Here is a 57,671-nt window from a genome sequence, read left to right on the forward strand (position 1 = left end):
TTGCCTGCGCACCGCGCTAGTGCGACTTTCACAGCGTCCGAAAACTCACAAATCCTTGGGACTGTCACGCTCGTGGTAGATTCCGACGCTGGGCTGGCGGCGGACAAGATTTTCGCTGACGAACTCAACCCGTTCCGAGAAGCCGCGGGACGCAAGATTTGCGAACTCAGCCGTCTAGCGTTCGAGACTGGCCTGCCGTCCAAGCCCCTGCTGGCGGCATTGTTCCACATCGTGTTTATCTACGGCTACCATCACCATCGCTGCACTGACCTGTTCATTGAGGTCAATCCGCGTCATCGTCGTTTCTACGAAGCTATGCTCGGTTTCAAGGCAATCGGGACGCCGCGCACCAATCACAGCGTGGGCGCGCCCTCGCAACTTATGCGGCTTGAAATATCGAGCATTCAGCACCGGATTGACGCTGCTGCATGCGACCTGTCGCCGGACGCCGTGCCGCGATCGCTATATTCCCTGTTCTTTTCACGCGAAGATGCGCTGGAAATGGCGGACGAGCTTACGTCCGACGGTGCGACGCACCATGCCCAAAACGGCAACGTGCTCGTGAAGGTTTTCCTACCCGATCTTTAACGCACAAAAAATGCCGCCGATTTTCACCGGCGGCATTTTCTAAGCGTATCGCGATTAGGCGAAAGCAACCGTCGAGCTACGACGACGATAGCGCAGGCCTGCACCCATCATGCCGAAGCCAACAAGCATCATTGCCCAGGTTGCCGCTTCCGGGACAGCCGAAGTCGGGGTGAACGACAGGCTGCCGCCGATCGATGCACCACCATACGAGAAGCCGTTGACGGTCAGCGTGTTGAGCTGGCCAGCCGTGATCGGGATGAGCTCAAGCGACGCGAACTCAAAACGACCGTTCGGAAACATCGTAGCAGCCGTGCCGTTGAAGAACACCGACGTGAAGTTGAGGTCGGTGGTCGACATCAGCTTGCCCGATGCGATCGAGGTTACCGAGCCGCTGCCCAGACCGTCGGTCGGCAGGGTAAACGTGAAAATTTCAGAGAAGTTGCCAAGGCCAATGTTCTGCACGCCGAACATGCCATTGAACGTGCCGTCTGGGCCGGGGGTGCTGCTGAAGTTGCCGCCCTGTGCGGCGTTGCCAGCAGTGTCGTTAACCGCAAAGGTTGCAGCCGACGCCGGAGCGACAGCGGCGATGGCGACGAGGGCTGCCGCGGCAGAAAGAAGCTTGGTACGCATGGGTTACTCTCCGAAGATAATCCAAAGCGATTGCAAAGAGCGTGCCAAGCCCTGTTTCCCAACATTCCCACGTGTTTCAATAGGTTGAACTGTAAATTCTACTGACAGGGGTTTGGCTACCTGGGAATATGGTTGAGTCTCTCACGAAGACGCCCGAGGCCTTTCTGGCATGGCCCGCCCCCAAAGAACGTGATTCCTCTTGCTTAGTGATTTATTTGTGCTTGAGCTTTCGTAACCGCAGTGACTCCGGAAAATTGCGCGGCCGGGGCTGCGGCGAACCTCCGCGCCGCAGCCTGCTCCTATCGTTCCCAAATCTTGTAGCCGGATCAATGCGCAGTGTGATGCAATTCATCCATGGTGAGCACGACACCGCCCTGATCAACACAGACTTCACGTAGGTGCGTCGTATGTTCTACTTTTGTAGCGTCACTATAAAAATGTTCGCCGTGTGACGCGCCAAATATAGGATACAAGTCAATCGCTCACCTCTACAGCAAAGTCGCGATATCGGACGTATCATACCCTTTGCTCCGTGAGGCATCGCACTCCCGGGTGACGCTTTGATCGGTCGTAAATCCGCCTCTGACACCCTCGGCTGTACTGATACAGGCGACCGTGCGCGCACTGCACAACACTTGGGTTCTTTGGCGAGCGTAATGTTCGCAACCCCTCCAGAAACCATTGGGAAGCCGGGAGAACGATCGACACCGCCAAACTATCCGTCCAGCTCAGCGACGCGGATGCCGCCTGAACTAAAGGCGCGGCAGCTGCTAGTCCGAAAATGACCAGTCCAAGCGCGTAATCTGACCGTGAATGAGCGGCCGGTTTCGAAATGCGCCGCGGGTGGCCTGAATGGCGGTTTGCAAGTCCTTAACACCGCCCATACAGCAGCGCGATATCGGCAGGAGCGGAACCGGCTTCAGGCGCGATGGTTCGAAGACCATGGCTAACCTTACCCTCAACGACGACCGCTCGATGCCGCAACTCGGTATGGGCACTTGGCAGATAAAGAACGTCGGAGCGGCGACGATCGTGCGAACCGGTCTTGATGTCGGCTTCCGACTTGTCGATACCGCAGCCGCCTATGATAATGAGAGGGGTGTTGGAGACGGGATCAAGGGCGACGACGTCTGGATCACGACCAAGCTGTCGAATACGCGTCACGGCGACGCGGTCGCGGCGCTCGATGAAAGTTTGGCGCTGCTCGGGGTCGAAGCGGTGGACCTGTATCTGATGCACTGGCCGGTGCCGACTGAAGACCGCTACGTCGAGGCTTGGCAGGCGATGGTGGGATTGCGCGACGCTGGTAAGGCGCTGTCAATCGGCGTGTGCAACTTCCTGCCTGAGCATCTTGAGCGAATCGTCGAAGCGACGGGCGTCGTTCCGGCGATCAACCAGATCGAGCTGCATCCCGGCTTCCAGCAACGCGAAGCGCGGTCTTATCATGAGGCGCACAAGATCGTGACGCAGAGCTGGAGCCCGCTCGGCCAAGGCAAGGACTTGCTTACACGCGCGCCGATCGTCCGGGTCGCGGACAAGCATGAGCGCAGTTCGGCACAGGTGGTGATTGCTTGGCATCTCGCGCACGGCCTGGCCGTCATTCCAAAGGCGAGCGACTTGGAGCACCTGTCGGACAATTTCGCAGCGCTGGATTTGATCCTGGACGAGGAGGACATGGCAGCTATCGAAGCGCTCGACTCGCCGGTTGGACGGCTGGGGCCGGACCCGCGCAGCTTCGGCGGCTAGCGTTTTTAACGAACGTAGCTGTCTAGATTAGGCCACAAAAAGTGTAGGCCCGACGTTGGAACGATTTTGACACGTTGGCAGAAAGGTGACGTCGTCGCGTCCAGACCTGCACGACGAAAAGGCGAAAATTTAGCGCGATGTACCTCGGATTTGAGACCGGAACGCAGTTGGGCGCCACGCCCCAAGCAACGATCAGCATCGTACAGCGTGTGCTGAAGGGTGATCACCGGGGGTATCTTCCTCTACGGCTAGCGCTGCGGCTCGTGCCGATTGAGTTCTCTTACCCGAAGGCGATTTTGGAAGCGATCTTGGAGACGAAGGCGCTGACAAAGGGCGATGCTACCCGACACCCGCGCACGACGAGGCATCGTTACAAATGGAACCGACAGCACCTATCTTTGCTGCGACCCATGACCACTTGAGCCCCGCTCTTCCTCGCATTCGGCGACAGCCTCGTCGCCGGCTACAGTCTAGCCACCGCCGACGGCTTCGCCACTCAACTGGAGCATCGTCTGAGCGCTGGATTTCCGGGCGCACGGGTGATCAACGCGGGCGTCGCCGGCGACACCACCGCGGACGCTTTGCGGCGGCTGCCCCGAGTGCTGTCGCGCCTGGAAGGCCGTCCTGACCTCGCCATCGTCCAGCTTGGACCCAACGACGTGCTCCGGCAGGTGCCGCCGTCATCCACGCGGGCGAACCTTGGGGAGATCCTCGTCGAGTTCGGCCGCTGCGGCGTCCCGGTGCTGCTCACCACCGTCGCGCCGCCGCCGTTGCTCACGCAGAGGGCAGGGCCTTACGCAGGCATCCACGAAGCTTTGGCCAAGCTCCACGCTGCAACGACTTGGCCGTTCTTCCCCGCCGGTGTGATGGGTCATAGAGACATGGTGCTGGCGGACAGAGTGCATCCGAATGCCAAGGCGATCGCCGCTGTGGTCGGAGCTATGCTGCCGGCAATCGACTGTATTTTGGATCGCGAAGCGCAGACCCCAGGCAGTGAGATTGGCGAAAACATGGAAGAGCTGCCGCGCGGAAAACGGTCAATCTAAGGCGGAATTAGATTGTGAATGAACGGCGAGTTTTGGGAAGTTGGCGGGGCCATCCCAATGTCCACAATTGGGTCAATTAAGCTCGCCAGCCTTGGGCGGCAGGCAACGTCACGATGTCGGACGATCCCGACCAAAGGTTGATACCCCCATCGCCGGCGGCTTCGTCGATTGCGGTGAGCTCACTGACAGAAAAGTCGGGCTGTTTGATTGCATCCAAAGAGTCGTCAAGCTGCTCGACGGTGCGCGCGCCAATCAACGCAGAGGTAACGCGGGCGTCGCGCAGTACCCACGCGATCGCCATCTGCGCGAGAGTTTGATCTCGCTGTGAAGCAATCCCGTTGAGGCGGCGGATCGCCGCAAGGTTTCGCTCTGTCAGCAGGTCCGGCGACAGCGATCCGCTGCGGCTGGCCCGAGCGTCCCGGGGTACGCCGCCGAGATACTTGTTCGTCAGCATGCCTTGCGCGAGCGGCGAGAAGGCGATGCAACCCGTCCCCAAATCATCCAGCGTTGCGAGCAACTCGCGCTCGATCCATCGATTGAGAATCGAATAGCTCGGCTGATGTATGAAAAGCGGAACTCGTTCCTCGGCAAGAATCGCGGCGGCGCGACGAGTCAGTCCGGCATCGTAAGACGAGATGCCGACATAGAGCGCCTTTCCCTGCCGGTGCAGCTGAATCAACGCGCCCATGGTTTCTTCGAGCGGGGTATCGGGGTCGACGCGGTGCGAATAGAAAATGTCGACATAGTCGACACCCATCCGCTTGAGGCTCTGCTCGCAGCTCGCGATCAGATATTTCTTGGACGAGCCGATATCCCCATACGGTCCCGGCCACATATCCCATCCCGCCTTGCTCGAGATGATCAATTCGTCGCGATGGGCGGCGAAATCGGAAGCGAGGACGCGGCCAAAATTTTCCTCGGCCGATCCGTACGGCGGTCCGTAATTATTCGCGAGATCGAAGTGGGTGACGCCGCGATCGAACGCTCGGCGGAGCACCGCGCGACCACTCTCGAAGACGTCGGCGCCACCAAAATTCTGCCAAAGCCCGAGGCTTATCGCGGGCAATTTGAGCCCGCTTCGCCCAGTGCGTCGATACGGCATGACGTCGGTGTATCTCGCGGGATTGGCGAAATAGGGAGCAGAGAACGACATGGCGATTCCTCGAGGTGCGTAATATGGCTTAGCCGCCTGGCTCGGCCGAGCCAAACCGTAGGTTCAACAAATTTCCAGCTGTCGCAAGAGCATGGGTTGGCTTGACCGTAGGCTTGACGCTAATCGACCCGGTGCCCAGGGCGGCGGCATCGAACAGGAGAGGCACTATGCGCACACGATCGCTTATCACGTTGGCGTTGCTGCTCGTGGGCACCGTTCCGGCTGATGCCGACACGCTGCACATCGTGCCGCCCTACCACGACGCGTCCCAGCTGGCACCCCGCACGGATGTGCCACACGGCACCGTCAGAAGCTTCATCATGCGATCGGGCGAGAGCCGCATCTACCCCGGCATTCGGCAGCTCGACAACGAGACGACACGCCGCCGCGACGCCCATGGCAATCGGCTCGCCGCTCCCGCGGACCAGCAGTCCGAGCCCGCGCCTTATCGACGAGAAGTTTTCGTCTACACGCCCGCCGGCTACCGCCCGGGTACCGCCGCGCCATTGCTCGTCGTGCAGGATGGACGCGACTATGTGGCGCGGGTGACAGCGGCGCTCGATAGCCTCATCGCTGCGCATCGTGTACCATCGATTGTGGCAGTCCTGATCCAGTCCGGCGGTGGTGACGCGCAAGGGTCCCAGCGGGGTCTTGAATACGACACCGTGTCGGGCCGCTATGCAGAGTTCGTGGAGCAGGAGGTGCTGCCCCAGGTCACGCGCCTGTATGGTGTCCGCTTCACTCGTGACCCGGAGGGCCGCGCGACCATGGGCGGAAGTTCCGGCGCGGCGGCCGCCTTCTCGATGGCGTGGTTCCACCCCGAATGGTATCGCAAGGTGTTGTCCTATTCGGGAACGTTCGTGAATCAAGCCTCGCCCGCCGACCCGCAAACGCCGCATGGGGCGTGGGATTATGCCACGCGCCTCATTCCTGGAACCGCGCGCAAGCCGATCCGGCTCTGGATGGAGGTAGGTGAACATGATCTCCACTGGCAGGATCCCGAAGGAACGTTCCACAACTGGCCGCTCGCGAACGACCACGTGTCAGCCGCATTGCAGTCGAGGCAGTACGATTACCGCTACGTCATTGCGGCAAATGCGGTCCACGTTGACGGCGACGTCATCATGCAGACGCTGCCCGACGCGCTCGAATGGCTTTGGCGCGACTATCGGCGTTGAGCAGGCCAGTCGCTGCGTTTCCGCCGTGGTCGTTCGACGCGCTCCCGCACACGTTCAAGTGACCTTTACCCCTTAAAGCGAGGTCTAGATCAACGTGAACGAGTGACCGGACTGGGGGAGCCGGAAAGCCATCCTAAATGGCCGATTGTGGGTCCTTTCAGTCGAGGCCAAGACGCGACGGCTGGTCTAGTCCCTCATTGAGCTTGCCGCGGTCGAGGTAGCCATCGCCGCGACTTGCTGCACCAGCGTAGCCATAAACACCGGATCGTTGGTCTTTTGCTATCGCGCTCGTAATCCATCGCGCAATATCGGCGCTATGGTTTGTTGGGTACAGCTCGGCCGTTCAACCAAGCAAGTGATCGGATTGGCTGTCCAATCCCTTAACTCTGCCGCACGGCCTCGCTTATGGATTGGCAGGGCACCGGTCGCTGGCAGTCGTTTCCTGAAGCGACACGTCGGATAGCTCCAGGTGCAATGCGCCTGCAGTCTGCAACCGAATTGCTGACACGTGCGCCAAATCGGCACCCGCCGTGCCAAAGCAGCGCAGCGGTACCCGCAGGCGTGTCCAATTCCCCGCCGCGCCGAGCGAGCTGCCGACCAACAATTCGCCGCCACCGAACGCCAGCGTCACGGCCGCCGAAGGTGGCCGCGTCACACGCAGCTCGATCTGCAGCACCATTGCGCCATTCGCCTCGCGTGCAAGGTCGAGCGGGTTTGCGCGCGCAAGCTCGATCCAGGCAGGTTCGGTCCCGGTCCACGCCGCAGCCCACGCATCTTCCTGCCGCCGCCGGTCGACGCGGCGTAGCGTCAGCGCTTCGGCACCGTAAGTGGCGACGCGCGCGCCGACCGCAGCGATGCGGGGTGCCTGCGCATCGCCGATCGCGAGGGCAAAACCGTTCGTGCCGGCACCATCCTTCAGGAACACACCGCGCGCTGCCGTTACCACCGCGACCTGGGCTTCGGGCAACGTGAAGACCCGCGTGGGTCGCGCATAGGTCAGTCCATAGCCGAAGGCGAACTGCGGATCGTACGCCGGCTGGCCGACGTTGAGCGGCGTCTGGTCCGGGCGCTTGGGCCAGGAGAAGGACAGCCTTCCCTGGAAGTCGTGCGCGGGACGGCCCCCGGCCTGCGCGATCAGGACATCGGCAATACCCGCTCCTTCCGAACCGGGCAGCCACGCCACGACAAAGGCATCGGCGGCGTTGATCTGCGGGTTCAGGTAGAGCGGCCTGCCGGAGATCAGCACCGCCGCCGTTGGCACCTTAGCGGCGCGCAGGCGGCGCAGCAGCGCGAGGCTTTCGACGGCTTCGGTATGGAGCGCGACATCGGCCTGGTCGCCTTGGAACTCGGCATACGGATTTTCGCCGAAGACCACGATCGCGGCGTCAGGCGTGGGGCCGGTGAACCTTCCATCGGGGCTCAGCACGGCGGTGCCGCCGCCCGCCTCGACGGCGGCCTTGATCCCGCCCCAGATCGAGGTGGCACCGGGGAAATCGGCGTTGGTATTGTCATTGCCTTGCCAGCTCAGCGACCAGCCGCCGGTCTGCTTCCCGATGTTGTCGGCACCCGCGCCGGCCACCAGAATGCGGTGTCCACGCGGATCGATCGGCAGCACTTGGCCATCGTTCTTGATCAACACCAGCGACTTGCGCACCGCCTCGCGCGCCACCGCTCGGTGCGCGGCCGCGCCGAGCAATGAAGCGTCCCCGGCGTGCGGCCGCGACGAGGGCAGGCCTTCATCGAACACATGCGCGCGCAGCTTGACGCGGAGCACGCGGCGCACCGCGTCGTCGAGCCGTGCCATTGGAACGGTGCCGTCCTTCACCTCGCGCACCATATTGGCGTAAAGCGCTTTCCAGTCCTCCGGCACGTTGAAGATATCGACGCCGGCATTGAACGCGGCCGGGCAGTCGCCCTTGGTGCAGCCCGGCACCTGGCCGTGCGCGTTCCAATCGCCGATGACGAGGCCGTCGAACCCCATTCGCTCCTTCAGCACATTGGTCATCAGCGCGTGGTTCGCGTGCATCTTGATCCCGTGCCAGCTTGAAAAACTGGCCATCACCGCCTGTACACCCGCGTCGATCGCAGCCGGGTAGCCGGCGCCATGAACGTCGCGCAGCACCTCCTCCGATGCGAGATTGTCACCCTGGTCGCGCCCGCCGTCCGTGCCGCCATCGCCAAGAAAATGCTTGGCGGTCGAGATCACGTGATCGCGGTCCAGAAACGTGCGGCCGGAACCCTGCAATCCCGTCACCATGGCGGTCGCGTATTGCGCGACGATCGCCGGGTTCTCGCTATAACTCTCGTAGGTGCGGCCCCAGCGGTCGTCCTGCACGACGGCGAGCGTCGGCGCGAAGCTCCAGTCCATGCCGAGCACGCGCACTTCCTCCGCCGTGGACGTGCCGATGCGGCGGATCAGATCGGGGTCCCGCGCCGCACCCAAGCCGATATTGTGCGGGAAGAGCGTGGCCCCGAACACGTTGTTGTGACCATGAACGGCGTCGGATGCCCACATCAGCGGAATGCGCACGCCGGTGTTCGCCGGATCGACCGAGGCCCGCCAGTAACCGTCGATCAGGTGGAGCCAGTCGGCGATCGAGGCATGTTTGTTGCCACCCGGTACCGACCCGCCGCCATTCTCGATCGAGCCGATATGGTAGGTGATCACGTCGGCTGGCGTGATCGACTTCATCTCCGGCTGTAACGTCTGGCCGACTTTTTCCTCGACGCTCATCCCCGCAAGCATGCGGTCGATGCGCGCTTCGGTCGCGGCGTCGCGGTGCACGGGGCTGTGCGCTTGCGGCCAGCTTTCGGGGTGAATGGTCGGCGCAGGCGCGGTTTGCGCAGTTTGGGCAACCAAAGCAGCGCTCGAACAGGCGGCAAGTAGCGCAAACACGCGGGCGCAGAGCATCGGATAAACCTTTCGACTGGAGATCAGCGGGCTTTGATGTCGGCGGCGGCGCGAAGCTGGTTGCGCACCATTCTCCCCGAGACGGTGAGTTGGTCGGCAGGCCAGCCGCCCTGCGGCGAGGCTCCCGGCTTGAGCACCGCCGACGCTTCCGGCTTGTCGCTCAGCGACCAGTTCAAATAGCTGATGCCGTGCGCCTCGCACCAGTCCCACCAGACGCGCGTCTCGGCAACGTCGATCGGCGCGTCGCCATTGGCAGCGGTAGTGCCATATTCCGTGACGAACAGCGCCGCGCCGTGGGCGAGGGCGGCCTCCGCCTTGTTCCGGATCGCCTGCTTGTGCGTGGCGGCGTAGAAATGGAGCGAATAGGCGACATCGCGCAGCGCCAGTGGGTCGGCGGCCGCTTCGTCCACATCCTGATCCCAGCTGCGCGTGCCGGCAACCACGAAGGCACCCGGGTCCTCGGCCCGGATCGCGGCGATCACCCGGAGGTGATACGGCTTGATGACGGCCGACCAGCCATATTTCGGCAGCGGCTCGTTCCACGTCTCGTAAATGAGGTTCGGTACGCCGCGATAACGCTGCGCGATCGTCCCGAAGAAGCGGATCGCCTCGTCGGGCATCGGGTCGTGCGCATGCCAGTCGACGACGACATAGATGCCCGCGCCGATCGCGGCGTCGATCGCCTGCTCGGCACGCCGCGTCTGCGCTGCGGGATCGGTGATATAGCCGCCGCTGGCGGCGGCGACGGCGGCGCGCACGGCCGTCGCGTGCCAGTCGCTCGCGATCCAGCGGATCGTGCGGCGGTTGTAGAAGGCCGACTTCCACTGGCTCCAGAATAACGACATGCCGCGCAGCGTGAGCGGTCGGCCCTCTGCGTCGACGACGCGATTGCCCTGAACGTGGAGGTGGCCATGCTCGGCGACGATCTGTGAAACGGGGTCTGCCGCAGCGGGCGAGCCGATCACGGCAACTATGCAAGCCAGCAGTAACGCGGTTCTACGCATCGTCGGCATTCTCCCCTTCGTAGCCCCTTGTGATGACAGGGGCTTTTCTGCTGGTTATACTGTCCGTCAAGCGGTGGAAAGCCGCACGATCGACTATGGGTGAGGAGGGCATGATGCTCCGACGATTGCGCCTTTTGGGGCTGTTCTCTGCAACGCTCGTCAGCGCCGCTACCCCGCCGCACGCCGCCAAGCGACCCCCTATAACCGGCGTCTCGCACCTGGCGGTCTATTCGACGAATGCAGCCAAGACGCGCGAGTTCTACACGCGGGTGCTTGGTGCGCGCGAAGGGACAGACCCCGAGGACTCCGCCGGCACGCGCTACTATTTCAGCGCGCGCCAGTTCGTCGAGGTGCTACCGGTGCCGGCCGGCCACGGGCCGAGCGTGCTGGCGCATGTCGCCTATGCGACTCCGGATGCCGATGGATTGCGCACCTGGCTCGTACGCCACGGCATGACCGCACTCTCCCCGGTGCAGCGTGGCGCGGGGGGTGAGCGCTGGTTCACGACGCACGATCCCGAGGGCAATAAGGTGCAGTTCGTGCAGGCGGCGAGCGCCGACACCGCCGCTGTGCCGGGCGCGATTAGCGGCCGTATCATCCATGTCGGCTATGCCGTGCACGACGGCGCGAAACAGGACGGCTTCTACCGCCAACTGCTCGGCTTTCGGCCCTATTGGTACGGCGCGTTCGATCCAAGCAAGGTCGACTGGATCTCGCAACAGGCACCCGATGGCCATGACTGGCTCGAATATATGATGGTCGGTCCCGGCTCCGACGTGCCGCTCCAGAAGGTTGATGCCAACGAACTCGGCGTGCTCAATCATTTGTCGCTAGGCGTCCCCAACATGGAAGCGGCAGTGACGACACTCTACCGCGAGAACCGCCTTAGCCCACGCCACGACGGCCCGCAGATGGGGCTCGATGGCAAATGGCAAGCCAATTTGTACGATCCCGACGGGACCCGCGTCGAACTGATGGAGTTCCAGCCGGCGAGCAAGCCATGCTGCTCGGTGTTTACCGCAGATAGCCCCAAGGACTAAAGCATGACGCGGCGGGCGTTTTCGTGCAGCCGCTTGCCCTTCGCGCAATGGCGACTGCGATTTGGATCGATGCGTCGCTCGTTTCGTCGCGCGAGAAGCCGATTGAAGCGCTCGAGCAAACGAAATCCACCTTGAAAGAAAGGTCACTATCTTGCAGCCGCGGCTGACCATTAGCGAGATCGTGGCGTGCAGGAATAGTTCAGGATGGCGGATGAACGAACGTCCGCTTTCGAGAAGCGAAAATCCGTACCGAACGTCTCCTTGTCGGTCTTTTGATCTACTACCGTTTGCGTCACGGCAGACGCGTGTGACGCCAAGCTTCTAACGCACTCGTACGACCACCGATCCGGCGTAGGTCCGCCTACCAGACGTGCACTCTCGCTTGCGGGGGCAAATAGAGGCCCTGCCCCGGCTTGACGTCGAATGCCGCATACCAGGGGTCGAAATTGCGGACGATCCCGTTCACGCGATATTCCTCGGGCGCGTGCGGGTTCGACAGAAGCTGCGCGCGCAGCGCGCCTTCGCGCGCCTTGCCTTGCCAGGAATGCGCATAAGCGAGGAAGAAGCGTTGGTCGCCGGTGAAGCCGTCGCGCACCGGCGGCTCGCCGTGCCGCGCTACATAGCGGCGATAGGCCGCATAGGCCGCCTCCAGGCCACCCAGATCCCCCAGATTCTCGCCGAGTGTCAGCTGACCCTTGATATGGACGCCGACGATCGGCTCATAGGCGTCGAACTGCTTGGCCAGCATCTGCGCATGCACAGTGTAGCGCTCGGCCGAGGCCTTGGTCCACCAGTCGCGGAGGCGACCCTGCGCATCGAACTGACGGCCCTCGTCGTCGAAGCCGTGGCCCATTTCGTGGCCGATGGTCGCGCCCGTCTCGCCGTAATTGACAGCCGGGTCCGCCGCCGCATCGAAGAAGGGCGGCTGCAACTGGGCGGCCGGGAAGGTCACCTGGTTCATCGTCGGCGAGTAATAGGCATTCACTTCCTGCGGGTTCATGTCCCACAGACTGCGATCCACCGGTTTGGGGAAGCGCGACAGCTGGAGCTTCCACTGGAAGTCTTCGGCGCCGATCTTATTGCCCAGAGCGTCACTGCGGCTGACGCGCATCGGGGCATAATCGACATATTTGATCGGGTGGCCGATCCGCGGGTCGAACGCCGCGAGCTTCACCAGCGCCTCCTTGCGGGTGGGCGCGTCCATCCAGGCGGCGTGGTCGATCTTGTCGGCATAGGCCGCGCGCATGTCGTCGATCATCTCGTTGACCTGGCGCTCGGTCTCGGCCGTCCAGTGATGCTGGATGTACAATTGCCCGACGGCCTCACCCAGGTCGGCGTCGAGCAGGCGTATGCCCCGCTTCCACCGCTCGGACTGGACCGGCACGTCGTTCAACGTCTTGCTGTAGAAGGCAAAGCGCGCATCGTCGAACGCCTTGGGCAGGAACTGCGCATGGTCGCTGACGAAGCGGAAGGCGAGATATGCCTTCCATGTCGCCAGCGGCACATCGGCGAGGCGCTGCATCGCGGCGGCCACCGCGCTGGGCTCGCGCACGATCACCTTGCCGACGGTCCCGAGTCCCTTTTGCGCGAGCACGGACGACCAGCCGATCTGCGGCGACAGCTGCGCGAGTTGCGCCAGCGTCATCGGATTGTACACCGCCTGCGGGTCGCGGCGCCGCTCGGGCGTCCACTGATCGGTCGCAAGGCGTGTCTCGAGCGCGATGATGCGATCGGCGGTGACGCCGGGGTCGCTCTGCCCGGACAGCTGCCCGATACGCGCGATATAATCGTGGTACGCGGCCCGTATCGCGACGTATTTGGGGGCGGTCAGCAGGTAATAGTCGCGGCTCGGCAGGCCCAAGCGGGCCTGGCCGATCTCGACGGCGTAGTGCGTCGGATCCTTGTCGTCCTGGTTGATGTCGATCCGCACGGGCGCCGCATAGCCCGGCTGCACCATGAGCGCGGCAAGCCCTATCCGATCGCCGATCGCTGCAATCCGCCGCAGATAGGGCGCTGCGGGCGCGAAGCCAGCCCGTTCGATCCCCACTTCGTCCATCCACGCAGCGTAGTAATCGACGATCTGCCGTACATAACGCGGCGCGCCCGGCTGGCGCGCTGCGCCCTCGACCATCGCGCGCACGTCGCGTTCGGTCTTGTCGGGCAGGTCGTAATTATAGCCGGCGCGCGACTTGTCCGGCGCGATCTGAGCCGTCTTCAACCAACCGCCGAGCGCATAGCGAAAGAAGTCGTTACCGGGCATGACGCCCTGGTCCATGAGCGCCTCGTCGACGCCCCAGGTCCCGTAATGCGAGGCACCGACCGGCGGCGGTGGCAAGGAAGGCCTCGCGGAAAGCGCGGTGACAGCAGGAGCGACAGCGACGATAAGCGAGAGGACGAAGCCGGCTGCGCGGGCCGGCCGATGGCGATCAGATTTGCTTTGCATGCCGCTATCGTCGGCGAAGAGACTTTGCATGTCAAAGCCATAAGCGCCCGCTACTGCCGGTCGAGATCGTACGAGTCACCCGCAGTCGATGCCACGCGACAAGCAAGGTAGCGCTGGCCGTGACCGTCATCGCCGCGGGCCGGGACGAGGTTGAAAGATGAACGAGCGGGCGCTTTCGGGAGGCGAGTTTCAGTGCGCAAGCGGCTGCTTATGGGTCACGGAGGCCCGGCAGCTCACGACCAATGTCGGTTGTTCGGATCCGCTCCTGCGAATGACCGGTTGAGAGGAAAGCTGTCGATCGGGCCAATCGAAACCGACGATCGGCAATGCGTGGAGCTCGCGACATTCAGGACGACCAGGCCCGACTCCGGAAACATCACTTTGGCCAAGCGCGCAATGCGGTGAGAACGACGGCATCGAGTTCGGCCTGTGTGGCACCGTCGACCGCCTGCACCGACAAGCCTTGCAAAACGGTGGCGTAAAAGCGCGCGAGCGTTGGGGGGGCGACAGCCGCCGACAGCACACCTTCTTTCACATCGCGAGCGATGCGGTCCTCCAACGCCCCCCGCAGATCGCCACGCAGGACCCGCAACTCCGCCGCAAGACCGATATTGTCCAGCCCAACCATCAGCAGCCCGCTCGAGATCATGCAGCCGACCGGCCTGTCCGGCCGTGTCACAGCCAACACGCCGCGCTCTAATATCGTTTGCGCAGCCACCTGGGCAGAGGGGGTCGCGGCGATGTCCTTCGGGGTCAGGTTGCTCGCGTTATAAAGCCGCACGACTTCTCGGTAGAGCTCGGCCTTGCTGCCGAATGCGTGATAAAGACTCGGCGCCGCGATCCCGATCGCTTGGCAAAGGTCGGAAATCGAAACCCCCTCGTAGCCGCGGCGCCAAAACAGATCGAGCGCGATCGCAAGGGCCTCCGTCCGGTCGAACGTCGGTTTGCGGCCCCGTACCCTGGGCTCTGCTGCGATCGACGAAGCGATTGTCATGTGCCCAACGTAAGGGGTTGACGTGCGGGCGCAAGATCCCAGTTTTTAGGGAACGATAAACAAAACGGGAACCCCAATTTAGGGTGCGCATTATCAATGAAGGTGCCCATTCTCATGATGACGGACCAGCAGGTTGTAATAATCGGAGGCTCTGAGGGTATTGGGCTGGCGGTCGCGAAAGCGGCGCGTGCGCTTGGCGCCACCGTCCTTGCAGTATCGAGAACCCGGGCGAAGCTCGAGGCCGCGCAAGCAGCCGTGAGCGGCCTTGAGATCCGCGAGGCCGACATCAACGACGTGGCGTCGATCCAGGAAGTCTTCTCCGGTCTTCCGGCAGTTGATCACGTCTATATCGCAGCCGGCAGCACGAAGGTCGGGGGGCCGCTCGATCACCCTCTCAGCGAATTTCGCCAGAAGTTCGACGAACGCCTGTGGGGTTCGATCGACGTGGTCCGCGCCGCGCATCACCTCATTCGGCCAGGTGGTTCCTTCACCTTCACGGGCGGGCTCTCATCAGACCGCCCGGTGAGCGGGGCCTGGGTCTCTGGAATTGCGACGATGGCGACAGAACAACTCGCACGCGTTCTTGCTTTGGAGTTTGCACCGATCCGCTTCAACGCCATTGCACTTGGTTATACCGACACCCCGATGTGGGACCATATCTTTCCGGATAATGGAGCGCAGGCGTTAAAGGATGTCGCAAAGAAAAACCCAATTCCTCGTTTGGTGACAGCAGATGAAGTTGCCCAAGCAGTGCTGCTTCTCATGCAGAACGGGGCGATTACGGGTGAGACGATCCATGTCGATGGCGGCGCAAGGCTGGTCTAGTTTTCGGCCATAGGCAAAGTATGTTTTGCCAGATGCGCTTTTGAGCACGGCGGTGCGTTCATTCATTTGTTGCGAGCTCGCTTGCGCAACACGGAGACAAGCCATGATAGTCAATCGCCGAACGGTTATGATCACTGGTGCGGCCGTGGCGGTTGCCCACGCCGTTCCGGCAACCGCTGCGGGCTCGCCACTGTTCTTTCCGGGATTTGGGGCGCTTGATGTGGAAGCGGGCGGCGTGCGCTTTGCAGGGGTCATTGGCGGATCGGGGCCGCCGCTGCTACTGCTCCATTGATACCCTGAAACGCACATCGCCTAGCGCAAGATCGCGGTCGAGCTTGCGCGTCACTACACGGTGATCGCGCCTGACCTTCCCGGCTACGGCGCAAGCCGACCGGCCGCCATGAGCCCGCGCTGGACGAAACGGCGCGTCGGCGAAGCGTTGGTCGCGCTCATGCGAAACCTCGGCCACGAGCGGTTCGCGATGGTCGGTCATGATCGGGGCGCGCGGGCCGGATACAGGCTAGCGCTCGATAATCCGGGCGTCGTCAAAGCCTTCGCATCGCTCACCGTCGTGCCGACCCTCGATGTCGTCGAGGGGGTCGATTACCGATTCGCGCGCAAGAACTATCATTGGTTCCTGTTCGCACAACCGGACAATCTGCCCGAGACGCTGCTCGCCGCGGCACCCGATGCCGTTCTCGACTGGGAGTTCGAGGTTATGCAGGCGACGGACGACAATGTGATCGAGCCGGCAGCGCGGCAAGCCTATCGCGCGGCTTTCCGTGATCCAGCAGTGCGCCACGCCATGTGCGAGGATTACCGGGCTGCTCTGGACGAGGATCTGACGGACGATAGCGCCGATCGTGCCGCCAGCCGGAAACTCGATTGCCCGGTCCTGGTGCTCTGGTCGAAGCACGAAGTGAGCGGAAACACATCGCCGATCGACGTATGAAAAAAGAGGGCCGACACCGTGACGGGTGTCCCCACCACGGGCGATCACCTGCAGGCCGAAGATCGCCCCGCCGAGGTGCTGGCCGCATTGACGCCGTTCCTTCAACAGCACGCCGTTTAGTCAAAATCCATGCCGACATGGTGCGACGGTTTGCCGTGAACGCATCACGCCGTCCGGTCGTGGACCGGCCAATGCCTGCGCCCAGCACTTAGAGAGGTATCGCCATGAACGTTGAGGGCTTCCAGCACCGGATGATACCGGTCGGCGACATCAGAATGCATGCCGTTATCGGCGGCAGCGGCCCGCCGCTGGTCCTGATCCACGGCTTTCCACAAACCTGGTGGGAGTGGCATGGCATCATGCCCGAGCTCGCCAAGCGGCACACCGTCGTCGCGGTCGGCCTCCGTGGCGCGGGGCATTCCGACAAGCCGCAGGGTGGATACGACAAAGCCAGCCTTGCCAACGACGTCCACGGCGTGATGACAGCGCTCGGATTCGATAAATATGCTGTCTGCGGTCACGATATCGGCGCCATGACTGCCCTGGCGCTCGCCCTGACCCACCGCGACGCCGTCACGCACCTGACCGTGCTCGACGCTTCACAGCCGGGATGGAGCCGATGGGTCGAGAATTCGCACGAGCAGCAGGTATGGGTCTTCGCCTTCCACATGAAACGCGATCTTGCGGAACGGCTCATCCAAGGGCGCGAGTATGACTATGTCTCCACATTCATCTACGACCGGGCGCTCGACATGGGGGCACATTCGCTTTCTGATATCGAGGAGTTCTCGCGGGCCTTGGCGCAACCGGGAAACCTGCGAGGAGGGCTCGAATGGTATCGTACTTTCGCGACGGACCATGAGAACGCGCTCGCCTGGAAGCGGGAACCGCTGACGATGCCGAGACTGGCCTTGGGAGGGGAGCAATCCTACGGTCCGCAGATCGTGGCGATGCTGCAGGAATTCGCGACCGACGTGACGGGTGGCAGCATCGCGGGCAGCGGTCACTGGATCCGTGAGGAGCGCCCGGCCGAGCTAACCGAGCTCATCCTACGCTTCCTTTCAAAGTGATGCCGCTCGGGCACCCAGCTATCGACCATCGCTACAAGGCGCCTTGGCAGCATGACGGTGCGCTGTGGTGAAACAAAATGCCCTGTCGCCGATCGAGATCGCCTGCGCCGTCCTCGTGCCCTTCCTTTGGGGCGTGCAATTCGTCGTAATCACAGTCGGGCTGACCGCCTTTTCTCCTCTCTTCTTTGTGGCGCTTCGCTTCGCCGCTGTCGCCGCGATCCAGCTGCCCTTCGTCGAGCGCCCAACCCGGCGCGAGCTTGGACCGATCATCGTCATCTCGGTCTTCTTCGGCGGTCTGAATTTCGGGCTGGTGTTCGTCGGGATCGGGCGAGGGCTTGCGAGCGTGTCTGCCGTCGCCAATCAATTATCGACGCCTTTCACCCTGTTGCTGGCGTGGCCTTTGCTCGGCGAACGCCCCACGGTGCGGGTGATCATTGGCGTTGCGTTGGCTTTTGGAGGCGTTGCTCTGACGGTGGTGGACGCGTTCACGCGCGAGGCGCTAGCGATCGACGTCGATCAGGGCATCAAGGGCGAGCAGGTGGTCGAGGCGATGACGCGCATCACGCTGTCACGAGGTGCGCCCAGGACCATCCGGGTAGACAATGGTCCTGAGTTCATCTCGAAGGCGCTCGATCGCTGGGCGTATGAGAACGTCGTCACGCTCGACTTCAGCCGTCCGGGCCAGCCGACGGACAACGCGTTCGTGGAATCGTTCAATGGCCGCCTGCGCGACGAGTGCCTCAACACGCATTGGTTTTTATCGCTGGAAGACGCCCGAGCCAAGATCGACGCCTGGCGGCGGGACTATAACGAGAGCCGTCCTCACACATCGCTTGGCTGGCTGACACCGATCGAATATGCTGCTGCCGCGGCCACGATCACGGCCGAATGAACGCCGGAAACTCACCTTCGAACTGGATGAGAAACCGGGGGACCCTCAAACAACGGTCGGTCTCTGGTTGCCGCTGGATGAAAACCGGGGTCACGTTAGTCTGGGCAGTCCACAGAACAACGCGGCCTGAACCGCGTTGTTAGATAGGATCGCCTCAGGCTTCTGCTTGGACTACCTTACGAGCAGAAGGCGACTCAAAAGAACGACTCGCCGAAGTTCTGCAGGTTATGGGCAAGTATCGGCATGACCAGGGAGCCGGTGCGCTGCCTAATCCACATCAGGCCAGCGCCGATTAAGCCGGTGACAAGAAAGGTCTCGGCATCAAGTACTGGGATGCCATGAGATACATGCAAGCCGTGCGCGGCGCCGAACAACAAGGTGATCGTAACCTCGGCGATGCCGAAACGCGCTCCGAACACGAGCGGCCCTTCACCAAACGCTTGGGTGAAGAGCGCCAGCACGACGCCGCGGAACACAAGCTCTTCATCAAGGCCTGGCATGAGGCCCTGAAACAGCAGCCGGCCAATCGACAGATCGGCTGCCTGGGCGTCAATGATCGTCTGCACCCAGTCAAATGCGCAGATCGCCGCAATCATGATCATCGCGGGGCGTACCGACCCAGGTTTTTGCTGCCATGTGAGTCCGATGTCGCGACCCGCGATACCAGGCAAAAGCGCCAGAACAATAAACGTCGCGCCGATCGCGAAAACTTTGCCAAGCCAGTTCCAATGGAATTGAGGGGCTAGGATCGCCTGCAGTGACAGGCCCGAAATGGACGCTACCCAATAGACAACGATTACCCCAAATCCGAGCAGCAACGGTACAGGACGAACCTGTCGTCCAGTCAGACGCAGGAGCAGGACGCCGAGCAATACGAACGCGAGGTGAAGTCCTAGGGTTAGCGCCATGTCCTGAACGGGGTTTTCCGATCTAAGATTACGAGATTTGAGAGGGTATCAGCCTGTTCGGAAACAGGCTTGTTCGTGCCATGTCGTCGATGACACCCGAACCGCCACGGCCACAGTGGTGATGCCGCAGTTGAGCAAGCCGGTCATCAGGCTAAACAGCAGATTGCCGCGGGTCGTTGGAACGGCTTCAAGCTGACCACCGTGCCGATCGCTTTTCAAAAAAGGCGCGCACGCCCTCCTGCTGGTCAATCGTGCCGAACAAATCTGCAAACGCCTGCCGTTCGTCGGCAAGTCCGTCGCGCAGGTTGCCCTGCGCGGACTGCCGAATGAGGCGCTTGCACGCCGCTGACGCCCCAGGGCTAGCGAGGCACGCCTTAGCCGCCCATTCGTGCGCCGTTGTCAGGGCACTACCGCCATCCACCACCCGATCGACGAGACCGATCGTCAGGGCGGTTGATGCATCGAGACGCTCGCCTAACAAAATCATGCGCGTAGCCCAGCTCGCGCCAACGAGTCGCGGCAGCCGCTGCGTGCCCCCGCCACCCGGCAGGAGCCCAACGCGCGCCTCTGGAAGGCCGAAGGTTGCGTGGCCTTCGGCGATACGCAGGTCGCATGCCAACGCAGCTTCGAGACCGCCGCCCAGCGCATAGCCGTTGATCGCGGCGATCGTCAGCATAGGGAATGTCGCGAGTTGGTCGTATGCCTGCGCGAATTGCGCCATCGCCCCCTCAGCCCGGGCGCGATCGCCGTGATCGAACTGATGCAGATCCGCGCCAGCGCTAAAGAACTTTGGTCCGTCCCCAGTCAGGACGAGACAGCGAACCTCGGCTTGATCCGCTAGATGCTCGAGAACGAGCACCAGTTCGCTTAGATGTTCCGCGTCCCAAGTGTTGGCCGGCGGGTTAGCCAGCGTGACGCAGGCGACGTCGTCGTGGACTTGAAGCCGCAAAGTCATGAACGCGCCCGGCGTCGGGCCTCCTGCGCCGTGAGATAGCGCTCCACCGATGACGCATGCTCGTCCGACTGGTGCGCCAATGCCTGCAGCGCTGCGGTGGCGTCCAGGGCGCTCGGCAGGTCACTGCGTTCAGATAGGCGCAACAGCCGCTTGGTATAACGCAGCGCAAGAGCCGAGTTGGCAGCCATCTCTTCAGCCAGCGATCGCGCCTCTGCCATCAGCATTTCCGGCGCGACGATCTTGCTCATAAGACCGTAATCCAGGGCTGTCTTCGCCTCGATGACGCGCCCAGTGAAGGCCATTTCAGCGGCCCGCGCGTGGCCGATCGCTCGCGGTAGGAACCACGCACCACCAATTCCCGAGACGAGCCCCAGCTTCACGAACGTCTCAGCGAACATGGCCGTATCAGAAGCAATCCGGACGTCGCACATACAGCACAGGTCCAGCCCAGCACCCATCGCCGGTCCGTTGACTGCCGCGATGATTGGGATCGGCAGGCCAAAAAGCGTCTGCGCGAGGCGCTGCAGCGTGCGGCGGTAGCGTTCGCCAATTTCGTTCGCGCTGCCGGCCATAAGCCCCTCGTGGCGCTGCATGTGCTTGACGTTACCGCCAGCGCAGAAAGCTGGCCCCGACCCGGTCAGGATCGCGACCCGGACGTCTTCGCGGTCATCTAGCCCGGAGATCGCCGCGATCATCTCGCTGCATTGCTCGGCGCTCAACAGCGCGTTGCGCGTTTCCGGCTCGTTCATGACAAGGGTCGCCACGCCGCGCGCGACGTGGACGTTTACGAAACTCATGCTGCTTCTCCGTCGATAACGATATTGCGCGCGCAGAGGTCGGCGATCTCTGCCTCGGCGAAGCCAAAGCCCGCCAGCAGTGCGCAGCTGTGCTCGCCCAACAGGGGTGGCGGAACGGGTGTTGCCGGCGGTTGGCCGATTGCGAAGCCAACGGTGCGGTAGGCACCCGCGCGATGGTGAACGACCTCGATCTCGGCGCCAGAAGCGAGATAGCCATCCGATTCTGCCATCTGCGCGAGGTTAGCGACGTGTGCTGCCAGTATGTCTGCGGCCGACAAGATGGCTTCCCACTCCGCCGAAGTCCGCTTCCGAAACATGGGTTTCAGGACCGCCCGTAACGCCAAACGTTCGGCGACGCGTCCGGCATTGGTGGCGAAGCGGGGATCACCGGCAAGTTCCGGGCAACCGATCAACTGGCACAACCTCTCCCAACGCTCCGACTGATAGGCAGCGACCATGATCCAGCCGTCGCGTGTCGGCAGAGCCTCGTTGGGGGCGGCGTAAGGTGCTGCGCTTCCGCTCCGCTCAGGCAGTTCGCCCGTGTTCAGGAAACCCGACAAGTTGAGCTGTTGGAGCATCATCAGGCAGTTGAAGAGGCTGACGTCGAGGTGCGCGCCTATCCCAGATGCATCCCGCTCCCGAAGCGCGGCGAGGATCGCGATCGTGGCATAGAGCGCGCCAGTCATGTCGGCCAAAGGCAACGGAACCTTGGCCGGGCCAGAACCCGGCGCACCGACGAGGCTCATCAAGCCACTAGCGGCCTGCACGATGCCGTCGACGCCCGGTCGATCGCGCCACGGCCCGGTCTGGCCATAGGCGGAGAGCGAGCACGTGATCAGGTCGGGTTTCACGCGGCTGAGAGCTTCATGATCGATACCGAGACCCGCCATCACGCCGGGCCGAAAGTTCTCAATCACCACATCGGTGCGCGCGACAATACGCCGGATCACGTCTGTCGCATCCGGCTGCTTGAGATCGATGCACAGCCCCTGTTTGCCGCGGTTGGAGGTAAGTGCGGTGAGACTCTCGCCGTTTACCCATGGCGGCCCGAGCTTGCGGCCCAACTCTCCGCCCGGCGCCTCTACTTTGATGACGGTCGCGCCCATGTCGGCAAGGTACATACCGCAGACGGGCCCAGCGATGAGCTGTCCGAAGTCTAGCACCGTGATACCGCTTAGACTGTTACCAAGTGGCGACCCGTTCATCGGATTGATCCCAATGCCGTGGCCTGGCCCTCTGTACCGTTGGGGCTTCCGTCATTACGCGATGCGCGATGGTGAAATGCCGCAGTAACAAGTGCAATGATCGACCAGAACAGCAATGTGCCGCCAGCGAGCGGCCAGCCGCCCGTTCGCCACGCAAACACGCCAGAGGTCGTGCCGATTGCGCCGCCTGCGAAAAAGATTGTCATGAGGGCGGCGTTGATCCGGCTGTGCGCGGCCTCATCCAGTCCGTAGAGCTGCGCTAGATTACTGACTTGGGTCCCTTGCACCCCGACGTCGATGAGAAAGGTCGCGATCACCAGCATCGCGAGTGATGAGGGGAACAGTGCGGCTGCCGCTGAGCCCGCCACGAGTAGCGCCGTCGTCAACACTTGCGCACGCTGCGGGCTGGCTCGATCAGCCTGCCGCCCGAACCAGGGCGCCGCCAGTGTCCCGCCGATCGCGACAAAGCCGAACAGTCCGATACGGTCGCTGCCGAAATGAAAGGGAGCGCCGCTCAGGTCGAGGGTGAGGATAGTCCAGAAGCAGCAGAACGCCGCAAAGATCAGTGCGCCCAGAAGCGACAGGCGCCGCAACTCCGCGAAACGCGCGAGTTGGCGCGCGGTGGAGCCAAGGAGGGCGCGATAGCCGTCACGATGTTGCCCAGCTTGCGCCGGGAGTATAACGGCAACGAGCAGGGCCATTCCCAGCGCAACGACTCCGGAAGACATGTAGACCCCGCGCCAGCCGATCCGATCGGCGAGGAGGCCACTGATAATCCGCGAGCCCAGAATGCCGATCAGCGTCCCGGTGAAGACAGTCCCGACCACTCGCCCGCGGTCACTGGGGGCGCTCAACGAAGCCGCCATCGGCACGACGATCTGCACCGCGACCGTCAGCACGCCGATGACGAGGCTGAGTGAGCCGGCCATCGCGATACCGCGAGCGCCAGCCAGTGCGAACAGCGCGAGGGCCAACGCTACTTCCAGCATAACGACTAGCCGCTTGCGATCGAGCATGTCGCCGAGGGGCGCTACGAAGAGGATGCCGAGTGCCATCCCTACCTGAGTGAGCGCCGGCAAATGCCCGACGCCGGCGGCCGAGGTGCCGAAGCTCGCCCCGATCTGCGCGAGAATGGGCTGCGCATAATAGAGGTTCGCTATCGTCGTGCCGGTGGTGACCGCCATCGCGACTAGCTGACCGCGCGTGAGTGAGGGTGTCGTCATGGGTATGGAAAAGGCCAAGCGAAGGGCGACCGCCCGCGATCGTATCGCGGGCGCTGCGCCACCTACTGGAGAAAGGACGCCTCCGACCGGGGACGGCCGGAGGCGTGATCGTCGATTTAGCGGTTGAGCCCGGCCATCAGGACGTACTTCACTTCGACATACTCCTCGATGCCATAGTAGCTGCCCTCCCGGCCGTAGCCCGACTGTTTCACACCGCCGAAGGGGACCGAGGCGGTGCCGACCGATCCCGAATTGATGATCACCATCCCGGCCTCGAGCTTGTGCGAGAGCCTGAAGGCGCGGCCGAGGTCGCGCGTATAGGCGTAGGCGACGAGACCATATTCGGTGTTGTTGGCGCGTTCGATCAGTTCGTCCTCGGTTGTGAAGCGATAGATCGGGAACACCGGACCGAAGATCTCAGACTGCGCCATCTTCACGTCATCGCCGATATCGGCGAGGATGGTCGGCTCGTAGAAAAGCCCGCCCAGGCTGTGCTGCTTCCCGCCGAGTACCACGCGAGCGTCGTGCTTTCGTGCATCATCGACCAGCGCTGCGACCTTGTCGAAGCCAGTCTGGTTTACCAACGGTCCAACAACGAACTCCTCGCGCATCCCGTTGCCGACCTCGATCTTTGAGACGCGCTCCGCGAGCGCCGCTACAAAGCGGTCGTAGATCGCGTCGTGGACGTAGAAGCGATTGGGCGAGATGCAAACTTGGCCCGAATTGCGCAGCTTCGCGAGGACCGCACCAGCGACTGCCTCGTCGAAATCGGCATCCGCAAACACCACGAACGGGGCGTTACCTCCGAGTTCGAGGGTCATCTTCTTGAGCGTCGCACCGCTCGCGCTCGCCAGCAGCTTGCCCACCGCGGTCGAGCCGGTGAAGGAGATCTTGCGGATGCGCAGATCACTGGTGAACAGTTCCCCGATCTCCTTCGGATTGCCGGTCACCATCTCAAACACGCCTTCGGGAATGCCCGCCCGGCGCGCATAGTCGAGGAGCTTATACGCGGTGAGCGGCGTCTCCTCGGACGGCTTGATGATCATCGTGCAGCCCGCTGCGAGTGCGGTGGCGATCTTGCGGCAGATCATCATGAACGGGAAATTCCACGGCGTGATCGCGGCGGTCGGCCCGGCCGGCTCCTTGACGACCAGCACCGCTGAGTCCGCAGCGTGCGTTGGGATCGTGTCGCCGTAAACGCGCTTGGCTTCCTCGGCATACCACTCGATGAAGCCGAGGCCGTAGTCGACCTCTCCGAGCGCCTCGGAGATGCACTTGCCGTTTTCCTGGACCATCACCTCGGCGAAGGCGCGGCGATCGGCCTTCACTAAGTCGAACCAGGCACGTAGCAACTCGCTGCGTTCTTTGGCAAGGCGCCGCGACCAGGCGGGAAAGGCGATGCAGGTACGATCTATCGCCTGGGCCACCTCGGCCTTGGACATTTCAGGCGCTTCGCCGACGATCGAGCCGTCCGCTGGATTGTAGACCGTAATCATGAGTTTTCTCCCGAAGTCGTTTATAAGGTATTCGTAAATGCTTGCGGCGGCACGGTCGGAGCTATCTTTGCTCGCGGTAGAAGATCATGCCGACATGGTGCAGGACGCCATCGACGAACTCACCGTGCGCTTCGAAACCGGTGTCGTCCCAATATCGGATGTGGTTGCCGGTGACTTCGTAGCGCTCTCGATAAGCGCTCGTCAGGTTGCCGCGTGCTTCGTCGTACCGGCCGTCGGGCAAGAGTTCCTGCCGGATATAGCCGTCGGCTGTCACCCATTCCCAAGACCAGCACTGCTGCTATGCTCGCCATTATCGTCTCCGCTATCGGCCTTACAGAAAGCGAAATAGGCCTCCAAGGTCGAGGCCGCCAATATATCGTCTATCAAAGTTGATACGCTGGGCGTATCGACGTTGATATGGAGCTGCGTCACCTTCGCTATTTTCTAGCGGTCGCCGAAGACTTGAACTTTCGGCGCGCGGCGGAGCGGCTTGGTATGGCGCAACCGCCGCTGAGCTCGCAGATTCACGATCTTGAACGTGAACTGGGCGTGCAGCTTTTTCGGCGTGTTCCCAAAGGTGCAGAGCTGACTGAAGCCGGCGCTGCGTTCCTGGTGGAGGTGCCCGAGATCTTCGAATGCGTCGATCGCGCCGTGCGCATGGCGCAACGCGGCGGGCGCGGCGAAGTCGGCCAATTGCGCGTCGGTTTCACCGGCTCGACATCGTTCAACGAGATCGTACCAGAAGCACTGAGGAATTATCGGCGCGCCTACCCAGAAGTCGAGCTGAACTTGGAGGAACTGAACAGCCTCCAGCTGCTCGACCGCCTGACGCACGAACGCCTGGATGCCGTCTTCATTCGGCCGGGCAACGAGCCTCCCTCGGGCGTCGCGGTGCTCCCACTACCTCCGGAAAGCATGATGGTTGTGGTTCCCATCGAGCACCGGCTAGCGCATCAATATGCGTTGGAACTCAAGGATCTCGCCGGCGAACCTCTGGTCCTGTTCTCCCGTGCAATCGGTCCAGCACTCTATGATGAGGTGATCGACGCCTGCCGCCGCGCCGGTTTCGAGCCACAGATCGGACAGATTGCGTCCCAGATCACCTCGATCGCCAATCTTGTGGCAGTAGAGCTAGGGGTTTCGATCGTACCGGCTCGAATGGCAACCGCAGCCGTCCCCGGCGTCTGCTATATCCCGATCAAGGGCATCGCTCCCGTTGCCAGGATCGCGCTCGCCACCCGCCTAACTGACCGCAGCATCAGCACGCGCAACTTTGTCGCGTATGTAAAGCAAGCGGCTCAAAAGCTATCCCATTTGGAAAGGTAGCACCCGCTGCTTGCTGAGGCGACACATCATAGCTTGGAGGAATGCGGCCATAGGGCTTGGTGGTGACGCAGAGCGCGAAGCGATCTTTGTTGGAGAAAATTGGAGAGGGCGCCGCCCATGCAACTGACGATCCGAGAGGCGCTCGCTAACGATGAGCCACAGGCAGGCGCCCTATGGCGAGCGGGTAATCTTGTAGCTGATTATAGCGATCTGAACGCCGACTTCCGGTTCGCCCGGACAGGGGCGTGCTCCGATGTGCTTATAGGGGAGAACTTGGAATGCCGCGTTTGCGGAACCTCGGTGGTAGGCCACGATGGCCATTGAGGATGGCTCTACTACGTGGCTGCAGACCCCGCTTTCCGAGGCTGGGCTTCGGCAAGCCGATGGTCGAAGCAGGCGAAGCGTGGTTGCGTGATCGGGGGGTAGTGAAGGTGCAACTTCGAGAAAGTATTATACCGTGCGGCCGTCAAACAGGTGCATGTGAGCCTGGCCCCATGATCGCAACTGCGTAAGCGTCCGGTCTGCCCCGCCTTGCGGGTGATGTGAGCTGCAGGCCACAGGTGCGGCACTGTGGCAAGCACTGGTGCGGCACTATGGCGACGTTGATTATCGATGGTTCGGGCGCGGTCGGGGCGAAGCTGCGTCGGCGGTTTAGTGATGTGATCGCTTGATAGCTTAGCGGTAACGAGAGGCGCTACCATCTCGGTTAGTGCTTTCCGAAGAGGATGACGTTTTGGGAACGCTCCGCCTTTCGAAGTAGCAATAATGCGTCAATCGTTTGGAAAGCTGACCGGCAACGGTGGCGAGATTAATCAAATGTATCTGTCGATCGTGGTATCGATTGCTGATCCGCCGCGTTGAAAATAATTGAACGGGAGAAGCGGCTTTGTGCCACGTGTTGATTATCGAGGACGAACCGCTGATAGCGTTCGATCTGGAAAACCTCCTGCAATCTAACGGTGCGGAAACCTTTAGCTTCGCGGACGGACAGAAGGCGGCAATAGCTGCATCGCGAGAGAAGCGCCCTGATTTCATTCTGTCCGACGTATCGTTAGTGGATGGCTCCGGGCCACTGGCGGTCGAGGCCATTCAGCGCGAGTTGGGCGATATTCCGGTGATTTTCGTCACCGCGACCCCGGAAGCCTGCCTGCCATACGCCCCGCTTGCACAAGTGTTCCGGAAACCGATGAATAGGACCGCTATCGGGGCGGCCTTCCGCCGCATGGCTTTTGCTACCTAGCAATCGACTTGCGCTGACGTCAGCGGCATAGCGAAGGTGAAACAGGTTTCTTGGCTATCGGACGCGACGTCCAGGGTGCCACCATGCGCCTTTGCGATCTCGGCAGCGATGTGTAGCCCAAGCCCCAGCCCGACTTGGTTCGGTCGGACATCGCCGCGGAAAAAGGGGTGAAACAGCTTCTCTCGTGTGGCCGCGTCGATCGGCAGGCCACCATTGGAAACTGAGATTGTAAGCGTTTCGTCGGTCGTGCGCGCCTGAACCGTGATTGGATGGGTTTTTGACCCATGCGTTACTGCATTGCCTAGCAGGTTCGATAGCATTTGGCCCATGCGGACTCGATCACAGTTTACCGCGTGAGGGATGATGATGTCAGCACCGATCTGTCGCCCGGGGGCGACCGACACGATTTCCGCGACGACCTGCTCTAGCAGCGGTCCGAGTGGCTGCTGCGCATCGAGGGTAAGAGACAATCCGCCACCAAGCCGGCCGCGGGCGAAGTCAAGCACGTTATCGACTAGTTCAGACGCTCGCATTATACTGCCGCGCATCAGCGAGAGGATGTGTTGGCCTCGCGGCGTGAGCGTTTCGCGTTCGGTGATAAGCTCCACACCGCTGTTGATCGAGGCAAGCGGGTTGCGCAAATCATGGCCAAGGACGGCGATGAACTGCTCGCGTAATTTCGATGCCTCGCGCTCGGCGATTACTGCCCGTTCTGTCGCCTCGTGCGTGTCAACGAGCGACCGTTCGTAGCGCCGGCGCTCGGTTGCTCGGAAGATCGCAAGATGGGTATGGACAAGCGTCCCGGCGGTGTCGCGCTCTTCAACGGCGTTGACGAGGCATTGCACCTTAGCAACATCTGCGCCCCTGAAATCCATCGCCACCTCGTCGACGGCCCCCTGCATCCGCAGCAACGGCGAGATGTTGGTTTCATAGAAGATTCGCGATGGCGCGCTCAGAAGCCGGCTCAGCCGCTGCGAGACAAGCGCCTTCTGATCGACTCCCAACCACTCGGCAATGCGACGGTTAGCCTGCCCTATCGAACCATTGGGAAGGACCGTGAGTATCCCGCAAGGGAGTGTATCAAAGCCGATCTTGTGCGGAAGACTCAGACAAAGGCACAAATCGCGGCGGTCACCTCAGCTGGTGCGCTGAGATTGGGACAATGGCCGCTGGCTTCGAGGATCACCATCGTGCTGCCCTCGATCGCATCATGGACGTATTGCCCGACTTCAACCGGCGCGATGGCGTCGTCGCGGCATTGCACGATCAGCGTGGGAGTCGTCACCTTGGCCAAGTCCGCCCGGTTGTCCGACGTGAACGTCACACGCGCAAAATCGCGCGCGATAGCTGGATCTGTGCGGCAGAAGCTGTTCGTCAGCTCCTCGCCCAGCTCAGGGCGGTCAGGATTGCCCATTATTACCGGAGCCATCATCGCCGACCAGCCGAGATGATTGTCCGCCAGCGACGCCAGCAGTTCATCGATGTCGCTACTCGTAAAGCCGCCCTGATATTCCCCGTCATTAATATAGTACGGCGAAGGACTGACGAGCACGAGGCGGGAAGAACGTGCGGGATCGCTCAGCGATGCCAGAACCCCAATCATCGCACTAACCGAATGCCCGACGAAAATCACGTCGCGCAAATCAAGTTCCGCGCATATCTCCAAGAGATCGGCCGCGTAGGCTTGCAGATTGCTATAACGCTCGGAACTGTAAGCTGACAGATCAGAGCCGCCTGCACCCACCTGATCGAACAGGATAGTGCGGTAATCCCGTTCAAAGGCCGGAGCCACGAGCCGCCACATATTCTGGTCACAGCCGAACCCATGCGCAAAGATCATAGCCCGTGGCCCGTCGCCTGCGATCCGGACGTTATTACGTTGTAAAACCGACACGTCGCCCCCTGCCGGACGGGCTCCGGACGCCAACATGGCTGCTTGCAAAGGCACAGGTGCGATGTTGGTCCAAACATACTGGTCGACAGCCAAAACGCCAACACCCTTAGCGAGGGACGACCTTTCCCTATCTGAACGGCAACCGAGAGGGACCGGCTTTCCTGTCGAGAACGGTGAGCGAAAAGGCATGGGTGTTTTGAGAGCCTATGGCATTTTGGGAATCGATAAGTCGATATCCTAAAAAGGGTGTTCTGGTCAGGGTTGGTGCCGTTTGAGAAGAGCGCTCGGTAGGGGCGTCTATGCGTAGGTGGCGCTCGTATCTCACACATTAGTGCAGAGGGAATCGCGATGAGCAGCAAATTCCCGATACGGCCAGCAAGTCTGTTGCTTGTCGTAACTCTCAGCATACCAAAGGCGGCGGAAGCCCATGTGAAATGGTTCTGCGGCCCGATCGATGGCTCCGCACCGCCACTGCCCTTTAGGCAGGTCGTGACACCATTCTTTCTCGAGCTTCTCATCCTGTTCGTCGGTCTCGTCATGCTCGGCGCCATGCTTGATGCTATGATAACGCGGTACGCGGGAAAGCTCATCGTGGATGCCGATCGTGCGGGGCGTGCGAGCGACGTGATCGTACGCGCGGGCGTCGCGCTCTACATGCTTTGCTTGTGGGGCAATCTTGCCGTCGTCATGTGGGCGGATCCATCCAGCGAATCGATCCTGACCGCCGACCTGTACGATGCCGGGCACGTAGTCGGATATATCCAGCTGGTAACCGCGGTCGTGGTCTTGATACCGCGTCTTTCGATCTTTGCGGCAGCTGCCCTGCTCGTCCTGTATATGTTGGGCGTCGCGAAGTTCGGCGCTTTTTATATGATCGACTATCTGTTCTTCCTGGGGATCGCTGCGCATCTCGCATTGTCCAGCTCGCTCTTGTCCCGCCTTACGATCAGTCGATATCGCGTGCCGATCCTCATAGGATCGCTGAGTTTAAGCTTGATGTGGACGGCGGTCGAAAAGTTCCTGTTCCCGCAGTGGACGATCTCAATATTGGTTTCACATCCTGGCATCACGGCCGGCCAATCGTTCTCAACGGTTGCAATGATTGCCGGCTTCGTCGAGTTTTCCCTAGCGTTCTACCTGCTCGCAGGCCGCGAAATTCTCGGCCGTATCGGTGCGATATTGCTGGGCATCGTTTTCGTCGCTGCTATGCCTGAGTTCGGCATGCTCGACATTGTCGGCCACATCCCCGTCCTCCTCATTCTCGTGATTGCCCTCGTCAGCGGAGAGACGCCCCTTCAAATTCTGTGTCGCGGAAGCGGTTCGGGCATCCTATTACCAGGGTGGAAAGTAGGCCGAGCATATATCGCTACGCTCGCAGTTCTCATGCTCTTTTATTACGGTCTTCATGCTCTATCCGTCTGGTCCATAACCAGCGCAATTTGACGACCTCCGGGGCAGGGCGCTGTACGCTGGCGAACGAACCGTGGCGGCTCGCCAATCCTACCTCGACTAGGAACGGCGATCGAGACGAGAGGTATTATCTGAATCGACGATGGTTTGAGAGTGTTAGCTGATCGCACCACCTCCTTGTTATAATTCCGCGGCAAAACCTTAACCGATTAAGGATCATCATCATTTAGGTCCAGGTACGCAACTTGCGAATCAATGCGGTGTTAAGGCGTCAATGGATCGATCGCTTCCCCATATACCTGACTTGGGCTGCCCTTCGGCGCGGATCAACGATAGCAACCTCTCGAATTTTGTGGCCTTAATCGTTGAGCCAATCAGCATTATCGCGGACAACCGCGTTTCCAGCCAAACCCCCCAACAGATAGTCGCGCTGGCGCTTATTCGCACTGGCGAGGAAGATCGCGGGGCCTTCCACGAATTATATCAACTCACGTCGTCGAAAATCTTCGCCATTTGCGTTCGGGTCTGTCGCAATCAAGGCGCCGCTCAGGACATGCTCCATGACGTTTACCTGACGATCTGGAATAGGGCCGGTGCGTTCGATCCCGGCCGTGGCAGTGCGATCGCGTGGATGTCAACGATTGCGCGAAATCGCTGCATCGACTGGCTCCGTGCCGAATACGTTCGACGATCCGAACCGATCGAAGGCACTTGGGAAATCGCAGATCCTCTGCCCCTCATAAGCGAGACAATGCTGGAAACTGAAGCCAGCGCAGGTCTGCTGGCGTGCTTGGCAACGCTTGAGGCCCGCGAGCGTGACGCGATTTATGGTGCGTTTTTCAGCGGCTTTACCCATGCTGATATGGCTGTTCGTCAAGGCGTGCCGGTCGGCACGATGAAAAGCTGGGTTCGCCGTGGGCTACTTAAACTTCGCCAGGCAATCGATGACGCTGGCCTCGATCTACAGCCGTTAAATTGAGCGGCTGACCGCGGATGTTCGCGCATAGCGGTAACATCTGAAGCCAAATACCGTCATCGAATTTTATAAGCTCTTAGCATTTATGAAGCAGCCTTGGCCCGAAGGGGATGAACATGCAGCGCGGATGCCAGGACTCTATTTAGGAAGGTCATCAATTCAACAATGCGATGGCTTTCCAGCCGAACGTCGATTTCATGACATTGACGTCTTTGCGTTCAAGAAGTTTGACGTGCCCCCCCGTTTTTACTCTAGTTGGGGTCGATCCAGAAAACGGGGCTAGATATACGCCTAGCGTCGGTCGGTCCGCTCGAATGACGCAAATCCGCTGTTTGTCCCATAGGCGTGACTGAAACATTTATCGCGAGGCTGCAACGTCACCGCGACGCGGGGTTGCGGAGGTTTCTGTCGGGGCCGGTGCGACGCCAGCCTTGCTTTTGGCAGCGCTCGCAACAGCACGATCTATTGAGTTGAGGACATCAGCCAGCAAGGCAGCGACAGCTTTATCCTTTTGCTCGTCGGTCAAGTTTGGTGCGGTGGTAACCGATTCAGGGCGAGAACTTCGTGAAGAATCGTCAATTTTACACATGCGTCGAGCCTCCCCGAAAAGGCACGCGTGTCAACGGTTTGCGGCTGAAGGCGAAATTACACCCTAAGCTGAACCGCAAAAGGGGTGGATAGCGGACATTTCGCGCTTCCCTCTGCGTTGCAATTTTTCAAATAGCTGCCCAATGGACAAAAAATGCAAGCCAACCGCCCTTTTGCCGAATTTTTTAATCAGCAGCGGGATGTGTTGTCCGTTCTGGACCGGGCGCGACCTTTGTTTAACGCTACCTACGATGAGGCGTGGCCCCGGCTTGCCGAATTTCGCGTCGAGCTAACGGCGCGGATGAGAGACTTCCAACGCTACAAGCATGAAGTTATCTTCGATCCGATAATTCGAGGTAACGTTGGCGACCGGGCAATAGTGGTCGCGTTGAAATCGGACTGCATCGCTCTGGGTATCCAATATGATAGCTTTCGGCAGCAATGGGCGAAGGCAGATGTGCAGGCTAATTGGCCGCAATATCGGTTGTCAGCCATTTCGATGATGACCAAAATCCGCGAAGCGTTCTCGGATCAAGATGCTCGTGTGAGGACGCTCTAGGCAGGTTAATTGAGGAGCGTTGAGCGTCCGCAGTTTTTGCGACATCGACATGTCCCAAACCTGGTTGCGAGCGATCCGGCCGCTACCAGGGTAATGACCCTAGATAGCTAACGTCCGCCGATCTTTTGCAGACGGGTCGGACGATTATACTAGCCGGGTGCCGCTGAGATGGGCGGTTATCCTCCTGCTGGTCATAAGACGGCCGATTTCTGAACCAAGTCAGCCCATGGTAGCCTCTAACTGGCAGGAACCGCTCACGTCCACGACGTTGGAAGAAACGGCGCATTGAGGCGTATCAAGTATCTATCTCAGCAACTTGCGACATGGCGGGGTGTTGACGACGGATGCCCCTTTCAACCGTTCCGTACGCCATCGTCGTTGAAGACGATCCGATCATCATGATGGGGACCGTGACCATCCTCGAAGATGCTGGCTTTCGGGTTTACGAAAGCTTCGACGGTGACGAAGCAATCGTACATCTTGCAGAGCATTGGGAAAGCACCGTCTTGTTGTTCTCCGACGTTGATATGCCGGGAACGATGAATGGGTTTGCCCTGGCGCGGCACGTTGCCGAGCACTGGCCGCTGATCGAGATCGTGATCGCTTCAGGGCACATGTCTCCCAAGGACGGAGACATGCCCGAGAAGGCCACGTTCATTACGAAGCCTTTCAACCAACGAATGGTTCACGAGCACCTCAGTCAGATCCTGCCGGATGATAAAAAGCCAGAGCCCCTGAAGAAGGCGGTTTAGCGGCACAGTTTGCGTTGGGCGACGTTCATCACTCCCGCAACGCCCAGCTTTAAAAGAAGCGTCGGCTTAACGGGATCGCGCGAGCTTTGATCTTTCACAAACCGATTGCTGCGCAAATCTGTACGGCAATGGTTTTCTCAAACCCTGCTTGAGTCTGTGTTCCAATACTGCACCTTTGCATGCCAGTTCACTTTAGGGCAGATCCGGGTGGCGAAGCCGGGTGGAACGGCGAGAAGTGATTAAAAGTGGCGGTAGAGGTCAGCCGCCTGGGACATTGCTTACGCTGTACCTGCACGAGCCCGCTCACTCTGCACTGTAAAAGTAAGGACCATTGACAGCCCGCCTGGCAGATATTCACTGGTTACGCTGCCGCCGGGCATCGCCTTCATGACGTTGCGGATAAGCTTGGTGCCAAAGCCGGGTTTTGGCGGCGTTGCGCGGAGAAAGGCTCCACTTTCCTGCCACACCAAACGTATGCGATCGCAGTCGCCAAAGCGTGAGCATGTCCAGGTGACGTCAACCGATCCGTCGTCGTGCTGAAGTGCGCCATACTTGCACGCGTTGGTCGCAAGTTCGTGAAGCACCATGCTCAGTGAGACGGAAACATCCGCGTCGACTTTTACCGTTGGGCCATCCCATTTCACCCGGCCCACGTCGCGTTGGACGACCCCTTCGACAACCGCGAGAACAAGGTCCCTTAAATCGGCACTGGTTCCGTAGTCTTTGCCTATCAATTCCTGAGCGCGGGCGATATTTATCAGACGCTGCTCAAACACAGCATAATCAGCTGGGTCGAGCTGCTTACGTATCGTCCCATAGGCAAGCGACTGGATGATTGAGACGCTGTTCTTGACGCGGTGAGCCATCTCAAGTGCCACAATGGCCGATCGTTCGGATGTTTGGCGTTGCTCGGTCACATCGATGAACGCTCCAAGGGCACCACACACCTCGCCGCTGTCATTTAGAATTGGGATACAATGGCCAGCAATGTAGATACTTCTTCCGGTATCGAAGCGGATTTCACATTCGGAATGGCCAACGGGCTGGCCTGTCGCCGCAGCTCGTTGCATCGGAAGGTTTTCAATCGGGACAGGCACGTCATTGCAATAGACCCTGAAACTGGGCAGTTCGCCTTTAGGCGCGCTCTGTGAGACGTTTGACCCCAATGGGACTTGCAGCATGGCTTGGGCGGAGAGATTGCCAATGATTTTCGAACAATCGCGGTCGGTGCTTATGAGGATCGCGACCGGGAGGCTGTTCAAAAGAGCCCAAAGATCGTCGCGATCGACCTGAATAGCCGTGCTCGTCTTCAGGACCCCTGCGACAATCCCCTCCAGCCACTTATACTCGCTGAAGCCAAAACCTGCCTTTGCTAAACCTTGCATACTCTACCGCCCCCCCAGCGCCTGCGAGGAGCACAAAGTTTCTCAGTTGCCGTCTCGCACGCACGCCGGCAATGTCGCAGAATACCTCCGATATGGTCCTTTGTCATTGACCGACGTTAGTCTGCTTTTGGGGGATGCGGTTGTCGCTGCTGATAAGCCCATCACCTCACCTCCCATAAACTGAACAACCGCTGCCAGTGTCATTCAGGCCGGGCGCATCGGCAAACGTGCATGCCCATCTTATCGGCCGTCCGCCGTTGAGGAAATTGGAGATGTTTCGTAAGTTAGTCCTTTCCGTATCGCTTGGCCTTTCCGCGCTGGTCGCAGTCGTGCCGAACGTCGCTTCTGCCCAAAGCTATGGCGGCTGGAACGCGCCATACCGTTCCGACGATGGCTATCGGGATGGTCGTTTCAGCGGTCGCCATGGCTACGTTGATCGCGGAAGCTATTATGCGCGCCAACGCTGGGTTGCGCATCGCGGTTGGGAGCAAGAACAGCGTCGCGGCGAATGGCAACGCGAACATTGGCGCGGCGGCTACGACCGGCGCGATGGCTGGGACCGCGGCCGGAACCGTTGGGATCGCCGTTATGACTATTAGGCCCTGAATGCCCCACGTTTTGCGCCCGGTCCGTGATGGCCGGGTGCACTCGTATCACTATCATCAAGCCCGACAGATCGTTACTGATGCGGAAGGTCCAGCGTTAAGTGCTGAGCTGTGCGGCTTGAATGTCTGCGTTGTGAACAACGAACCGTCATTTTGAATGACCGGCCGTGGTGGAGGCTGTGTGAGAACGGCGATCGAGCATCGATGATAGGAGCGCGCGCGAACGCGGCGCTCAGGCCTGCATCGCTGCAATCAGCCCCGGCACCCCGACCAGAGCGATGGCACGCTTGATGTTGTAGGCGAGCACATGGAGGCTCATCTCGGTTGCCACGTTCGTCAGCGAGCGGGTCTTGAGGTGGCTTCGCCCCATCCAGTCCTTGATGGTGCCGAAGACGTGCTCGACCGTCCGCCTTCGCACGCGCATCGCACCGGGCATGCGGTCGAGGCGGGCCTGCATCGCCTCGATGACCTCCTCATGCTCCTAGCGCTTGATGCGGCGCTCGATGCTGGCAGTGCTGTTCGCCTTTACGGGACAGCGGTAGCGACAGGCTGGCGTCGCATAAGCGTGCAGCAGCATGCCGTGTGACGTGACCCCCGTTTTTTACTCCATTTGGAGCTAGAGTCCGACCCCGAAGAAGGGACGGACAGATGAAGCGGAAGCAGTTTTCGGAAGAGCAGATCATCGGCATCCTGAAGGAAGCCGAGGCGGGCGCGGTTGTGACGGAACTGTGCCGGCGTCACGGGATGTCGAGTGCGACGTATTACGCGTGGAAGGCCAAGTTCGGCGACCTAGAGGTGTCCGATGCAAAGCGGTTACGGGCGCTCGAGGAAGAGAACGCCCGGTTGAAGCGGCTGCTGGCGGACACGATGCTCGACAACGCAGGTCTGAAGGACCTGCTGTCAAAAAATGGTGACGCCTGCCGCGAAGCGGGAAGCGGTCGCGCATCTCCAGACGGCGCTGGGGATGAGCGAGCGGCGGGCGTGTGCTGTCGTCGGAGCGGATCGCACGAGCATGCGGTATCGTTCGTGCCGGGCGGATGATGGCGACCTGCGGTCGCGCTTGCGCGAACTGGCGCAGCAGCGCCGGCGGTTCGGCTATCGACGGCTACACATCCTGCTGCGGCGAGACGGCATCACGATCAACCGCAAGAAGACCCAGCGGCCCTACCGCGAAGAGGGTCTGACGGTGCGTCGCCGAAAGAGCCGCAAGCGCGCCGTTGGTGCGCGGGCACCGGCACCCGTGTTGGCGCTGCCCAACCAGCGCTGGAGCCTGGATTTCGTCCACGACCAGATGGCCACGGGCCGGCGGTTCCGTATTCTCAACATCGTTGACGACGTGACGCGCGAGTGTTTGCGGGCGGTGCTCGATACGTCGATCTCAGGCAAGCGGGTGGTGCGGGAGCTGGGGGATCTGATTGTCGAGCGCGGCAAGCCGAAGATGATCGTCAGCGATAACGGGACTGAACTGACCTCGAACGCGGTGCTCGCGTGGTCGGAAGATGTCGGCATCGAGTGGCACTATATCGCACCGGGCAAGCCGACGCAGAATGGGTTCGTTGAGAGCTTCAACGGTCGCATGCGCGACGAACTGCTCAACGAGACGCTGTTCTTCACGGTCCGCCAGGCGCGCTCGATCCTCTCGCGCTGGGTCGACGACTATAACACTTAGCGGCCGCATTCCTCGCTCGGTTACGCCACACCGGCGGCATTCGCCGCCGAACTCGAAAAGCAACGGGCGGGTTTAAACCCGCCCGTTGCTTCACCCGCGCTCCTGCGCGACAACAACGGTCGGTCTCTGGCTGCCGCTGGATGAAAGACGGGGGTCAGGTCACGTGTTCGACGCTCGAGAAGTGCCGGGTCATCGTCTTACCGGCCGGGCAGCGGTATGTGTCGGTCTCGGGCACGTAGACGAAGTCCTGCTTGCCCCAGCGGCCCTCGGCCTTGGCGCCGGACGTGAGCCGCTTAGGGCAGATCGCGGTGATGCCGGCTGCGTCGCAGGCAAGCACCTCGGGTTCTGAGAAGTATGCGCGATCGGCAAGCACCGTGAGCGCTTGCGCGCCGGTCGCTGCGCGTGCCTGATGGCCCATGTTCGCCAGCGACGTCCGATCGTGGCTGAGGTTGAGCATCTCGTGTGCGACTCCGCTTTTCAGGATCAGACAAGTCCAGTGTCGACGGCATCGGAGTCCGCGCCGACTCCTGGCACCGAGGCCGCTTTACGGCGCCTCGTTGCCGGCTTGGCAAGTGGTGCTCCGGATTACAATAAACTCGCCCCTCAATTCGCTGAGATTGTCCGACGCGACCTCCCGATGACCCACCCCATGTTTAAGTCGATGGGCGAACTGAAGTCGATCACCTTCCGCAACAAAGGTCCGATGGGCGATGACGGCTACGATCTGACGTTCGCTAATGGTAAGGTACTAATGTCAGCAGCCCTTGACGCTCAAGGCAGGATGGCTGGCGGCATCCTTGCGCCGCAGGGGGTCAGGGCGCCCGGCCACTGATAGGATGTACACCGATGATGATCTGCTTCTTCCATAAGAAGCAGATCATCAATTTCTCCTCCTCCACCCTTCGGGGTCGCGCCTACGGCAGTAATCGCAATCATTCTTAGATGGCGACATATTTCGATCGGGCCGCCCGCTGTTTCGGCAGCTCTGGTCGGCACCGTGGTTCCGTTTCTGATGGTATCGTATCGCCTATATCGCTCTTGGCCATGGCCTTGGTTCGCCCTTGAATTTAAGTACGACGGCCTTGGACAGCCGGGTCCATGGCTTGTCATTAGCGCCGCGCCGGTATGGGTAGCGTGCTTTGCTCTCAGTTGGCTCCCCCTTGGGCGCCAAAACCGGAACGTCCGCTGACCACCAAACCCGGTCATTCCTGATGCAAAAATCAAAAGTTTTGCATCAGACTGGGCTTACCGAGTAGGCCGGCCAGTCAGTTTTGGTCCCGCCCAATAAACGAGCATGCTGCAAAGCGCTCCTACCAAGCCAGCACGCCACACCGAATGTTCCGCAATATGCAGCGCATCTAAAGCTATCAGCACAAGAAAAATGAGGACGCCGACCGCAACTGGATAAAGGACTATTGGCTTCATCACGTTTGCTCCCTGTCGGTTTGTGGGTCCGCCACGGTATGCCTCGCTTCTAAGACCGGCAAGTTACTCTTATCGCTTTCCCGGAGGCGTGATGCGAAACTCACAAGTTTTGCATCAGCTGAAAAACGGGCCGAAGCGGTGCGTTTCGCGATGCACAATACAGATGCAGGGAACACAGCGTTGGTTTCTCGGTTTTATTCTAGCTTGCAGCGTCCCGCTCGTCCGGGGAGGGCGGCGGTGAAAGCTCGCGGTGCCCTGCCGGTGGACGACCGGCAGGGCATTTAAAATTATGAAACCGGGAACTGATTTTTACGTACTTGGTTCTTATAACAGACCGGCTAGGTTTTCCCCCTACCTAGCTAGTTTTTTAAAGCGCCCCGCTGCCCCCCCTGCAGCGGGGCATTTTTTTATCTATCTGATGGGCCGACTGTTTCCCAAGTCTCGTTCTGATTCCACAATCAACCAGGCCTCCGAGATAGTCGGGATATTGTCGCCTGATTGACCCCAAGTAGAGCGGCGGCAGTGCGCTGCGTGTCGCCGGCTAAAAGCCGCTGTAGAGCCTCCGACTGCTGGTGAGGGGTCAGAGCACCACGTCGGCCGAACTTCACGCCCCGTGCCTTAGCCTGGACTCTGCCGGCAGCGGTGCGTTCGGTAATACGATGACGCTCGTAGCTGGCTGCGACCCCCAGCACGGCAATGATGACATCGGCGAACTGTGAGGTGGTATCGACCATCGGCTCCGCGATCGACCGGAAGCCAGCACCGGCTTCCTTTACCGCATGCACGCATGATGGTCGCAAGTTCCGCATCCTGACCATCATCGACGAGGCCAGTCGCGAGTGTTTGGCACTCATTGTGGCACGGCAGCTCGAACATGAAGACGTGCTGGCGGCTTTGGCCGACCTGTTCGTTACACGGGAACCACCTGCACATATCCGGTCGGACAATGGCGCCGAATTTATCGCCAATGCCGTGCAGCAATGGCTCGGGCAGATCGGCGTGAAGACGCTTTACATCGCACCGGGATCACCATGGGAGAATGGCTATAATGAAAGCTTCAACGGGTCGCTACGCGACGAACTGCTCAACGGCGAGATCTTCTACAGCCTCGCCGAGGCGAAGGTGCTGATCGAAGCATGGCGGCGACATTACAACACGGTCCGTCCGCACAGCAGCCTGGGCTACCGACCACCGGCCCCAGAGGGAGCCTCACCGCCATATCCGGCCTCCGGTTCCGCTTCGCTCCACCTCCGCCCGGATATGGCGGTGGCGAGCATAATCCACTAACAATCAATACGGTCCACTCGACGGGGGGCAGGTCAACCCGCCCTTCGTTCATGCGGACGGGCAGCGGGGTGAAATCTTATCGAGGGTGAAGAACGGCCCGTCCGCTCTCCCCAACCAGCAATTGAGTTCTGCCATTTACCGTGTGGCTGAGGCTGGCACTGTATCCCCTTGTCGCTGCGGACGCCGACGATGCGAAACAAAGCTGGGCTATGCAAGGAATTGGCGACACGTGCATCGGTTGTGCGACCGCTTCCCGCGGCGGATCAACGCGCTATGCTGTCCGGGAGATGCCCGCGAGGGTGCGCAGGAGGAGAACATGATGTTGGGCACTATCGGCCGCCGGTTGGCTGGCGCTTGGGTCATGGCGCTGGCGTTTGCGACGCCAGCCGCGGCGCAACTCTATTTCGATCCCGGCCAGCCGATCGAGGCACGCGTCGATGATCTGATGCGTCGCATGACGCTTGAGGAGAAGGCGGCACAGATGCAGAATGTCGCGCCGGCGATCCCGCGGCTTGGCATCCCGCCTTATGATTACTGGAACGAGGCGCTGCACGGCGTCGCGCGTGCAGGCGAGGCCACCGTGTTCCCGCAGGCGATCGGCATGGCTGCCACCTGGGACCGGGATATGATGCTCGCCGAGGGGCAGACCGTCGCGACCGAGGGCCGCGCGAAGTACAATCAGGCGCAGGCGCAGAAAAATTACGATCGCTACTACGGGCTCACCTTCTGGTCGCCCAACATCAACATCTTCCGCGATCCGCGATGGGGGCGCGGGCAGGAGACACTGGGCGAGGATCCCTATCTCACGGGCACGATGGCGGTGCCGTTCGTGCACGGGGTTCAGGGGACCGATGCGAACTATTTGAAGGCGATCGCCACGCCCAAGCATTTTGCGGTCCACAGCGGCCCCGAGCAACTGCGCCACCAGTTCAACGTCGATCCCTCGCCGCGCGACCTCTCCGAAACCTATCTCCCCGCCTTTCGCCGCGCGATCGTCGATGGTCGCGCGGAGTCGCTGATGTGCGCGTACAATGCGGTCGACACCAAGGCGGCGTGCGCGAACACGATGCTGCTCAAGGATACGTTGCGCGGCGCCTGGGGGTTCAAGGGCTTCGTCACCAGCGATTGCGGGGCGATCGACGACATCACCACCGGGCATCACAATTCGCCGACCAACCCTGAAGGTGCGGCGCTGGCGGTGAAGGCGGGAACCGACACCGGGTGCGACTTCAAGGACGAGATGCTGGACCTGCCGCGCGCAGTGAAGGCGGGCTATCTGACCGAGGGCGACATGGACGTCGCGCTCCGGCGGCTGTTCACCGCGCGGATGAAGCTCGGCATGTTCGATCCGGCGGCACGCGTACCGTTCTCGACGATCTCGATCGCCGAGAACCATTCGCCCGCGCACCGGGCGCTGGCGCTGCGGGCGGCGCGCGAATCGATCGTGCTGCTCAAGAATGACGGCGTGCTCCCGCTGGCGGCGGGTGCGCGCAGGATCGCCGTCGTCGGCCCTACCGCGGCGTCGCTGATCGCGCTGGAGGGCAATTACAATGGCACGCCGGTAGGCGCGGTGCTGCCGGTCGACGGGATGACCGCGGCGTTCGGTGCCGACCGGATCGTCTATGCGCAAGGTTCGCCCTTCACGCAGGAACTGGCGGTCGCGGTGCCGCGCACGGCGTTCCCCGCCGGGCTGACGGCCACCTTCTACGACAACGCGCACTTCACCGGCGCGCCGGTCGCGACGCAGCAGGTCAAGGAGATCGACGTCAATTGGGGCTCGATCGCGCCTGCGGCGGGGGTGGATCCGCGGAACTTCTCGGTCCGGTGGTCGGGCCAGATCGCGGCCCCTGCTCCCGGCGACTATCAATTCGAGCTGGAACGCCGCGAGCGCTGCGACGTCGGCAACGGCCTCGAGCGCTACACCATCCATATCGAGGGTGCGCCGGATCAGAGCGTGACCGCAAGGTGCAACGGCCGTGCCCAGAATTTCGAGGCGATGACGGTGCATTTCGGCGATACCCGCCCGCGCGCCATCCGCATCGACTTCGCGCACGAATCGTCGCGTGCGAGCGACGTCACCTTCGCGTGGAAGCCGCCCGTGGCGGCGTTGCGCGACGAGGCGGTGCGCGCGGCGGCGCAAGCCGATGTCGTGGTCGCCTTCGTCGGCCTGAACGCCTGGCTGGAGGGCGAGGAGATGCCGCTCCAGGTCCCCGGCTTTGCCGGCGGCGACCGGACCGCGATCGCACTGCCGGCGGCGCAAAGCCAGTTGCTCGACGCGCTCTTCGCGACCGGCAAGCCGCTCGTGATCGTGCTGCAAAGCGGATCGGCGATCGCGCTCGGTGCTCAGGAGGCCAAGGCCAGGGCGGTGCTGGAGGCGTGGTATCCCGGGGAAGCCGGTGGGCAGGCGATCGCCGAAGTGCTGAGCGGGACGGTCAATCCCAGCGGCCGGCTCCCGGTGACCTTCTACGCCTCGACCGACCAACTGCCCGCGTTCGACGATTACCGCATGGCGAACCGCACCTACCGCTATTTCGCTGGCCGGGTCGAATATCCGTTCGGCCACGGCCTGAGCTACACGCGGTTCGCCTACAGTGCGCTCAGGCCCGCGACCAGCAGCGTCGCGGCCGGGCAGGGCACCAGCGTATCGGTCGCGGTCCGCAACACGGGCGTCCTGGCAGGCGACGAAGTGGCGCAGCTGTATCTGTCCGTGCCCGGCCGGGAGGGTGCGCCGATCCGCTCGCTCAAGGGGTATCAGCGTGTTCACCTCGCCGCCGGGGAGACGAAGACGCTGACCTTCGCGCTCGAGCCGCGCGATCTGGCGCTGGCCAATGCGGCGGGTGCAATGGCCGTGACCAAGGCGACGTATCAGATTTGGGTTGGCGGGGGCCAGCCGGGGACCGGCGCGCCGGGAAGCCGGGCGAATTTTTGCGTGACCGGCACGGCGACGCTTCCGCGCTGACATTGCGCGGCAGGTACCGTCAAACCAGTGGGGCAGCTGTTCTTCCATTGGCCTGTCAGACCGATGGGGCAGCTGTTTTTCCATCGGATTAGAAGAATCGATCAAGCGGAATGCGTTAAGCCCCGCCGCAATGTCTGGGTCTCTGGCGCTGGGGGCTTGCCGCAGTCAGCGCAGGAACGTAGCGCTGCGTGGTGAGCGCCAGCCCATCCGAGCGTCGAACCGCACGCACTTGATACGGCTCATTCGTTTTGCACCCGAGTACCCAGGCTCCAACGCTAGGCGCCGAGGGCGCGCGAGATCCCGCAGCTGTTCCGGCATTTTTTAATGAAGTGAACTGTTTGACTCGCCACATCATCGCGCTCCTGCGCGGATCGTGGCATGATGTTACCAGGCGCGCAGACCAGTCGGGTTGGATGGAGGCGAAGATGGCGGACGATGTATCGAGGCGCGGGCTGCTGGAACTGGGCATCGGGGCGGCGCTGGCCACGCCTGCGCTGACGATGGCGGTACCGGCGCGCGCGCAGCGGAGGGAGCCGGACTCGGTCGGCGTCGCGGTCGTCGGTCTCGGCAAGCTGAGCCAAGGTCAGATCCTCCCCGCGCTGAAACGCAGAAAGGGTGAGGGGCAGAAAACCGTGATAGTTCGCAACTCCGCAATGACCCATCCGGAATTGAGTGGGTATCACGGCCTGGCGTCGACGAGTATCATTTGTGGCGGCGTTAATTGGACAATGCGTACTTTGGAGCAAATCGTTCGGTATACGACGATCGCTTTCGTACTCCCGGGCTGGGCAAAAGGTCTGTCACCCTTGGAGGTTTGGTGTTGCAGACGACGTGGTGGTCCGAGATTGTCTTGACCGACACCGACACCGACACCGACACCGACACCGACACCGACACCGACACCGACACCGACATCGACATCGGCGGGCTCGCGTGTGCAACCGTCCAACAGGCCCGGTGCCGTAACCTGCAGACTCCGCGCTAGAAACTTGATCTTGTGAGGGAAGTGGCGAACGCGGAGCTTGATGCTTATCCGGTGATGCGAAGTCGGGTGAAGAGCATGAAGCTGGTCGGATCCGACCCGTAGCGCGGCTGGATATCGCGCGGCATGTCGTACTTGCTGACCAGAGCACCGAGGTCGAGCGCGACCTTGCCGATCGGCACCGAATGGTAGCCGCCCAGACTTACCTTGCCGACATTGAAGACGCGCCCAGCCAGTGGATCGCCGCTCTCATTCCCGAACAGCTCGTCCTTGTCGACGTTCTCGGCCCGTCCGAACAGCGTCCAGCGGCCGAGCTGTAGCGCGCTGTCGAGCAGGAACGCGTCGGTGGTGTATCCGTGGTCACCACCCGAAGGGTCGTTTCGGCCCCATGCGAAGGTGGACTGCCAATTGCGATTGTTGCCTAGCGGCAGGTTCCAGGTGACCGATGCCGTCGTGCGGCGCACGTTCTCCTCGGGATGCAGACCTTCGGGGCTTTTCAGGAAGCCGTGGCTCACCTGCGCCGACAGGTTGGCCGTCGGGTTTACCGTTGCCCGCACCGACCAGCTGTCCATGCGCGGACGCTCGATGTCCCATCGGTTCTCGTCCGGCTCGCGGCCGGTGAAGACGGAGCCTTCCAGTTTCAGGCCCTTGTAGACGAGACCGGCCGTCGCGACGCCGAACGTGACGTGAGTGCTGTCGAGCCAGTGGTGCGAGATAGGCGCCTCGGGGTTCGCCACGCCGGAGAAGCGGTGCATGTAGGTGGCCGGACCGAGCGCCGGCTCACCGGGCAGGCCAAGGTAGATGAAGCCGGAAACGTCGCCGCCCAGCTGGCGGCTGTAGGTGGCCGACAGCTCCATGAAGGCGTCATGCGGGTGCTGACGGTCGACGAGCTCGGTCCGGCCGTCGGCAGTCTCGCCGGTCGCGAGCAGCAGCGGATACCCCGATTTGCTCATGAGGGGGTCGAGGCTTCCCATCGCCTTGAGCGTCAGCGTGCCAGCACCGACAGGACGCTGCGCCATGCCCATGAACATCGACGCGACGAACGTCTTGTCGTCGCCGCGCGGTCCGCCCTGATTGTCGTAGACGAGCGTCGCATAGCCGTGGATCATGGTCGACCAGTCGCCGCGCTTGCCCATGATCGCCCACATCGGTGAGCTATCCGGCTGCCAGGCGGTGCCCGAGGCGTCACGCATCATGCTGTATCCACCGAGCATGCCCTTCATGCCCGCCATGTCCATGCCGGCCATGGGCGTGCTGTGGTCCATGCCCTCCATTGAGCCCATGTCCATGCCGGGCATGGTTTCGGGCGCCGCAGCGGTGACAGGTGCGGGACTGGTTTCTGGCCGCGCCTCCTCGGGTGAAGCCATGGGTGTTGCCTCAGGTGGAGCCGCGCCGGTCGCCGCGGCCGGCGGTGCTACCGGGCTTGCCGGCCGGGGCGCTGCCGGCTTGGCCGGTGGAGGCGTGGCTCGACGTAGTGCCCGCTTCGCCGGGACCGGCTTGGCCCTGACGGGCGCCGGCTTGTGCGTGGCGTGCTCGTCCATGTCCATGCCGGGCATCGACTGGGCGTGGACGGCGATCGGCGCGGTGAGCGCCGTTGCCGCGAGCAGTGTTCTGATGAGCATCGGGTGTTCCAGTCGTGTCGGCCGGACGCGCCACCAGGGCGCGTGTCGATGCACGCGCCGTCAGGCGTTTTCCGGGAGTGGAGATCGCCGGGGAAGCGCTGGCGCACTCCCCCGGGTCGTCGTCACTTGGCGGGTGCCGCCGGCATGTCGTGGCCGGCGTGATCGCCGCCCTTCTTCATGTCCTTGCAGCAGTCGCCCTTGCCGTCCTTGCAGCAGTCGGCGCCATCCTTGCAGCACTCCATGCCCTTGCAGCAGTCCGCAGCCGCGTAGGCGGTGGCGGGGACGGCGAGCGCGAGCGCGCCCACGATGATCGGGAGAATCTTCATTTCGGTGTTCCTTGGATGCGTTGACGTTCGGAAGTGTTCGACGTCAGGCGATCTTCGGAGGGGGCGGTGCGGGTGCGCCGGATAAGCCGGCGAGGCGGTCGTACAGTCCGGCGACCGGCGCCATCGCGACCAGCGGGGCCACGCTGGCCTTGGTTACGGTGGCGTCGGGCAGCGCGATGCACAGCGCGCAGGTGGCGACGTCGGACTTTATGGGCTTGCCGGGCTTCGCCGGCATCCCGGCGCAATGTGACTGCATCGCCATCGGCATTGCCGGGGTTGCCGCCATCGCCTCACAGCCCGCACCCATGCGCAGGACGAGACCTACAGCCAGCAGCGCCAGCAGCAGGTGCCTTATGTCGGCAAGGGATCGGGGCAGAATGCGCGCCATCCTCACCTTGTAAGATCGCGGTCGTGGGTGGGCAAGCGAACTGGCCACGTCGTCGCCCCCGAAGATCGCCGTGGCGGCCAGCATGGGGCATTGCTGAGCGAACCGTGCTAGGGTGATGTCCTCCGGCGCACCCGCACGTCGCAACATGTCGTGCTGCGGTCGCTGAGAGGACCAACATGACTGCTCACCTAGACCATCCGGACCATCCGCCAGGCGTCGCGCCCGCGGGTATAGTGAAGGATCCAGTTTGCGGGATGTCGGTCGACCCAGCCACCACGCAGTATCACGCCGATCATGAAGGGCGGCCCTATTCCTTTTGTTCGGCGGGCTGCCGCGCCAAGTTCGTCGGCGACCCCGCCAGATATCTCGAGCCTGCCGTGCATACGGCCATCTTGCCGATGTCAGGCGCGATCTGGACGTGCCCCATGCACCCCCAGATCCATCGGGACGGTCCGGGCACCTGCCCGATCTGCGGGATGGCGCTCGAACCCGAACAGCCGTCGCTGGACGATGCGCCGAACCCCGAACTGGTCGACTTCACCCGACGCACCTGGGTGGCCGGCGTCCTCAGCGTGCCGTTGCTGGCGATATCGATGCTCGCCGAGATGCTGGGGGTGCACTTCGTGCCGCCGGCCTGGTCGCCGTGGATCCAGCTGGCGCTGACCGCGCCGATCGTGCTGTGGGCAGGCTGGCCGTTCTTCGTGCGTGGATGGACGTCGGTCGTGACCCGTCACCTCAACATGTTCACGTTGGTGGCGCTTGGCGTGGGGGCGGCGTTCCTGTACAGCGTCGTCGCGACCGTCACACCGGGGATCTTCCCGCCCACCTTCCGCATGCACGGCACGGTGCCGGTCTATTACGAGGCGGCGGGCGTCGTCGTCACGCTCGTGCTGCTGGGACAGGTGCTCGAATTAAGGGCTCGCGCAGCGACCGGACGGGCGATCCGTGCATTGCTCCATCTGGCACCTAAGACCGCGCGGCGGGTCGCAGCCGATGGAACGGAGGAGGACGTCGAGCTTGCGCTGGTCAAGGCCGGTGATCGGTTGCGCGTTCGACCAGGAGAGGCGGTGCCGGTCGATGGGATTGTCGTCGAGGGCAGGTCTTCCGTCGACGAGTCGATGCTTACTGGCGAGCCCGCCCCGGTGGTGAAGACTGACGGGGCCGACGTGACCGGTGGTACCGTGAACGGAACCGGCTCGCTCGCGATCGAGGCGCGCGCGGTGGGATCGGACACCGTGCTCGCGCGGATCGTGAAGATGGTGGCCGAGGCGCAGCTCAGCCGCGCCCCGATCCAGGCGGTCGCGGACCGGGTGTCTGGCTGGTTCGTGCCGCTGGTCGTCGCGATCGCGGTCGCGACCTTCGTCGTGTGGAATCTGGTCGGACCGGAGCCGCGCTTTGGGCACGCGTTGCTGAATGCGATCGCTGTGCTCATCATTGCTTGTCCCTGCGCGCTGGGCCTCGCGACGCCGATGTCGATCATGGTCGGTACGGGTCGTGGCGCCGCCGCCGGCGTGCTGGTCAAGGATGCCGAGGCGCTACAACGCATGGAGCAGGTCGACACGCTGGTCATCGACAAGACCGGCACGCTGACCGAGGGGCGTCCCGTCCTGACGGCGGTGGAGCTCTCCGAAGGCTTCGACCGTGCGACCGTGCTGTCGGCAGCGGCTGCGGTCGAGGCGCGGTCGGAACATCCACTGGCACAGGCGGTGGTGACCGGCGCCAAGCATGAGAAGGTGTTGGTCGCTCCGGTCGATGCGTTCGATTCTCAGACCGGACGCGGGGTGAGCGGCACAGTCGGCGGCCGCAGCGTGATTGTCGGCAACGCCGAGCAGATGACAATGGCGGGTGCCGACGCGTCCGCTCTCGTCCGAGTGGCGGATCGCTATCGTGGCGAAGGGGCCGGCGTCATGTTCGTCGCGATTGATGGGCGCCTCGCCGGGCTGCTGGTCGTGGCCGATCCGATCAAGGAATCGGCGCGCGCGGCGATCGCGGAATTGCGCGACGAAGGCCTGCGGATCGTGATGCTGACCGGCGATGCCGCAGCCACCGCGAACGCGGTTGCGACCGCGATCGGCGGGATCGACGAGGTCTATGCCGGGCTAAAGCCCGAGGACAAGGCGCGCATCATCGGCGAGCTGAAGGCGAAGGGCGCGGTCGTCGCGATGGCGGGCGACGGGATCAACGACGCCCCCGCGCTGGCCGCCGCCGATGTCGGCGTGGCGATGGGCACGGGCACCGACGTCGCCATCGAGAGCGCCGGCATGACGCTGACCAAGGGCGACCTGGCGGCAATGGTCAGGGCCCGGCGTCTGGCAAAGGCGACGATGCGCAACATCCGGCAGAACCTGCTATTCTCGTTCCTCTTCAATGGCATCGGCGTGCCGGTGGCTGCGGGCGTGCTCTATCCGGTCGCGGGCATCCTTCTGTCGCCGATGCTAGCCGGCGCTGCGATGGCGCTATCGTCCTTTACCGTCGTGACCAACGCTCTGCGATTGAACCGCGCGCGTCTTTGAGCTGTGGGGGTGCATCCGTGCCTGACGTGCGTCGTAAGTCCCGTGCGGCACTACCCGAACCTTCATGATGGTCAGCCATGCCTGTGTTTTTCCGGTTGCTGCGCTCTAGCCACATGTTGACGAGGCGGGGCCTTGGCCTGCATCAGATGATACGGCGGGCTCGTCGCCTGTGTACGGGGGCGAAATGACGCGAAACGATCATGGCTGACGCCGAGCAGCTCACCCTGGCAGTGCCGGTGAAGGCCAGCTGGTGCGAAACAGCGTCGTTCGGCACTGCTGACTGCAGCCAGGTTTGCCGTTGTGATGACGGATCCGACTATGCGATCAAGGACGACCTAGAAGTCGCCGCAGTGCCACATTCGGAGTGGTTCTGCACCCATCTCGGCGAGCTGGTCGGGTTAGCGTCGCCGCCGTGCAAGATCGTCGACGTCCAGGGCAAAGCATGCTTTGGATCGCGTTGGGAGACAGGTCATAATGCGCGTGACTGGATCCTTCGCGCACAGGACGGAAGAATAGACTTTGCCTCGCTCGCCCCGACCCTCTTGCGCATCTATGCCTTCGACCTTTTTGTGAACAACGTCGATCGCCATACGAACAACTACATCGTGCGCGAGCAGCACTTCGGAACGGCGCTGCTCGCTTTCGACTATAGTCGTGCGTGGATCGTGAACGGAATGCCTCCACCGAACATGCCCATGTCGAGTAGTCATAACACCGTTCAATTCATCAAAGGACTGCGAACGATATTCGGAGACTTCTTTCAGCAGAATGAAGCAGACCATGTATTAGATAAATTAGAGTCTACCCCGGTACAGGCAGTAGATAAAATAATCAGTTCACATCCACAGGAATGGTTGACTAAAAGTCAGCACAATGCCATACTTTCATGGTGGAAAAGCGATATTAGAACTTCGCGTATAAGTGACATAAGGAAGGGAGTTAAGGATGGAGAATATCTTTAACTATGCCGTAGTTCAGGCGATGCCCGACCGGCGTCGTGGCGAACGTGTAAATATCGGACTGATGATTTTCGGACCCGATGGGGTCGATCTGCGGATGAGCGAGACTCGCAAGCTTGCCGCGTTGGCGGCTGGTTCATGGGATGCGGACATTGACGCGTTCGCGTCGGCAATACGCAAGCTCGACGATCCCTCGCTTGAGGCGCGCCAGCGTATGGACCGAGTGGCGTTGATCGAGAACCAGTTCACGTCAGCTAGCCGCGGCTGGTTTGAAGTTCGACGTCAGGGCGAATATGAGAAAGTCGTGGGCGAGATCGTCGAAAGCCTGATCACGCGACGCAAGGCCCCTCGTACTCGCGATGGGTCGACCGTCGTTGCGGAGATTAGTGCGGAGCTTCGGGGAGCCGATATTCTGGCTGGTCGCGACGACGAGCTTCGGAGCGGCAAGGTATTGCGCAACTTCCCCATGGGCGCGGGTCTTGAGGCAGACTTTGCTCAGCTGAACGGCCAGTTTCATGTTGCGGCAGTGCTCGATCTTCGGGCGAACAGCCCGCGTCTTGCTCAGGCGGCGCTGAAAGCGATTGTCCTCGATCGTGCCCAGTCCATAGTGCCTGACTACCAGGTGCAGAAAATTGGCGTGTTCGCGGCGGCGCCGGCACGTCTTGACGAACTGCACGACAATCTGGCGATCTTGCGGCCGTACGCTGACGAACTGGTGAACTGGGAGGATGCGTCTGACCGCAAGGAGCTGAAGCGCATCTTCTTCGACGCCTACAACTCGCATGTTCCAACGCCTCTTCTGGAGACGCCGCGTCCTCACTAGCGTCCTTGCCGGAACTTCATCTGCCAATATGTCGTCGGTCAAGCTGAGCGTTACCAGGCTTCGACGCCCGAGATCATGAAGTGCACGTTGGCCGCAAGCTCCTGCATTGTGTCACCGTAGAACGCTAGACCGTATCGTGGCGTGTGAAATCGTGTTCGTGCCCCGAACCGCTCAGGTCCGAAACGCCACGTTGCCCATTCAACGATGAGTGGCCAACGTGGCTCAGGTCCGAAACGCCACGTTGCCCATTCAACGATGAGTGGCCAACGTGGCGTGATATTGGTGTCGGTTACCCTGCGGAAATATCGATCCCTCTACGGGTCCGGGCAACAAGACGCCGAACCGCCTTATCCCAGTCAAAGCTTTTCGTTGCAGCGATGATCGCCTCCCAGTTCACGGCGCTGAACGCCAGCTTGTCGAGATTGCGCTTCAGCAATGGCAGATCCTTCCGAGTGCCATAGCCGCCGCCTACGTTGGCGGGGACATGTCCGCACAGCTTGTCCAGCACGTGTTCCTGCACTTCGGCGGAGCGCCCCTCGTCCATGAATGTGTGGCGTAGCGAATGGAACACCACCCGCGGATCTTTGGACACGTGTGCGTCGATGTGACGGTTTGCCCGTCGGCTTGCTTCCTTGGTGACCTTTGAGAACATGTTGGGCGTCAGATCGATGAACATAAGTTTCTGTCCAGCTTTCTCCAGTGCCGCGACATATTGCACGAACCCAGCTTCGACGACCCGATCGTGGACTGGGATCACCCGTCGCGACACTTCGGTCTTCACCGACTTCTCCGGCAGGTCCGCGTCCTGAAGGTCGTCGGTCACATAATCGTCGATGTCGATATGAAGAACGCCGTCCTCGGTACGAACGTCGCTGCGGTGGGCCTGACCGATCTCCTCGATACGCGCACCGGAGGTCACGCCAAGCAGGAATATCCAGAAGAGCGTCAGATCGCTGACCACCGTCTTGCGATCGAGCAGACGCTCTGGATGGCGGAAGAGATCGGCGGCGAACAGCTTGGTGATCTCGCTGTTGGTGAAGCTGCGTCGGGGTATCTTCGATTTCCCAGCGCCTTCCACCGTCACGCCCTGGCCCACGTTGCCTTCGATCCACCCCTCCTGATTGGCATAGCCGAGCAAGGCCTGGATTGCTCCGATGCGTTTTTTGACGGTCGTAGGCCCGACTTTCGGGATCGTCTTCTTGCCCTTGTAGATGGCAACCCTGTCGGGGAATGGGAGCGTGCGTTCGGTGCGAGGCATGGATACCGGCAGGCTCGCTACGGCATCCCGGTAGTTTAGAAGCATGTCTTTGTTGAAGCTAGAGACCGGAATGTTACCGCAGAACGCGATGAGGTCGGCGACCGAGGTGCTGGTCTCGTGGATGGTCTGCGGTCGCGGCGTCCGACCTTGCGTCCATAGCTCCAGAAGCTCTGGGAAACGCAGGTCCGACCTGTGCCGCGTTCCGATATCCTGGCGATGGGGATTGTCGATCTCGTCGTGGAAGCGCCGGCTGTCCTCGGCCACCCGGACGTTCCAGGCCTCGATCAACGCAAACTCGTTGGGGGGAATGCGCTTTATGGTCGGAGTGGCGAACTTGAACAGCGGATCGAGGACTTCGCCACAGACCTTGATCCAGACCGACCGCGGCTTCTCGCGGATGAAGTCCAGCCATTGATCGCCTGCAAGCAGCTTGCCGCGCCTGTCGGCCAGCCTCCCGGGACCGTCCGACTTGAGGGAAGGGACGTAGCGTTCCGGTTCGAAGCCATGCAACCGAACGCACACCTCCTCGACCCACCAGGTCAGCTCGAGCGCCTGGTAGGGGTAGAACAGGTTGTTGGTCTTCCAGGTCGCCAGAAACCGCGTCACGATCGCCGTGGCGCGCTCGATCGAGATCTCGTCGGCAGTTACTGCGGCGGCAACCCGCTTGGCGGCTTCGTCCATCTGGGCCTGCAGGCGCGCGTTCGCGGCGGGGAACAGTCGCGCGGCTTCCGCCGGATCCCGGGTGCCCAGCGACTCCTTGTAGACGGGCTTGCCGCCCATTTCGGGTCGCAGGCGATCAGGGATCTGCCGCCGGAGATAGTAGATGCCGCTAGGGTGTTTCCAGGGGGTGGCCATCTGCACCATTTTCGTGTCTCGCTGTACCTGCTCGCTGTACCAGCGGAGGGTAAAGACAACGTAAAACGTGGATTTCTGCCACTATCACCAAATATGGTGACCCCTACGGGAATCGAACCCGTGCTTCAGCCGTGAAAGGGCCGCGTCCTAACCGCTAGACGAAGGGGCCGTGCCCGATTGCTCGGGAGCGAAGGGCCGGTTAGGCAAAGTCTGGGCGGCGGTCAAGCGCTTTGGTCATTAATTCGCCCATGCGGCGTCATCTAAATGCAATTCAGCGCTCGGACGCGCACCCCAATCGTCGATCTTGGCGCGTCCGGCGAGCCACAGGCGGCGGTGCGGCGGTGCCCCGAGCAACGCCTGGCCGAGCAGCGTCTCCGCGGCGCGGAAGGCGACCGTCTTGAGCGTGCCGCCGCCATCGCCGCTGACGATCGCGCGGACGTGGCCGTTGCCGACGATATCCGCCTTGATGACGCGAACCGGCCCCGCGACGATTCGCGGTTGCGGCCAGCCCATGCCGTACGGCCCGCCCGCTTCCATTGCCGCGATGAGCTCGGGGTTGACCCCGGCGGTCGTCAGCACTGCATCGAGCAACAACGCGCGGTCCCCCATCGCGCGGGTGACCGCGGCGTCGAGCCGGTCGCTCAGGAAATCGTCGAGCGCGCCGATCCGGTCCTCGGCGATCGTCAGCCCCGCCGCCATCGCATGCCCGCCGCCCGCGACGAGCAGACCCGTCTCCTTCGCCGACAACACCGCCGCGCCGAGATCGACCCCGGGGATCGACCGGCCCGAGCCCTTGCCGACGCCCGCATCGTCGATCGCGATGACGAGCGCGGGGCGGCCGTATTTTTCCTTGAGCCGCCCCGCGACGATCCCGATCACCCCGGGGTGCCAGCCATGCCCCGCGACCACGAGCACCGCGCGGTTGCTCTTGGACGAAGCGATCAGGTCGGCGGCTTCCTGGACGATTCCCTCGATCGCGCGGCGTTCCTCGTTGAGCCGGTCGAGTTCAACCGCGATCGCTTCTGCCTCCGCCGGATCCTGCGTGATGAGCAATCGCACGCCAAGATCGGACTTGCCGACCCGCCCGCCCGCGTTGATCCGGGGTCCCAGCGCGAAACCAAGGTCGCTGCTGGTCGGCGCGCGCGTCAGCCGCGAGGCGGTGATCAGCGCGTTGAGGCCGATGTTGCGGCGCTGCGCCATCACCTTGAGCCCCTGCGCGACGAACGCGCGGTTGAGGCCCTTGAGCTGCGCCACGTCCGCCACGGTGCCAAGTGCGACGAGGTCGAGCAGGTCGAGCAGCCGGGGTTCGGCGCGCGTCGCGAAGAACCCGCGCGCGCGGAGCGTCCGGATCAGCGCCGCGCCGAGCAGAAACGCGACCCCGACCGCGGCAAGGTGGCCGTGCGCCGCGCCTTCGGTCTCGTCGAGCCGATTGGGGTTGACCAGCGCATGGCTGTGCGGGAGCGCGGCGGCGCATTTGTGATGATCGACCACCACCACGTCGACGCCCGCATCGCGTGCGATGGCGAGCGCGTCGAACGCCTGCGCGCCGCAGTCGACCGTCACGATCAGGCTCGCGCCTTCGTTCTTCAGCTGGACCATCGCTGCCCCGGTCGGGCCATAACCCTCGGTCAGCCGGTCGGGGATATAGGGACGCGCTTCGATCCCGAGATCGCGCAGCAGCAGGATGACGAGCGCCGCGGAGGTCGCACCGTCGACGTCGTAATCGCCGAACACCGCAACCTGTTCACCCGAAGCGATCGCGTCGGCGAGGCGTTCTGCGGCCTTGTCCATGTCCTGGAAGATCGACGGATCGGGCATGAAGCCGCGGATGCTCGGCGCCTTGTGAAGCTCGATCGCGTCGCGCGGACATCCGCGCGCGAGGAGCAACTGGGTGACGAGATCGTCGGGGGCGAAGCCCGGGTCGCGGGCGTCGGTTTCGAGCAGGCGCCAGCGCCACGGCTGGCCAAGGATCGAGCGGTCGATGTTGAGGACGGTGTTCACAGGGGAGCCTGTACCGGATCGCAGGGGCGGCGCAAACGCTTGCGTCCCGCGGGGGCGGGTCAGCCCTTGATCCAGTTGCCCTCGCGAAACCACTTCGTGATGATGTACTTGGTTCCGGCGGTCACCGGCATGCCCTCGTGGAGCGTATCGGGGTTCGGGCTTCCGTCCGCGCGCATGTTGTTCCACGCGATCAGCAGACCGCGTTTGGGCGCGATCCGCACCCCGACCAGCGGGAACCACGTCGCGCCACCTTCTTCGACGTCGTTGAGGTAGATCATCGCGGTCCAGGTGCGCTGCCCGCCGCTTTCGATCATCTTGGGCCAGTACGGCTGGGCCTCGTTGAAATAATCGTTGTGCGCGCGGAAATGCTGGCCGACCGCATAGCGCTGTCCCTGCATCGTCTCGCCGTGGACCGGATCGATCCCGAGCAGCGCGGCGATCGCCTCGTCGGTGGGGCGGACGTCGGGGGACCAGCGGTCCATGTCGCAGCTTTCGCTGGTGCGGAACGCCTGCACCGCATCGTCCGCGAGAACGGTCGAGCGGCGGCGGTTGGCATCGATCATCTCGACGAACTTCGCGCAGGTCGCCGCATCGAGAAAGTCGGGATGGCGGTAGATATGCGCGCCGTCGACGTTCGACCGCGTGATCGCTGAATTCGCGGCGAGCTGGCGCGTCACGCTTTCGCCGAACTGGCGGCGGACCGGCGACGCGGCACCGGTCTTTTTGGAAAAGAAGCCCATGCGCCCGGACTTTGCCGTCGAGCGGGGAAAAAACAAGGGGTCCGCGCGAACGAACGCGCGAACCCCTTGCTGCGGGGACGGATTACCAGAAGATGTCGTACACCGTGTCGACGACATTGCCGGTGCGAACATCGACCAGCAGCGCGTCATTATAATAGCGAACCCAGCGATACGGGCCGTAGGCGGGCGGCAACCGGTAATCGTCCGCGTCGTTGATCCAGTAATCCTGCGCGAACAGGATCGAGTTCAGCCGGAAGCCGATCCCGAAGCGGCGATAGCCATTGCTCCAGCCGCTCGGCGCATAATAGCGGGGGAGCCGGTAGGCGTTGTAGTTCTGGCGGCGATAATCATTGTAGTTGTAGCGATTGTCGCGCCGCCAGTCGCGGCTCCACGCGCCGCCGTTGCCGTTCCATCCACGATTGTTGCCACCGCGATTGTCCCAGCCGCGGTTATCGCCCCCGCGGTTTTCCCAGCCGCGATTTTCGTTGCGTTGCCAATTGGCGTTGCCACGGCCGTCGTTGCGCCAGTCAGCGCCGCGATCGTTCCCGCGCCAGCCATCGCCCCTGCGGTCGTCGTTGCGACCGTCCGGGCGACCGTCCGTTCCCCGCCCTGCGACCCCACCGGCAAATCCGCGCCGATCCCCGTCGCGACGATCGTTCCCGTTCCAGCCGCGCTGATCCGCAGGCCGCCCCTGGACCTGGCCATCGAACCCGCCACGCGGGCGCTGGAAGCCGGGGGACTGCGGCTGGCCGAGCTGCGCCTGCGCCGGTTGCACGCCGCGGTCGAACCCGCCGCGTCCGCCTTGATCGCCACCGCGGCGATCGAAGCCGCCACGCCCGCCACCGTCGGGGCGTTCCATCCGGGGTTGCTGCGGCGGTGCCTGAGGCGCCTGCGCCTGCGCCTGAGGCTGTGGCTGCGCCTGGATCTGGGGCTGGCCGCCGCCACGCTGCTGCCAGCGTTGTCCGCCATCAGGCCGCCCTTGCGCGTCGCCGCGGCCTTCGCCACGACCGCGCCGGTCGCCACCGTCCTGCGCGAGTGCCACCGCCGGGATCAGCGCCGATGCCGCGATGAGAGCGGCGAGCAAAGACTTGCGCATTGAATGGTCCTCTGTCCCGCCCGGGCACTACGCCCGACCGTTGAATGGGAAGTACGCGACGGGCGATGGACCGTCGCTGAACTGTCATGACAGCGTTGCGAAAGCTTTTACCGGGGTTGGACCAACGCCGGAACCGTGCGCGCCGCGTCCGCTGGCAAGATGCCGGGGGCAGGGGGCGCATCGACCGTCTCGTCGCCGCGCTGAATGCTCGCCGCGAGCAGCACCGCCTCGACCAGCCGTGGATAGATGCCGCAGCGGCAGAGATTGGTAATCTCGCGCCGGATGTCGTCCTCACTCGGGGCGCGGTTGTGCTGGAGCAGCACCGACACCGCCATGATCATCCCGGGGATGCAGAACCCGCACTGGACCACGTTCTTCGCCGCGAACGCGATCTGCGCGGGGTGGCTGCGGTCGCGTGACAGGCCTTCGATCGTGGTGACATAACTGCCCTCGACCGCGCCGATGGTGCGTTGGCACGACCGGACCGCGATGCCGTCCACATCGACCGTGCAGGCCCCGCACGCGCCGGTGCCGCAGCCATATTTCGTACCGGTCAGGTTGGACGCGTCGCGCAATGCCCACAGCAACGGTGTCGCCGGGTCCATGCTGTACTGGACGGGTTGGTTATTCACAGTGAAACGAGTCATTTCCGGAAGGTCTTACGGGAACTTCTGATCCCATCAAGCGGTTCGTCGACGCCAGCGGCGTGGGGCTGCTGATGGACTGCAGACCAATCGGGTGGGTCCGCGGATATCGGGGGATTTTCATGACGTCACTTCGGACGGCAGCGGTTTCGCGTGCCATGGCAGGCTGCGGCTTCATCAGTCTCGCAACGTTCGGGGGCGCCTCCGGTGCGGCGCAATCGCTGCCGGCATCGCCCGCCTCCTCGACCGAGAAGCCGGGCAAGGAGGAAACTGCCCCCAAGAAGGACGAGACCGGCCTGCTCGTCACCGCGTCGATCCGCGCGCGGTACGAGA

Annotated in this window: 46 protein-coding genes, 1 tRNA gene and 8 pseudogenes (1 of these 55 cut by a window edge); 27 read left to right on the forward strand and 28 right to left on the reverse strand. The window is 62.2% G+C overall.

What is annotated here, in order from left to right; genetic code table 11:
- Positions 1 to 588, forward strand: a 588-nt coding sequence (locus RH91_RS13645; protein WP_157136936.1) for an N-acyl amino acid synthase FeeM domain-containing protein, incomplete at its 5' end; no start/stop codon positions are given.
- Positions 589 to 642: 54 nt separating this feature from the next.
- Here the strand turns inward: RH91_RS13645 and RH91_RS13650 are convergent.
- Entirely contained in the window at positions 643 to 1,218 is a 576-nt protein-coding gene (locus RH91_RS13650) for an FxDxF family PEP-CTERM protein (RefSeq protein ID WP_010163401.1), read from the reverse strand.
- A gap of 942 nt (positions 1,219 to 2,160) precedes the next feature.
- Here RH91_RS13650 and RH91_RS13655 point away from each other — a divergent pair.
- Together RH91_RS13655 and RH91_RS13665 are read left to right on the forward strand one after the other, a co-directional pair.
- Positions 2,161 to 2,964, forward strand: coding sequence for an aldo/keto reductase (locus RH91_RS13655; protein ID WP_010163402.1), 804 nt, complete (start codon positions 2,161 to 2,163; stop codon positions 2,962 to 2,964).
- A gap of 446 nt (positions 2,965 to 3,410) precedes the next feature.
- Positions 3,411 to 4,010, forward strand: a pseudogene (locus RH91_RS13665) (GDSL-type esterase/lipase family protein); the annotation flags it as partial.
- Between the two features lie 76 nt (positions 4,011 to 4,086).
- Here RH91_RS13665 and mgrA read toward each other — a convergent pair.
- Entirely contained in the window at positions 4,087 to 5,163 is a 1,077-nt protein-coding gene (gene mgrA / locus RH91_RS13670) for an L-glyceraldehyde 3-phosphate reductase (RefSeq protein ID WP_010163405.1), read from the reverse strand.
- Between the two features lie 191 nt (positions 5,164 to 5,354).
- Here mgrA and RH91_RS13675 point away from each other — a divergent pair, with 191 nt between their 5' ends.
- Positions 5,355 to 6,341, forward strand: a complete 987-nt coding sequence (locus RH91_RS13675; RefSeq protein WP_157136937.1) for an alpha/beta hydrolase — start codon at positions 5,355 to 5,357, stop codon at positions 6,339 to 6,341.
- Positions 6,342 to 6,744: 403 nt separating this feature from the next.
- Here RH91_RS13675 and RH91_RS13680 read toward each other — a convergent pair whose 3' ends face one another.
- The gene (locus RH91_RS13680) at positions 6,745 to 9,075 is read right to left on the reverse strand and encodes a glycoside hydrolase family 3 protein (protein WP_232283506.1); all 2,331 of its coding nucleotides are present in this window, start codon (positions 9,073 to 9,075) and stop codon (positions 6,745 to 6,747) included.
- 200 nt (positions 9,076 to 9,275) lie between these two features.
- Positions 9,276 to 10,217, reverse strand: a complete 942-nt coding sequence (locus RH91_RS13685; protein ID WP_010163408.1) for a glycoside hydrolase family 5 protein — start codon at positions 10,215 to 10,217, stop codon at positions 9,276 to 9,278.
- Between the two features lie 152 nt (positions 10,218 to 10,369).
- On the opposite strand from RH91_RS13685, the gene RH91_RS13690 reads away from it, so the two are divergent.
- Positions 10,370 to 11,296: a VOC family protein gene (locus RH91_RS13690; RefSeq protein ID WP_198283297.1), complete on the forward strand. Its 927-nt coding sequence runs from the start codon at positions 10,370 to 10,372 to the stop codon at positions 11,294 to 11,296.
- A 361-nt stretch (positions 11,297 to 11,657) separates the two neighbouring features.
- Here RH91_RS13690 and RH91_RS13695 read toward each other — a convergent pair whose 3' ends face one another.
- Positions 11,658 to 13,769 carry a M13-type metalloendopeptidase gene (locus RH91_RS13695; protein WP_010163410.1) on the reverse strand — a complete coding sequence of 704 codons (2,112 nt, stop codon included), beginning with the start codon at positions 13,767 to 13,769 and terminating at the stop codon, positions 11,658 to 11,660.
- A gap of 346 nt (positions 13,770 to 14,115) precedes the next feature.
- Positions 14,116 to 14,733, reverse strand: coding sequence for a TetR/AcrR family transcriptional regulator (locus RH91_RS13700; protein WP_010163411.1), 618 nt, complete (start codon positions 14,731 to 14,733; stop codon positions 14,116 to 14,118).
- A 114-nt stretch (positions 14,734 to 14,847) separates the two neighbouring features.
- On the opposite strand from RH91_RS13700, the gene RH91_RS13705 reads away from it, so the two are divergent.
- The 5 genes and pseudogenes from RH91_RS13705 to RH91_RS23180 all read left to right on the forward strand — a co-directional run.
- Entirely contained in the window at positions 14,848 to 15,558 is a 711-nt protein-coding gene (locus tag RH91_RS13705; RefSeq protein ID WP_037479445.1) for an SDR family oxidoreductase, read from the forward strand.
- A gap of 322 nt (positions 15,559 to 15,880) precedes the next feature.
- Entirely contained in the window at positions 15,881 to 16,510 is a 630-nt protein-coding gene (locus RH91_RS22865; protein ID WP_269724691.1) for an alpha/beta fold hydrolase, read from the forward strand.
- Between the two features lie 224 nt (positions 16,511 to 16,734).
- Complete coding sequence (locus tag RH91_RS13715; RefSeq protein ID WP_010163414.1) at positions 16,735 to 17,580, forward strand: alpha/beta fold hydrolase; 846 nt, start codon at positions 16,735 to 16,737, stop codon at positions 17,578 to 17,580.
- Between the two features lie 67 nt (positions 17,581 to 17,647).
- Positions 17,648 to 18,043: pseudogene (locus RH91_RS23175) on the forward strand (DMT family transporter); the annotation flags it as partial.
- Positions 18,044 to 18,472: pseudogene (locus RH91_RS23180) on the forward strand (integrase core domain-containing protein); the annotation flags it as partial. It abuts the pseudogene before it with no gap.
- 194 nt (positions 18,473 to 18,666) lie between these two features.
- Here RH91_RS23180 and RH91_RS13730 read toward each other — a convergent pair.
- From RH91_RS13730 to RH91_RS13760, 7 genes are all read right to left on the reverse strand, one after another.
- A complete protein-coding gene (locus tag RH91_RS13730; RefSeq protein WP_010163416.1) occupies positions 18,667 to 19,380 on the reverse strand; it encodes a CPBP family intramembrane glutamic endopeptidase in 714 nt (237 codons plus the stop codon).
- A 187-nt stretch (positions 19,381 to 19,567) separates the two neighbouring features.
- The gene (locus tag RH91_RS13735; RefSeq protein ID WP_010163417.1) at positions 19,568 to 20,335 is read right to left on the reverse strand and encodes an enoyl-CoA hydratase; all 768 of its coding nucleotides are present in this window, start codon (positions 20,333 to 20,335) and stop codon (positions 19,568 to 19,570) included.
- Positions 20,332 to 21,132, reverse strand: coding sequence for an enoyl-CoA hydratase-related protein (locus tag RH91_RS13740; RefSeq protein ID WP_010163418.1), 801 nt, complete (start codon positions 21,130 to 21,132; stop codon positions 20,332 to 20,334). The genes RH91_RS13735 and RH91_RS13740 overlap by 4 nt, the downstream gene beginning before the upstream one ends.
- Positions 21,129 to 22,337 (reverse strand): CaiB/BaiF CoA transferase family protein, encoded by a 1,209-nt coding sequence (locus RH91_RS13745; RefSeq protein WP_037478810.1) that lies wholly within the window; start codon positions 22,335 to 22,337, stop codon positions 21,129 to 21,131. The genes RH91_RS13740 and RH91_RS13745 overlap by 4 nt, the downstream gene beginning before the upstream one ends.
- Positions 22,334 to 23,521 carry an MFS transporter gene (locus tag RH91_RS13750; protein WP_157136940.1) on the reverse strand — a complete coding sequence of 396 codons (1,188 nt, stop codon included), beginning with the start codon at positions 23,519 to 23,521 and terminating at the stop codon, positions 22,334 to 22,336. Before RH91_RS13750 ends, RH91_RS13745 begins: the two co-directional genes overlap by 4 nt.
- 155 nt (positions 23,522 to 23,676) lie before the next feature.
- Positions 23,677 to 25,056 carry an NAD-dependent succinate-semialdehyde dehydrogenase gene (locus RH91_RS13755; RefSeq protein ID WP_010163421.1) on the reverse strand — a complete coding sequence of 460 codons (1,380 nt, stop codon included), beginning with the start codon at positions 25,054 to 25,056 and terminating at the stop codon, positions 23,677 to 23,679.
- Positions 25,057 to 25,117: 61 nt separating this feature from the next.
- On the reverse strand, positions 25,118 to 25,330 hold the full coding sequence (locus RH91_RS13760; protein ID WP_010163422.1) for an Atu4866 domain-containing protein: 213 nt from the start codon (positions 25,328 to 25,330) through the stop codon (positions 25,118 to 25,120).
- Between the two features lie 143 nt (positions 25,331 to 25,473).
- On the opposite strand from RH91_RS13760, the gene RH91_RS13765 reads away from it, so the two are divergent.
- Both RH91_RS13765 and RH91_RS13770 read left to right on the forward strand, forming a co-directional pair.
- The gene (locus RH91_RS13765; protein ID WP_010163423.1) at positions 25,474 to 26,382 is read left to right on the forward strand and encodes a LysR family transcriptional regulator; all 909 of its coding nucleotides are present in this window, start codon (positions 25,474 to 25,476) and stop codon (positions 26,380 to 26,382) included.
- An 895-nt stretch (positions 26,383 to 27,277) separates the two neighbouring features.
- Complete coding sequence (locus RH91_RS13770; protein ID WP_232283508.1) at positions 27,278 to 27,622, forward strand: response regulator; 345 nt, start codon at positions 27,278 to 27,280, stop codon at positions 27,620 to 27,622.
- Here RH91_RS13770 and RH91_RS13775 read toward each other — a convergent pair.
- Both RH91_RS13775 and RH91_RS13780 read right to left on the reverse strand, forming a co-directional pair.
- Entirely contained in the window at positions 27,619 to 28,626 is a 1,008-nt protein-coding gene (locus tag RH91_RS13775; protein ID WP_010163425.1) for a sensor histidine kinase, read from the reverse strand. The two genes, RH91_RS13770 and RH91_RS13775, sit on opposite strands and share 4 nt — an antisense overlap.
- Before the next feature lie 101 nt (positions 28,627 to 28,727).
- Positions 28,728 to 29,462 (reverse strand): alpha/beta fold hydrolase, encoded by a 735-nt coding sequence (locus RH91_RS13780; protein ID WP_010163426.1) that lies wholly within the window; start codon positions 29,460 to 29,462, stop codon positions 28,728 to 28,730.
- A 402-nt stretch (positions 29,463 to 29,864) separates the two neighbouring features.
- Here RH91_RS13780 and RH91_RS13785 point away from each other — a divergent pair, with 402 nt between their 5' ends.
- From RH91_RS13785 to RH91_RS13800, 4 genes are all read left to right on the forward strand, one after another.
- Positions 29,865 to 30,959: a hypothetical protein gene (locus tag RH91_RS13785; RefSeq protein ID WP_010163427.1), complete on the forward strand. Its 1,095-nt coding sequence runs from the start codon at positions 29,865 to 29,867 to the stop codon at positions 30,957 to 30,959.
- A gap of 241 nt (positions 30,960 to 31,200) precedes the next feature.
- Positions 31,201 to 31,905, forward strand: coding sequence for a sigma-70 family RNA polymerase sigma factor (locus RH91_RS13790; protein ID WP_157136941.1), 705 nt, complete (start codon positions 31,201 to 31,203; stop codon positions 31,903 to 31,905).
- Between the two features lie 739 nt (positions 31,906 to 32,644).
- Complete coding sequence (locus RH91_RS13795; protein ID WP_010163429.1) at positions 32,645 to 33,049, forward strand: hypothetical protein; 405 nt, start codon at positions 32,645 to 32,647, stop codon at positions 33,047 to 33,049.
- 344 nt (positions 33,050 to 33,393) lie between these two features.
- The gene (locus RH91_RS13800; RefSeq protein WP_010163430.1) at positions 33,394 to 33,801 is read left to right on the forward strand and encodes a response regulator; all 408 of its coding nucleotides are present in this window, start codon (positions 33,394 to 33,396) and stop codon (positions 33,799 to 33,801) included.
- Between the two features lie 278 nt (positions 33,802 to 34,079).
- Here RH91_RS13800 and RH91_RS13805 read toward each other — a convergent pair whose 3' ends face one another.
- Positions 34,080 to 35,186, reverse strand: coding sequence for a sensor histidine kinase (locus RH91_RS13805; protein WP_010163431.1), 1,107 nt, complete (start codon positions 35,184 to 35,186; stop codon positions 34,080 to 34,082).
- Between the two features lie 272 nt (positions 35,187 to 35,458).
- On the opposite strand from RH91_RS13805, the gene RH91_RS22500 reads away from it, so the two are divergent.
- The gene (locus tag RH91_RS22500; protein WP_157136942.1) at positions 35,459 to 35,785 is read left to right on the forward strand and encodes a hypothetical protein; all 327 of its coding nucleotides are present in this window, start codon (positions 35,459 to 35,461) and stop codon (positions 35,783 to 35,785) included.
- Positions 35,786 to 36,023: 238 nt separating this feature from the next.
- Here the strand turns inward: RH91_RS22500 and RH91_RS21725 are convergent.
- Positions 36,024 to 36,296: pseudogene (locus RH91_RS21725) on the reverse strand (transposase); the annotation flags it as partial.
- A 143-nt stretch (positions 36,297 to 36,439) separates the two neighbouring features.
- On the opposite strand from RH91_RS21725, the pseudogene RH91_RS13825 reads away from it, so the two are divergent.
- Positions 36,440 to 37,604 (forward strand): annotated as a pseudogene (locus RH91_RS13825) (IS3 family transposase).
- 22 nt (positions 37,605 to 37,626) lie between these two features.
- Here the strand turns inward: RH91_RS13825 and RH91_RS13830 are convergent.
- Positions 37,627 to 37,929, reverse strand: a pseudogene (locus RH91_RS13830) (IS5/IS1182 family transposase); the annotation flags it as partial.
- A 180-nt stretch (positions 37,930 to 38,109) separates the two neighbouring features.
- On the opposite strand from RH91_RS13830, the gene RH91_RS13835 reads away from it, so the two are divergent.
- Positions 38,110 to 38,292: a hypothetical protein gene (locus RH91_RS13835; RefSeq protein WP_157136943.1), complete on the forward strand. Its 183-nt coding sequence runs from the start codon at positions 38,110 to 38,112 to the stop codon at positions 38,290 to 38,292.
- A gap of 1,051 nt (positions 38,293 to 39,343) precedes the next feature.
- Here the strand turns inward: RH91_RS13835 and RH91_RS21730 are convergent.
- Positions 39,344 to 39,670, reverse strand: a pseudogene (locus RH91_RS21730) (recombinase family protein); the annotation flags it as partial.
- Between RH91_RS21730 and RH91_RS13840 the strand changes: the two are divergent.
- The 4 genes and pseudogenes from RH91_RS13840 to RH91_RS23485 all read left to right on the forward strand — a co-directional run.
- Positions 39,669 to 40,172, forward strand: a pseudogene (locus RH91_RS13840) (integrase core domain-containing protein); the annotation flags it as partial. The pseudogenes RH91_RS21730 and RH91_RS13840 overlap by 2 nt on opposite strands.
- Positions 40,173 to 40,488: 316 nt before the next feature.
- Positions 40,489 to 43,131 carry a glycoside hydrolase family 3 C-terminal domain-containing protein gene (locus RH91_RS13845; protein WP_157136944.1) on the forward strand — a complete coding sequence of 881 codons (2,643 nt, stop codon included), beginning with the start codon at positions 40,489 to 40,491 and terminating at the stop codon, positions 43,129 to 43,131.
- A 425-nt stretch (positions 43,132 to 43,556) separates the two neighbouring features.
- Positions 43,557 to 43,985, forward strand: coding sequence for a hypothetical protein (locus RH91_RS23185; RefSeq protein ID WP_232283509.1), 429 nt, complete (start codon positions 43,557 to 43,559; stop codon positions 43,983 to 43,985).
- Entirely contained in the window at positions 43,982 to 44,116 is a 135-nt protein-coding gene (locus RH91_RS23485; RefSeq protein ID WP_269724658.1) for a hypothetical protein, read from the forward strand. The genes RH91_RS23185 and RH91_RS23485 overlap by 4 nt, the downstream gene beginning before the upstream one ends.
- 44 nt (positions 44,117 to 44,160) lie before the next feature.
- Here RH91_RS23485 and RH91_RS13855 read toward each other — a convergent pair whose 3' ends face one another.
- From RH91_RS13855 to RH91_RS13865, 3 genes are all read right to left on the reverse strand, one after another.
- Positions 44,161 to 45,735 carry a hypothetical protein gene (locus RH91_RS13855; RefSeq protein WP_157136945.1) on the reverse strand — a complete coding sequence of 525 codons (1,575 nt, stop codon included), beginning with the start codon at positions 45,733 to 45,735 and terminating at the stop codon, positions 44,161 to 44,163.
- Between the two features lie 122 nt (positions 45,736 to 45,857).
- Positions 45,858 to 46,061 (reverse strand): hypothetical protein, encoded by a 204-nt coding sequence (locus tag RH91_RS13860; protein WP_010163443.1) that lies wholly within the window; start codon positions 46,059 to 46,061, stop codon positions 45,858 to 45,860.
- A 43-nt stretch (positions 46,062 to 46,104) separates the two neighbouring features.
- On the reverse strand, positions 46,105 to 46,449 hold the full coding sequence (locus tag RH91_RS13865; protein WP_157136946.1) for a hypothetical protein: 345 nt from the start codon (positions 46,447 to 46,449) through the stop codon (positions 46,105 to 46,107).
- A 176-nt stretch (positions 46,450 to 46,625) separates the two neighbouring features.
- Here RH91_RS13865 and RH91_RS13870 point away from each other — a divergent pair, with 176 nt between their 5' ends.
- The 3 genes from RH91_RS13870 to RH91_RS13880 all read left to right on the forward strand — a co-directional run bounded on the left by RH91_RS13870 (position 46,626) and on the right by RH91_RS13880 (position 50,744).
- Entirely contained in the window at positions 46,626 to 48,962 is a 2,337-nt protein-coding gene (locus RH91_RS13870) for a heavy metal translocating P-type ATPase (RefSeq protein ID WP_081469550.1), read from the forward strand.
- A 200-nt stretch (positions 48,963 to 49,162) separates the two neighbouring features.
- Positions 49,163 to 49,924, forward strand: a complete 762-nt coding sequence (locus RH91_RS22510; protein WP_010163446.1) for a HipA family kinase — start codon at positions 49,163 to 49,165, stop codon at positions 49,922 to 49,924.
- Positions 49,908 to 50,744, forward strand: a complete 837-nt coding sequence (locus RH91_RS13880; RefSeq protein ID WP_081469551.1) for a DUF3037 domain-containing protein — start codon at positions 49,908 to 49,910, stop codon at positions 50,742 to 50,744. Before RH91_RS22510 ends, RH91_RS13880 begins: the two co-directional genes overlap by 17 nt.
- 289 nt (positions 50,745 to 51,033) lie before the next feature.
- On the opposite strand, the gene RH91_RS21270 is transcribed toward RH91_RS13880, so the two are convergent.
- The 6 genes from RH91_RS21270 to RH91_RS13910 form a co-directional block, all read right to left on the reverse strand.
- Positions 51,034 to 52,866, reverse strand: a complete 1,833-nt coding sequence (locus tag RH91_RS21270) for a site-specific integrase (protein ID WP_081469552.1) — start codon at positions 52,864 to 52,866, stop codon at positions 51,034 to 51,036.
- Between the two features lie 85 nt (positions 52,867 to 52,951).
- A tRNA-Glu gene (locus RH91_RS13890) sits at positions 52,952 to 53,026 on the reverse strand.
- A gap of 68 nt (positions 53,027 to 53,094) precedes the next feature.
- Positions 53,095 to 54,858: a single-stranded-DNA-specific exonuclease RecJ gene (gene recJ, locus RH91_RS13895; RefSeq protein WP_010163449.1), complete on the reverse strand. Its 1,764-nt coding sequence runs from the start codon at positions 54,856 to 54,858 to the stop codon at positions 53,095 to 53,097.
- A gap of 59 nt (positions 54,859 to 54,917) precedes the next feature.
- Entirely contained in the window at positions 54,918 to 55,598 is a 681-nt protein-coding gene (locus RH91_RS13900; protein WP_010163450.1) for a prolyl hydroxylase family protein, read from the reverse strand.
- An 82-nt stretch (positions 55,599 to 55,680) separates the two neighbouring features.
- The gene (locus tag RH91_RS13905) at positions 55,681 to 56,694 is read right to left on the reverse strand and encodes an RcnB family protein (RefSeq protein WP_232283510.1); all 1,014 of its coding nucleotides are present in this window, start codon (positions 56,692 to 56,694) and stop codon (positions 55,681 to 55,683) included.
- 107 nt (positions 56,695 to 56,801) lie between these two features.
- Positions 56,802 to 57,341 (reverse strand): (2Fe-2S)-binding protein, encoded by a 540-nt coding sequence (locus RH91_RS13910; protein ID WP_029623875.1) that lies wholly within the window; start codon positions 57,339 to 57,341, stop codon positions 56,802 to 56,804.
- Positions 57,342 to 57,496: 155 nt separating this feature from the next.
- Between RH91_RS13910 and RH91_RS13915 the strand changes: the two genes are divergently transcribed.
- On the forward strand, positions 57,497 to 57,671 hold the beginning of the coding sequence (locus RH91_RS13915) for an alginate export family protein (RefSeq protein WP_010163453.1). Its footprint extends 1,226 nt past the window's final position; the window shows 175 of its 1,401 coding nt (coding positions 1-175); its start codon is at positions 57,497 to 57,499; its stop codon lies off the right edge, out of view.

Origin of the sequence: Sphingomonas sp. PAMC 26617 (genome assembly GCF_000242835.1) — a bacterium.
Lineage (GTDB): Bacteria > Pseudomonadota > Alphaproteobacteria > Sphingomonadales > Sphingomonadaceae > Sphingomonas.

Coding starts and splice junctions, on each gene's coding strand:
- RH91_RS13650 (WP_010163401.1), bottom strand. CDS start 1,218: ATGCGTACCAAGCTTCTTTCTGCCGCGGCAGCCCTCGTCGCCATCGCC.
- RH91_RS13655 (WP_010163402.1), top strand. CDS start 2,161: ATGGCTAACCTTACCCTCAACGACGACCGCTCGATGCCGCAACTCGGT.
- mgrA (WP_010163405.1), bottom strand. CDS start 5,163: ATGTCGTTCTCTGCTCCCTATTTCGCCAATCCCGCGAGATACACCGAC.
- RH91_RS13680 (WP_232283506.1), bottom strand. CDS start 9,075: ATGAGCGTCGAGGAAAAAGTCGGCCAGACGTTACAGCCGGAGATGAAG.
- RH91_RS13690 (WP_198283297.1), top strand. CDS start 10,370: ATGCTCCGACGATTGCGCCTTTTGGGGCTGTTCTCTGCAACGCTCGTC.
- RH91_RS13695 (WP_010163410.1), bottom strand. CDS start 13,769: ATGCAAAGTCTCTTCGCCGACGATAGCGGCATGCAAAGCAAATCTGAT.
- RH91_RS13700 (WP_010163411.1), bottom strand. CDS start 14,733: ATGACAATCGCTTCGTCGATCGCAGCAGAGCCCAGGGTACGGGGCCGC.
- RH91_RS13705 (WP_037479445.1), top strand. CDS start 14,848: ATGATGACGGACCAGCAGGTTGTAATAATCGGAGGCTCTGAGGGTATT.
- RH91_RS13715 (WP_010163414.1), top strand. CDS start 16,735: ATGAACGTTGAGGGCTTCCAGCACCGGATGATACCGGTCGGCGACATC.
- RH91_RS13730 (WP_010163416.1), bottom strand. CDS start 19,380: ATGGCGCTAACCCTAGGACTTCACCTCGCGTTCGTATTGCTCGGCGTC.
- RH91_RS13735 (WP_010163417.1), bottom strand. CDS start 20,335: ATGACTTTGCGGCTTCAAGTCCACGACGACGTCGCCTGCGTCACGCTG.
- RH91_RS13740 (WP_010163418.1), bottom strand. CDS start 21,132: ATGAGTTTCGTAAACGTCCACGTCGCGCGCGGCGTGGCGACCCTTGTC.
- RH91_RS13745 (WP_037478810.1), bottom strand. CDS start 22,337: ATGAACGGGTCGCCACTTGGTAACAGTCTAAGCGGTATCACGGTGCTA.
- RH91_RS13750 (WP_157136940.1), bottom strand. CDS start 23,521: ATGGCGGTCACCACCGGCACGACGATAGCGAACCTCTATTATGCGCAG.
- RH91_RS13755 (WP_010163421.1), bottom strand. CDS start 25,056: ATGATTACGGTCTACAATCCAGCGGACGGCTCGATCGTCGGCGAAGCG.
- RH91_RS13765 (WP_010163423.1), top strand. CDS start 25,474: ATGGAGCTGCGTCACCTTCGCTATTTTCTAGCGGTCGCCGAAGACTTG.
- RH91_RS13780 (WP_010163426.1), bottom strand. CDS start 29,462: ATGATCTTTGCGCATGGGTTCGGCTGTGACCAGAATATGTGGCGGCTC.
- RH91_RS13785 (WP_010163427.1), top strand. CDS start 29,865: ATGAGCAGCAAATTCCCGATACGGCCAGCAAGTCTGTTGCTTGTCGTA.
- RH91_RS13790 (WP_157136941.1), top strand. CDS start 31,201: ATGGATCGATCGCTTCCCCATATACCTGACTTGGGCTGCCCTTCGGCG.
- RH91_RS13795 (WP_010163429.1), top strand. CDS start 32,645: ATGCAAGCCAACCGCCCTTTTGCCGAATTTTTTAATCAGCAGCGGGAT.
- RH91_RS13800 (WP_010163430.1), top strand. CDS start 33,394: ATGCCCCTTTCAACCGTTCCGTACGCCATCGTCGTTGAAGACGATCCG.
- RH91_RS13805 (WP_010163431.1), bottom strand. CDS start 35,186: ATGCAAGGTTTAGCAAAGGCAGGTTTTGGCTTCAGCGAGTATAAGTGG.
- RH91_RS22500 (WP_157136942.1), top strand. CDS start 35,459: ATGTTTCGTAAGTTAGTCCTTTCCGTATCGCTTGGCCTTTCCGCGCTG.
- RH91_RS13835 (WP_157136943.1), top strand. CDS start 38,110: ATGTTTAAGTCGATGGGCGAACTGAAGTCGATCACCTTCCGCAACAAA.
- RH91_RS13845 (WP_157136944.1), top strand. CDS start 40,489: ATGATGTTGGGCACTATCGGCCGCCGGTTGGCTGGCGCTTGGGTCATG.
- RH91_RS23185 (WP_232283509.1), top strand. CDS start 43,557: ATGGCGGACGATGTATCGAGGCGCGGGCTGCTGGAACTGGGCATCGGG.
- RH91_RS13855 (WP_157136945.1), bottom strand. CDS start 45,735: ATGCTCATCAGAACACTGCTCGCGGCAACGGCGCTCACCGCGCCGATC.
- RH91_RS13860 (WP_010163443.1), bottom strand. CDS start 46,061: ATGAAGATTCTCCCGATCATCGTGGGCGCGCTCGCGCTCGCCGTCCCC.
- RH91_RS13865 (WP_157136946.1), bottom strand. CDS start 46,449: ATGGCGCGCATTCTGCCCCGATCCCTTGCCGACATAAGGCACCTGCTG.
- RH91_RS13870 (WP_081469550.1), top strand. CDS start 46,626: ATGACTGCTCACCTAGACCATCCGGACCATCCGCCAGGCGTCGCGCCC.
- RH91_RS22510 (WP_010163446.1), top strand. CDS start 49,163: ATGGCTGACGCCGAGCAGCTCACCCTGGCAGTGCCGGTGAAGGCCAGC.
- RH91_RS13880 (WP_081469551.1), top strand. CDS start 49,908: ATGGAGAATATCTTTAACTATGCCGTAGTTCAGGCGATGCCCGACCGG.
- RH91_RS21270 (WP_081469552.1), bottom strand. CDS start 52,866: ATGGTGCAGATGGCCACCCCCTGGAAACACCCTAGCGGCATCTACTAT.
- RH91_RS13900 (WP_010163450.1), bottom strand. CDS start 55,598: ATGGGCTTCTTTTCCAAAAAGACCGGTGCCGCGTCGCCGGTCCGCCGC.
- RH91_RS13905 (WP_232283510.1), bottom strand. CDS start 56,694: ATGCGCAAGTCTTTGCTCGCCGCTCTCATCGCGGCATCGGCGCTGATC.
- RH91_RS13910 (WP_029623875.1), bottom strand. CDS start 57,341: ATGACTCGTTTCACTGTGAATAACCAACCCGTCCAGTACAGCATGGAC.